This window comes from Bacillus sp. AC266 (assembly GCF_979253805.1).
This window is the reverse complement of record NZ_CEEDEC010000006.1, coordinates 1-57,671: the sequence shown is the minus strand read 5'-3', so window position 1 is coordinate 57,671 and position 57,671 is coordinate 1. Positions and strand designations below refer to the sequence as shown.

Genomic DNA, 57,671 nt, shown 5'->3' with positions numbered 1-57,671 from the left:
GGGAAAAATTAATGCAAGAGGGTGAAACCCTTAATAGTGGAGATGAAATTCTGTTTGAATCAGGATTATCCTTAAGCCAAAGAAAAAAAGCAAACCGTTATTCTGAAATAGGCTTCTATGTTTCAAAGATGGCTCTTAAGGATTCCAAAATCAATGTAGACAATATAGATAAGAAAAGGGTCGGTACTGTTTATACTACCGGCTATGGGCCGATAGTGTCTTCATTAAAATTTAGTGAAAGTGTAGTCGAAGGTGATTATGAATTTTGCAGTCCTACAATATTTGCCAACACGGTAAATAATACTTGTGTAGGACACATATGCATGTTACTTGGCTTCAAAGGTGTTAGTACTGTTTTAATGGGGAGTAATAATCTAACCTATTCACAGATTTTGATGAATAAGGAGCATACAGACTATATTCTGACTGGAGCGATTGAAGAATATTGTAAAGAATTACATGATACCTTTCAGATACATGAAAATTCTAAGAATATTTTCATAAAAGAGGGAGCAGTTTCATTATTAGTGAAAAATAAGGATGATTCAGGCTTAGCATATTGCAATATAGTTGATGGTTTCGAATGCAATATTGACAAATACCCTATCACTGACAGAGTAGAGGAAAATAAAGTTAGAGGGAAAATTAAACAATTAATCAGTGAAGCGGTAAAGCAATATGATATTGATGTCTTTTTTAGCTCCTGTAATAATTCATATTTTGATTGTGTAGAGTTAGAAGCTGCTCAAGAAGTATTAAACAAAGATACCTTATATGTCAATCATGTGAAAAATTTATTTGGTGAAACCTTAGGGGCGGCATTTAATATGAATGTTATGGTAGCAGCATTATGTATTAAAAATAGCAGGCTACCATTGAAGTTAGATTCACTTCAGAGGAAGGTCAATTGTGCGCTGGTTTCAGGTTATGATATATCTGGAAATTATATGCTTGCAGTGCTTAAATCAGCTTAATAATGGAAAGGGGTGTAGGAATGAAGGGATTAGAAAATAAAAGAATCATAGTCACAGGTGGCTGCAAAGGTATTGGCAGAGCGATTGTCGAGAAATATTTACAGGAGGGTGCTGTTGTTGCCGCTACTTATTATAAGTCAAAGGATTCATCTGATCAAATGAAAAGCGAATTAGAAAGCTATTCAGACAGGCTGGCTATTTATAACATGGATGTAAGCGATGCAGAACAGGTGAATAAAGTAATGGAGCAAATACAAGATGATTTTAAAGGAATTGATATATTAGTGAATAATTCAGGGATAACCCAGGATAGCCTATTATATTCCATGAAAAATAGTGATTGGGATAAAGTAATAAAGACCAATCTTTATGGACCATTTTATACTTGCAAAAGTGTCTTATTAAATATGATTAAGCAAAAGTACGGAAGTATTATTAATATAGCATCGGTATCAGGTATAGTTGGGATACCGGGTCAAAGTAATTATTGTGCTTCAAAGTTTGGAGTAATTGGATTAACAAAATCGCTTGCTAAGGAATTGGCGTCAAAAAATATAAGAGTAAATGCAATAGCACCTGGATACGTTGATACCGAAATGATAGATAACGTAAAGATTACGAATGAATTGATGCGAAACAAACATTCGCTGGGGAGGATTGGAAGCCCAAACGAAATTGCTAATATAGCTCTTTTTTTGGCAGGTGATGCATCTAGTTATATAACAGGACAAGTTATAGTAGCGGATGGAGGCTTTATTTAGGGAAAGGAAGATTAATATGTGCGGTATTGCAGGGGTCATTGGTGATAATAAAAATTATTCAACTACTATGCTTAATATGATAGAATCCTTGTCCCACAGAGGAAAAGATTCCTTAGGCAGTTACAAAGATGATAATGCTTTATTATACCATACGAGGCTGGCTATTTTGGGAATTGAAGATGGACATCAACCGGTTTTAAATCAAACAAAAACAATTGTTTCTGTAGCAAATGGTGAAATATATAATTATCGAGAGTTAACTACATCCTTAAAAAAACTCGGATATGTTTTTTCAGATGCCTGTGATACAAATATAATTCCTCATTTGTATGAGGCATACGGAACGGATATGTTTAAAATGATTAATGGACAGTTTGCTATAGCAATTTGGGACAAAAATAATGAAAAGTTAATCTTAGCAAGAGATAAATTTGGTGAAAAACCACTGTATTACAGAAAGATAGAGAATAATATATTTTTTTCTTCTGAGATTACGCCTTTATTAATACCTGAAAAAAGCTATGAGATAAATGCAAAATGCTTAAAAGATATTTGTACGACCTGGGTACCGATTCGGGGGAAAACCTTATATAAAGATATTAATTCGGTTGACAGTGGTCAATATTTGATAATTGAGAAGCATAGGATAACATCGAAGTATTATTACGCTCCGACCTTTCTTACTGATAGCTTTAACAATAAAAGTAAAACGGAGCTATTGGAAGAATTAGATACTTTGCTGAAAAGATCAGTATTGAAACGTATCAACACAGATGTACCGATATCGTTTTATTTAAGCGGTGGACTTGACTCAAGTCTGATTGCAGCAATTGCCTCAGAATATATAGAGGGAAAAATGAATACGTTTTCCATATCGTTCAGTGATAATAATCTTGACGAGGCAGAATATCAGAAGGTTATGTCTGAAAAACTAAATAGTAAGCATCGTCAATTGAAAATTACGGATACGATGATAATTGACAATTTGTATAACGTAATATTACATTTGCAAACTCCGATATTAAGATTAGGTGCCATACCGATGTATTTGTTGGCAGAATATGTACATAATAACGGTTTTAAGGTTGCGTTATCGGGGGAAGGAGCCGATGAGCTGTTTGGCGGATACGATATATTCAAAGAAGCTAAAATCCGCGCCTTTTGTGAAAGAGATCCCAAATCAAAGTTAAGACCATTGTTGTACAAAAAGACAAATTCCTATATTAATAATTTTAATAATAATAATTCTGCTGCACTGGCAACCTTTTTTAATCAGGTAAGATCAAGTGAGTTGTTTTCAAGCCATGCAATCCGCTTTCAATTTGGGGAATATTGCTCTCAATTTTTTTCGGATACTATGAAAAAAATATTGAAAGATTACTCGGTTAAAGAGGATTTAGCAATTGATCTGCCAAGCGGCTTCGAAAATTATACAAATATATCGAAGGCTCAATATTTAGAAATAAAAACATTTATGAGCAACTATTTATTATCCACACAAGGAGACCGCGTTTCAATGGCACATAGTATTGAATGCAGATATCCGTTTTTAGATAATGATGTCGCTGCCTTTGCATTTAGTTTAAACGATAGATACAAAATAAATGTTTTAAATGAAAAATATATTTTGAAAGAGCTTGCAAAAAAATATTTACCGGATGAGATTATTAACAGAAAAAAATTCCCATATAGAGCTATGATTAGTGGCAACAGTTTATTAAATAATGAAAAAGTCAGTATGGCAGTTTCGGAGGAGAGTCTGAAAAAATATGATGTTTTTAACAGCATTGCAGTAACCCGTTTTTTTAATAAAGTTAGAAGCAAAAATCATACAACCGAAAAGGAGATGATGCTTTTATTGTTTATCATTAGCACACAGATCTTACTGAACCAAAATGATACTGTTATTCATCTAGTCAGCTAATCATAATGCACATAGGATAGGTCGGGTCAAGATAAAGGCAGTATTCTTATGGTGAGCCACACAAGGGAATTTTATTTAGATATTGTAACAGTTGTATGGGTTTGTCAAGGTTTCAAATGGGAGAAAAATTCTCATCAAAGACTTTGATATGAATTTCATCTTCAAAAATATAGTAATTTTAGAGTGTCTTCATGGAAGGTTTTGGGTTTTGTTGAAAAGGAATATTAGGGAGAGAAGCTGTTTGGATATTTGATAAAAAAATAGTAACAGCATCTAGAAAGGGGAATTAAAGTAATGGTGGTGATATATAGAATTAATATAAATGAGAGTATTAAGAAGAATAATATTCAAAATTTATTACAATATATATCTTCCCCTAGAAGAAAAAGAGCAATGAGATTTTGGAATGTTCGTGACTCCTATCGAAGCGTACTGGGAGAAATGCTGGCTCGTTATGCAATATGCCGTCATAGCGGCTGCTTGAATGAAAACATTGAAATACAGTTTGATCCAGGCAGTAAACCAAGGTTGTTATTTCCAGCGGGACTTTTTTTCAATATATCACACTCGGGTGATTGGGTATTATGTACAATATCCAATAATTCAGTTGGCATTGATGTAGAGTATATGAAAGAAGTTAATTTACAAATTGCGGAGTCTTTTTTTTCAACGAGTGAATATCAATTCATTTTGAATCATCATTCAGAAGAGGAGTTAAAAAAGAGATTCTATCAGATATGGACTTTAAAGGAAAGCTATGTCAAAGCGGATGGGCGGGGGTTGCGATTGCCCATGAAATCTTTTTCGATGCTTATTAAGGAACACCATATATCAATTCATACTGAAAATGCTTTAAGAAATTGTCAGTTTAAGACGTTTCAAATGGATGAGCAATATATAGTTTCAGTATGCTCGGTACAAGATCCCATAGGTGACAGCATGGAGGATTTAAATATAAAAGATGTGGTTAGCCTCCTTCAGAGTACCTGATTGGGATATATATTCACTTTAAAAGAGCCACTTATGTAGCTCTTCTATAAAAGGATGTCAATCATTAAGTGACGGAAAATTACGATAAATTATTTATGTAAATTAAAAAATATAATTAATAAAGGGGAAAAACAAATGGAAATTCGCGAAAAAAAACAAAATAAAGTAGTAGTAGCAAAAAAAAGTATAGTAAGTTATATGAGGGAATTAAGAAGTAGAGTATCTGAAGAAAAAAAAGATGTCGATAGATTTTCGGAGCAGGTAGTATCTACTGATAGACGTAGGGGGGTATTAAATGGAAAATATGTAGATCGACTTGTAGTTTTCTTAAAGGGAACTGGATGCAGCATTATTAAAAAGAATGGCGGGTGTACTTGCTGTGGCTTTTATTCTATTTCCAATCTAGGTGATAAAATAGAAGATTCCTTTTATATTAAGGAGATTCACGAGATAATTAATGATAAAGATAACAAAATATCAGATTTTAATATAGTTTGTTTATATAATGACGGAAGCTTGCTCGTTGAGGAGGAATTAAGCTTTAAGGTATTAATCTATATGATTCAAACCTTAAATTCAATTGATTCAATAGAAAAAATAGTAATTGAAGCAAAGGTAAATGACATTACGGAAGAAAAGTTAAAAAAAATCAGAGAAGTTACGGATAAAGCGTTTGAAATTACAGTTGGCTTTGAATCAGCCAATCAAAAGGTAAGAGAATTATGTGTCAACAGACCGTTTACCAATGAAAGCTTTGAAAAAAAGGTAGAGCTGGCTAAGGCTTATAATATCAGTATAGTGCCGCTGTTAATGGTAAAACCGGCCTTTTTGTCGGAAATTGAAGCAGTTGAAGATTTTGTATCAAGCTTAGTATATCTGGAAAAATTCAATCTGGAAAGGATTGATATGGAATTACCAACCGTTGTAAGAGATACACTCAACTATGACTTATGGGCTAAGGGGATGTATAAGCCTATTACGTTTTGGTCTGTTATAGAAATATTACAGCGAAGAGCCAAACTTGATTTAAAAGTGCCTTTTTATATCAGCCCAATGGTTTATTCGGTAGAAGCTGTTGATAAAGCTGGTAATTGCGATAAGTGCAATGAATCCATTTATAAAATGTTTGAGCAGTATAACGAAAGCGGAGATGTATCAATTTTTGATAAGGTTGATTGCGGTTGTAAAGAGAATTGGAAGCAAATGATGAATGAAACAAGTAGTATTAACAATCTTGAGGACAGAGTAATTCATGTATTAAATGAATTAAAAAGTAATCCTGTAAACTCTTAAAAAAGTTTTTAAACAAAAAATCCCTCCTGTTAACATACGTGTGTCAGCATATTCATGCGACACTTATCATAGGTATCGACATTGACAAAGAAGTACATGTAACCAGATCACAAGATCTTCGTGGGATTGAAGTTGCCAAGCCACTTATTGGTTAACCTTGGCACAGTTCCTTCGTAAGAAGGGAATAAGGGAATAAGTGTTGTTCTTGTTAGCCTCACGCATGTTAATAAGAGCAAAGAGCTAAATGATAACTCCCCAACATCTGACAAGATCAAGTGCCGGTCGTCAAGGTACTAGTTTATTATCAGATGTTGGGGACCTTTCACGTTATTCTCATCCTCGACAAATTCAAAAACCGGATGGTTTTTTGGGGAAAACATAAGGGCAAAACAAAAAGGTGCCACCATATTTTATCGTCCCAATTTACTCTAGTAATTGAATTAGCTACCTGTCGTAGAAATCCCTTTTAAAAATCAGAGAAAACGGGAGTATTCGAGACAAAATGATTAAAAATTTAAGGAGTAATGAATTAAGTGGGATAATTGCTTACAATAAAAACCAGGAGGTTATTCTATCATGTCAATCATTCAAAACATAAGAATATATTTTAAAGAATACTTGGCAGATTATAAAAAAGAAATAGTGCAAATATTCTTTCTGCTCGCTATAGGAATAGGTATCAGCATTACTCTTCCGATTATAGTTAGTATTTTTATTGATAGTCTAGATAATAGCAGCTATCAAAGTGACTTTTTTATAAGTCTTGCCGGTATCTATCTAGCTATGCTTTTTGTAAAAATAATAGTTGAAACAATTAATTCTTATATCAGTGAACGTTTGGGATGGACGATTAGTAATAAATTAAGAGTCAATTTGGTAAGGCATAGTATTGATCTGGACTTTAACTTTCATAAGAAGCATAAAACAGGAGAGATGATCGAAAGAGTGGACGGAGATGTTACTTTTCTATCAAATTTCTTTTCTATGTTTTTGGTTAATATAATCGGTAATTCCATATTTGTATTGCTCATTATTACTATGTTTTATATAAAAAGCGGACTGATAGGCATATGTTACAGCATAATAGCTATTTTTGCATATTTTGTATTCTTATCTTTACAAGAGAAAATTGTGAAACTATGGACTGCATATAGAGAAGATGAAGCCCAATTATATGGTTATATACAAGAAAGTATTTCTGCAAGAGAAGATATACTTGGAATAGGGGAAAAAAATTATTTTAAAAGCTTATTAAAAAAATATTTACATAAAACAAAAGTAGATTTCAGAAAAGCTGTTGTTATAAGTAATATTCCGACTTCTGGTTTTTTTGCGCTTCTAAACGTTGGAGATTTAATAGCAATTGGTATCGGAGTCTATTTGTTTTATAAAAATGAAATGACAATGGGGACTATTTATCTAATAAGCACTTATGTAGGCTTGCTGAATAGACCTTTTATAGCGCTTCGATATGAGTTAGAAAATTTGCAAAAAATAGGAGCATCTTTAAACAGAATTTCAGAATTATTTGCTTTTCAAAGTAAAATAAGCACCGGAAATATAAAGCTGAATAAAGAAAAACTTTCCATTGATGTTAAAAATGTATCCTTTTCGTATGGAGATACTCCAGTTTTAACAGATATTTCGTTTCAGGTAAAGCAAGGGGAAACAATCGGCATCGTTGGTAAGACAGGCAGCGGGAAAACAACATTAATTAAATTGCTTGCGAAAATGTACGACATAGAAACAGGAAGTATATTGATCAATGACAAGAATATAAAGAAATTAGATGTAAAGGATTTTTACAAGCATATATGTTTTATATCCCAAAACAGTAGAATTTTTAACGGCACTGTCTATGAAAACTTAACATGCTTTGATTCCTCTGTCAGCCATAAAGAAGTAAATGATGTAATAGAAAAAATTGGGCTGATTGACTGGGTAGCTAGTTTGCCAGAGGGCATTCATACAGTCATCAATCATTCTATGCTTTCGGCAGGACAGGAGCAGCTTTTGTACATTGGAAAAGCATTTCTCAATGAAGCACAGCTCTATATTTTTGATGAAGTAAATTCGAAATTGGACGAAAAATCGGAAGATAAAATTTTCCAAGCATTAAAAAAGTTAACGTATGATAAGACCGTTTTTATTATAGCTCACAAACTGAAATTGCTTGAACTAGTTGATAAAGTGCTAATACTTGAAAATGGAAAAATTAAACTTTACGATGAACGCAAACATGTATCAAACAGAATTATAGAAGGGAATCTGTAAGATGTATAAAATATTAAAAGTTGCGCTAAAGCATACATTATTAATTTACTTGTTTGTTGTATTATTTGATGCTATTTCCTATTCAGTTATTTTTACTATTACTGGGATAGCAAGGCGGGATATTTTTAACGAATTGCAGGGCTTGGAAACCATTATCAATCTTAATATAGTAGCATTAGTTATTTTGTCTACCTTAGCACCTCTCGTTGTTAACGTTACGAAGCAAATAAATGGATATTTATTTTCCACAGCACAGCAAAATATAAGTAATAACTTAAAGGAATACATATATAAAATCATTTATAAGTTACCAATAAATAAAAAGTTTAATGATACTTCAGGAGAAGTTATTACCCGTTTTCGTGATGACAACGCAGATATAGTCAATTTTTTTACTGAAATATATAATCAAACTCCAAAATTAATGATGTCAATTATTACTCTAATCATAATGTTTAAAATAAACACTTTCTTAACCATTATCAGCGTAGTACCGTTGCTTATCGTAATATTTACAATACATCTTATTCAAGGAAGACTTGTTAAAAATAAAAGGCTGGCACGTCAGTCTACGGATAAAGCAACACAGTTTTTAGGTGATATATTTAGTTCCTTGGATACAATAAAAGTATCGGATAAAACAGAGGAATATGTGGAGCATTACAAGGAATTATGTGAGTCCAGAGGAAGATATTCCATTAAGGATGCATTTTTACAAAATCTATTATCACTTTTTTCTTTGAATCTAATGTTTTTCGCTTTGGCTGTGATTCTTTTCTTTGCTTATAATGCGATTAAAGCTGGTACTTTTACGATTGGTGATTTTATTTTATTTGAGTATTATTTCTGGTTCTTAACAGATTTACCAGGAGTATTTAGCAGTGTATACAGCAAATATAAGCAATTGGCTGTTGCTAAGCAGAGGATACAGGAACTTGACCTATTAGCAGATACAGAAAATAATACTATGAAGCACAGTGACAGCGTTAATGGAATCTTTATTCAAAACAAATATGAGATAAAGAAAAATGAATTGTGCTTAATAAAGGGGAAAAATGGCAGTGGAAAAAGCTTGCTTTTAAAGAATATTTTTACGAATCAATCGAATGAAATTTGTTGGCTGACAAAGGATGGATATGCCAATAATATATCAATGAAACCGCCGCAAATATGCTATCTTTCTCAAACGACACGCTTATTTTCAGATACAATAAAAAATAACATCTGCATGGGATTAGAATACGATGAAAAGAAGTTTTTGGAAGTATTGAAAGTGGCAAGCTTAGAACATGAATTTCAACAAGGGAAGCTGGGGTTAAACACCCATGTGGGAAATAGTGGAGATCAACTGTCAGGCGGACAGATTAAAAGACTAGCATTAGCCAGACTGCTTTATAGGGAACCAGAGGTTATTTTATTGGATGATTTAACAAGTGGATTAGACGTAGTGACGGAACAAAGAATAATGGGAAATTTAAAGACGTTAAAAAACAAGATTATTATTATAGCGTCTAACAGCGTTCAATTAAATCAATATGCAGATAAAGTTATTTCAATTGATTAATGGGAGGAGTAAGCTTATATGTTAAATGAGATAAAGCCATTTTACAGCAAAAAGAATGTATGTATCGAAAATATTTACACTTCAATGTGTAAAGCATTGAATAGAAATGATAAAGATATTTATGCATATTCGTGGAATTTTGGTTATATACAACACAATGAAAGTTTTGCCAGAAAAATTAAGTTTAGCCGGGATGGTCAAGCAATCAATACGGAACAAAGCTATGCATTTGAGAAATATTGCGGGATAAAACCGATTTGGCATATGAATTGTGATATGGAACATTTTATTGATATCGTTAAAAAAGAGTTGGAAGCAAATCGGCCTATCGGTTTAGGGATAGATATTTTTTCCTGTAATTGGCATGTGTTTGCAAATAAATATCATTTTGTGCATTATTGCTTGATAGTTGGGATAGATGACCAGGGTTTCATATGCATTGATGATACTTTGGCTAGTAATGATGGTGTTTTAGCTGTATCACCAAGGCCAGAGAATGTAAGAATTGATTTTAATACATTTAAAAAGTATAACTTTGGTTTTGTAACGTTTGAAATCACATCTGATATTCCGTATGTTTCCTGTGATGAGCTAATTTACTTATCTGTGCTTAAAACAATGACTGGATTTAATGGAATTAGTGATTTTGATAATATGAGAAGTCTGCTGTTGGATATCGAACAGCATTTCGATATTGATAAAGAAATAGGAGAAACGAATGATATAAGAGCAATAGAAGTGATTCGTTCGTTCGGATGCATTGCATGGAGTAGGAATAATTATAGTATGTTCTTAATGGATAAAAAAGACCACAGCAATTTTGACATTATATATATAGCAGGCAAAATGACCGAAGCAGCAGCTTTATGGGAAGCAATAAGTAATTATATTTTGAAATATGCCCTTGATGGAAAGGACGGTAAGTTTAACAAAAAGCTGGTATGTGATCAATTGAATAAAATTATTACACTAGAGGAAAATTTGGCAAAATATATAGTAAAAGAATTTGAAACAAAGAAATATTTACAAAATATTTAGAAGTGTGAGTTAAGAAGAGGAATATTTTAATAATGATTTGGAGGATAGAAAATGGTAGTGAATACGAAGGAAATAGATAACGAAAATGTATATGAGGAGTTAGTGGAAACTTATTTAGTGAAGAACGCCTTTCAAGAGCCTAAGCTAGAAATTAAGATAATTGGTGAAGTTTTAGAAAATAAATCAAATGAAAACAGATATGAAGAAGTTATGAAATGGTTAAGTGAAAAAAGACCAATTCAATATTATGCGGGCTATACTTATACCTTCGATAAAAAAATTATTATAGATAGAAATGTAATGATACCGGGCCCAGAAATGGATATTTTTATCAATACAGCAAAGAAATATATGATGAATTGTCATAAGGTTATGGAATTATGTACAGGAAGTGGGGTTATTCCTGTTATGCTGGGAATGGAATATCCAGATGTAGATTTTTATGCATCTGATATATCAGATAAAGCATTAAAAGTTGCACAGGAAAATATTAATTTTTATCAATTAAAAAATGTTCATTTGTTAAAAGGAAGTATGTTTGAACCGTTTGAAGAACAAAATAAAACAGGATTTGATATGCTGATATCAAATCCGCCTTATGCTAAAACAGGGATTATAGGAGATTTAATCCCGCAATTGAAGGATAATGCTCCTAGAATATCTCTTGATGGTGGAGAGGACGGCTTAGATTTTTATAGAATCATACTTGCAAATGCGCATAAATTCTTAAACAAGAATGGATATATTATTTTTGAAAACGGAGAAGACCAATCAGAAAAGATACAAGAATTATTTATTCAAAACGGCTTTAAGGTAGTTGAAGTTGTTAAGGATTATATTGATATAGAAAGATTTATTGTAGGCAGGCTAGAAATCTAGCAAAAGAGGCTGTCGCAAAATAGAATTTAAAAGCCGCATATAGTGCATATGGATGAAGTGGTTCTTCCGACATATTGTATAAACACCTATTTTGCAACAGCGCTTTTCCAGGGGGATAGAACAATTACTTTCGGGAGTGTTTTTAATGAATAATAAATGGCCTATTACAGGATATGCAATGCATACAGCCGCGGGTACAGAGTGCAATTTTAATTATGAAAGAAATATTGGCTTTACAGAGTCAAAGAATTCTGATTGGACAAATTGCGTTAATCAAAATGATATTCAGAATGTTTGCGAAATTATAAAAAAAACAATAGACCGTGCAATTCATAATGCAAGGCTTGATATAAGCTCAGATTATATTATAAGTTTAATCATTGCATCTAATTTTTTTGAAAATACTTTTTGGGAACAAGATGAAATGAAGACAATGAAAGATGAAAATTATATTACCACATATTTAAAAGATATTTATCCTATCAATGGGGTAATTGTATGCAATTCTACTGCGTGTTCCTCCGGTGGAAGTGCCATTGTTACAGCGTGTCAAATACTTGATGATAATAAAACGGATGTTGTTATTGTATTAGGCTATGATATCGAATCGGAAATTCCTAAAAATGGAATGAAGAGAGTAGGAGCGTTGTCAAAGGATAAAATTGCACCCTTTTCTTTGGGGCGAACAGGTACAGACTTAGCGGACGGAATTGGTGTAATGATTATTGAAAGCTCCGAAATGGTAAAGGCAAGATCTGCCACAGTACATGCTAGTATTGTGGGATACGGTGTGAATAGTGATGCTTATAATATTACTTCTCCTGAACCATCTGGTACTGCATTATTAAAAGCAATGAAAGGTGCCATCAATATGGCTGGGATACCCATAAATGAAGTTGACTATATTAATGCACATGGCTCCGGAACAAAGCTAAATGACATCATAGAAACAAAAGTGACTAAGGAGCTTTTCAAAGAGCATGCGTATGAGTTGTATATTAATTCCTCAAAATCAATGATTGGACATACATTAGGAGCAGCCGGTGTAATAGAAGTAATCATTACCATTATGCAAATGGATCAGGGGATTATTCATCCGACAGCTAATTTTTTAGGTAATGACGTAGAATGTGATTTAAATTATTGTTTTGAGGAGAAAATAGACTGTTACATAAAATATGCAATTTCGAGTTCAATCGGTTTTGGGGGTACCAATGTTTGTATTTTGTTAGAAGGGGGTAGGAGTTATGCAGAAAAGTGTTGTTATAACTGATACAGAAGCACTATCACCTTTTGGCAATACAATCAATGAAACTTTTAATAGCTGGATGCTTGAGAAGAATATTTTAAAAGAAAAGTTTAATGTTATATCAAATTTTGACTTTTACAGCTATTCTTACAAAGTGAAGACTCGGATTGATAGGTGCGGACAGTTATGTATTCGAACAACTGCCCAGCTTATCAAGGAAAAATCCTTGTGTGATAAGGATAGAATCGGCCTGATTACAGTATCAACTTATGGATGCTCTGAGTCAAGGAATAATTATTTCAGCCAATTAAAAACCCTGGAGAATACACAGTATGCCAGTCCTAAGGATTTTGTTCAGTCGATATGCAATATACCAAATTCCTTAGCAACTATTGAATGTGGTATCAGAGGACTTACCAACCATTATGTAGGAGCATCAGATGCTTCATTGACAGCACTTTGGCAGGCAGCTAAATGCGTGAAGGATAATATCGCAGATGAAATAATAATTAGTTCATTTGAAACAATCACAGAGGCACAAAAAGGGTTTCTAGTCGAGAATCAGCTTGAAGAGGTTAAATTTAGTGAAGCAGCAGCAAGTGTTAAAGTGCAATTAGGAGAGAATATTGATAAGAAGCTGGTATTATTTGAAGTATTAGGAATTGGTTTCGGAGTTGGTCCTAAAACAGAGGAGGCAGTGGAAATTGCGATAAACAATGCTATGAAAGACAGCAAGATTAGTGAACAAGACGTTTCTTTTATCGTATCGAATTCTAATTCCATCAGTGAATTTAACAAAAACGAAAAAAGAGGAATTGAACATTTATTTAGTAATTCCGTACCCACTTTTATGATGAAAGCTTATATAGGCGAATGCTTTGCTCCTTTTTCATTTTTAGCTATGGCAATATTAAGTAAGATGGCTGGTTACTATTTACCTAATAATTTGTTTTTGGAAGCGGATGCTGGGAATGCAAGCTATTTGTATTATGATAACGTTTTAATAGAAAAGGGAAGCATCCTGTTATTAATAGGATATAATGAAATGGGTAGTGCAGCAGCAGTATGCTTAAAATATGGACAGTAAGGGAAGCTCTCTATTCATAGATGTCAATGAATTAAAAATATAAAAAACATTTCTTTATCTTGAGTTTCTGCAAACGGTTCTGGTGCAAAAACTCACAGACTATTGTAAATAGTCTTCTACATTCGGATATACTGATATGTATGACTCTAACAAAGGTGTGTGATCAGTATGGAAAAGGAAAATTTGTTCAAATGGAAGCATTATCAGCCTGAACTCATCTTATTAACAGTAAGATGGTACCTACGGTATAATTTGAACTTTCGTAACCTGGTAGAAATGATGTAGGAAAGAGATCTATCAATTGCTCACACAACAATTATACGTTGGGTTCATCAATATGGACCTCAATTAGAAGAGAAAGTACGATGTCACCTTAAGTCCACAAATGATTCATAGAAAGTTGATGAAACCTACGTGAAAGTAAAAGGGGAATGGATGTATTTATATCGCACAGTCGATTCAGAAGGGCATACAATTGATTTTCATCTTAGTCAATCAAGGGATAAACAAGCAGCCAAGAGGTTTTTTAAGAAAGCCTTGTCCTTTTCATATGTTTCTAAACCTCGTGTGATAACAGTAGATAAGAATTCCGCCTATCCTGTAGCAATTCAGGATTTAAAAGAAGAGAAGCATATGCCTGAAGGGGAATTGGTGCAATTAAAGGTTATTTTAGACAGTAATTCATAACTAATCGAATAACGAGGGAGAGTAATATCTCCCTTATCCAATATAGTTGTAATTCCAGTAATAATCCCTATTTCCCTTTTTCGGGGGGGATGTGCAAAAATACCCACTTATTAAATTATCACAAAAAACTAGGAGGAAATTAATTATGGCCACATTACAATTATTTAATTTATTACAATTTATTGGTGGTATTATTCTATCAGTAGGCTACATTCCACAAATCATTAAAATTTTTAAAACAAAATCAGTACAGGACTTTTCACGAATTTATGTAGGTGGAATCTTCACAGGGGTACTATTCATGGAAGCTTACGCTGTTTACATGTGGTTCGTAATGCATACTGCTGGCGCGTTTATGATTACAAATACAATCTCTTTACTTCTATCAGGTTTAGAGTTCTTCTTAATTTTCCTGTACTACAATAAAAGTAATAACAACGGACTAGGGGTAAAGCCGCATGCCCATCAACTTAAGAGTGGAAACACCATAAACTCTCATTTATATAAATGAAGAAACCCTTAAAATATGTAGTATAATTAAAAATACACATACTAAATAAACCTAAATAGGTATCGTTTTTTTAAATTATCCAGCTTTCTTTTATTTCCAAACCCATTATACTTATAGACAACACCCATAATATCAAAGATAGTTCTTTTCTCATATCGATGAGATTTCCGTCCATTCTTCTGTAGGAGGGCGAACAGACGGACTAGGAGCTTTGTTATGTCTTGGGTGTTTTTGTATATCGCTTGATATAACAACGAGACATGTTCTTGAATCATTCCAATGGCTTTATATTCACTTAATTCCTTTTTGTTCTTTTGCAACAGAAGTTTCCGCATCTTAAACATTGTAGAAGAACATATAAAAATGTCAATAAGTCTTCCATATACATGACACTATAATCGTTCTTGTTTGATGTTTTGCCAGTGATGAATTTGAAATAAGGATTTCCATGTTTTAAAGATAATTTCTATTTGCCAACGAAGAGAGTAAAAATCGTGTATTTGTTCCATCGGAACAATTTCTTCAGGTGTAGTTGAGACATATATGTTGATACCAGTTAATCGTTTACTCTTTTCTGAAAACGTAATGCCCTTTTTACTTTCTATATAGATTTGTTTCTTTCTACGTTCCAGTATTTGTTTGTCTGTTAAACGATAGATAATCACACGCGTGAATAGTTTTTGGTTCTTTCCAATGTAAGCTTCTTTTATTTCATATGTTTGACCGGATTTTAAATTGTTCATGATATGTTCTAAGTCCACTTTGATCTATTGTGATTGCTTTTTTACGGCCCCATTTCGAAAGTATTCTGGAAATGGATTTTTTATATACACGGTATGGTGTAATTTTAATCTCTATATATAGTAGGCACCTCGTTGATCCATTTGATCTAAGTCTTCTAATGAGAAATACCTATTTTAGTTCTTTGAGTCATTGAAGCATAATAAATCTAACAGTATAATCATTTTTCTCTGTTAATAGTTTATCAATTTCGTAAGTGATGCCTGCATTCTCTTTAAATATAAAAATCATTAATGATGGTTTTAACTTCTTTGTTTTTCATCAGTTTAGTTACATTATCGGTATCTTCTATATTTATATATTTTTTTAAATTACTCATTTGTTACCCCTTCTTATTGTTTTGATCCATCTTTTTTATAAACAAATAACTATCTAATTTTAAATATTGATAATATCTTTTCAACGATATTTTAGTCTTAAAACCAATTCTAGCAATTAATTCACTTTCAGAAAGTCCTTGTTTAATAAGGCGAAGAATAAATGTGTTCCTCATCTGCTGTACAGAAATACGCCTATCTAATTCTGCTCGTTTCACTTCAAGTCGAATCATCTTTTGTATAGCAACCTCAGACAAAGCCTTTGGCGCATCTATTTCGTACACCCAACGATATGTTCCACGATTAAAATCAAATGCCACAAATAGGGGATCATCAGTAAATTGTCTAGGTCTTACAGGATCCGGGATAGTTTTATAGCATTTGTAGGGCTGCTTCGAATCATCCTCTGATAATGATATAGACCTATTTATGCCATTCTCTCCACGAACCACTATGGTATTTCTAGCAAACTGTATATGGCTCATATTAAGCGATACAAGCTCTTGCAAAGACAGACCGTATACTATTAAATTAATTATACAAGCGTTCCTATCCATGATTAGAGGCCGATATTTAGCTTGTCTTTCTGTTAACCCTTTTGTTGATAGAACAGTTTGTTTTAAAAGCGACTCTTCTAATTCGGTAATAAAATCATTGTCATTTAGTGATTGATCCGGAATTAAAGAGCGATGAATATCATCTAATGGACTAACTATACCTAAAAACATGTGTAACTTATTTAAAACCACCCATATTCTGTGCCTTGTTTTAAGAGAATAATCTCGTTTGTTTTCTAACATTGAGAAATTAGCTTGATAATCATCTGCGGATATTTCATTCCATGATTTGATATGTAAAAGCAACTTATTTTCATTCAACCATCTATAAAAATCTTTAATATCGTATGCATAGCGCTGGATTGTAGAATGTTTTCGACCTTTTTCACTTAAATATGTAGAGAAAGCTTCTAAAGTTTTCTCTAAGCTAATTGTCTCGTTCAATATAATCACCTAATTTTTTTGGATATATTATAACAGAAAATAAGTGAAAGACCTGCTACCTCCCTTTGCTACGCACGGTTGCTGGCATATCCAAAAAACAAACGGACAAACAACCATTTGCTTTTTGGATATGTTGATTATTATTTATAAAGCCAAATAAATAGGGATATCATAATACTCCAAAAAGGCACTACAAAAACTAATCCCCAAAGAATTCCTTTAAAAAATCCAATCTCGTTATAGGTATTCATTTCTATATAAGTCGTATCTTTTAGTACAGCCATGTTTAATCCTCCAATATAAATTGTTTTTTTTAATGAAAAAAGGACAAACCTCGTCCTGGTAGGGGTACGTAGGTTTGTCCTTTTTTATGAGGGTAATGATCTGTTTAATTACCATTATTGTAACGCGATTTACAAATATTTTCAATTAGGTCGGACATCTTATTAACAAGCATACTAGCTGTATTAAAAATCTATTATAAATATATATCTTATATATATAAAGGAATAAAGATAAAACTTTTATAGGTTATTCAAAATAGGGGTTAGACTTACTCCTACAAGAAAGAAGTTGATATAAGAACATAAAAAATCATAAATTACAGAAAAATTATTCGTAGATTCAAAGAACAATTAAATGAAAAATTAAAAGAAAAAATGAGTAATACCTTTATTTTTTGTTTTGTCGCAATAGGTGCTACTACATACAAATATTACTTCCCTGAAGATTTCGGTGGATGGTTAGCAGCAATAGCAAAATTCATTATACTTTTCGTTTTCCTATTTGGTATTCAATATCTTATTACAGTAATAGCGTGGAAGAGATCCAATAAAATTTAATAAATATAGACAAAAAAGCTTATCCTTTAGCACTTAATGATAAGCTTTTTTATTATTTTTTTTATCGTTTTTTTGTTTTTGTGGTATTTGCTTCTCTTAGGTTGATAGCGATGTGGTGGTACTCCATCACTATCAATTTAAAAGAATGATTCCACTTTTTAAGAAAAAATTAATTTGTTTTGATTGAAAGTAGATTATAAAGTTAATATTTAAATATAAAGAATTTGAATATTAATATGTTATCATTTGAATGATTCAGATATGGGCTACAAAGTTAATATTTGTAGCTGAGGTCGTTTATACATATGAAAGAATTAAAAAGGGAAAACGTTGGTGAGATAAAGGGCATCATTCTAATAAGAATGATGCCCTGATCATGTTACACATTACCTACTGACCTATTTTTTCAATTGTAGGCATAACAGCAATTGGTGGTAGAGATTTAGTCCATGCAGCAGCATAAACATTTAACTGTTCACCTATGGTGTAATTTTGACTATCTGAAATAGGAACTCTCAAAATTTTATTTTGATTTACTAACTCCCACCAATCATTTTGATAAGCAAGTGCTTCATCCTTTGTAGAAGTAGCAGCAACTACTAAATAATTGTTATCTAATGAAATGACATATCCAGTAAAAGGCTCTTGTTCTTGTTTTTGAATAGAATGAATAGGTGTTGCGCTTATAGGCGACTTATTAGAATCTGCAAAGGCTGGTGTTAATCCGAAAGTAAATCCACATCCTAATGTTAAAGCTGTTACGGTTGTTATGAATGTTTGTTTTTTGTTAAACATGATATATATCCCCCTTATATTTTATCCCTACACTATCCATTTTCAATTTACATACATATAAAGCCTTTTAATATTAAGATGTTTAACAATTCTGTCACAACAATTCCATAAATGTTAATATTATCTATTTTCGAAAGTGAATTTGTGTTATAATTCACTAGGTAAACTATTATTGTTCCTTTCATCTTTTGATGATTGTATGACCCCTCTAACATTTAAATATGTTCTATTTATTGGTGAAGAGGGAAGAGATCCCTCTTCTTTTTTTTTTCCTTGTAAAATTCGAAGGTGCCTTAAAGGATTGAAAAGATGGTTTGTGTTGATGTATTAACAAAAACATTTGTGGCCGCTTTCAATGGTTTCTTGAGATGTTTTTTTGGGGGATACAATATTATAAGTTCTAGTAATCATGGCAGCAACTGACTATATTACAGGAGCATTCACAGTGGGATATAATGGAGAATTGAAGAGTAAAGTAGGATTCAAAAGCATCGCCAAAAAGGTGGTTGTTATAAGTTATTTGCCTACTAAAATAATCAATCTTTGTTTAAAATATAAGATTACTATTTTAGGTTCTGGTGCAAAAACACTTCACTACAACCATAGAACGGCAATTATAGAAATTAAAGAAATTGTGTAAATTTCATATCCCTTATTCAGATTCACTATATTTGATAGATTATCTGTATTCGTAAAAGAAATATTAAATACAAAAAGGTATTAAAACTATAAAAATCGAATATATAAATTTAAGGATAAAAAATCCATTAAAAAGGTGATAATTTAGTATGTTTACAAAAAACTAGTAGAAATTAATATTAATGTTTTGTTTGTTGATGTGTATAAATGGAATTAATGTTAAGAATATTCAATATTAATAATATCAATTTACTATTGTTTACAATTATGTAAAACTAAAACCAAGGTGGATTTTTCTTTAAAACTTATCACTAATAAAGATTTAAAGAAATTTTTGTTTCATTTGCCATCAAGAAGGAAGCCAATTTTTATATTCATTGGCTTCTTTTAAATCCATACTCTTTTTCATTTGTAATTTTACCACATCATCAACATTTGTACGAAAAAATAATTTGAAAATTCAGACCGAAACACCCGTTTTTATGAAAGGAATTGTAGGATTGTTTGGAGTTAGGTTCAAAAATAGATGAAATGGGAGGAATCAAATCTATTAGTATTAGAAAGCGTTGTCATTGGCGGTGTAATATAGGCAACTATTATACCGAAGAGATTGGAATTATGAATAATAGAGAAACGAGAATTTGTATTTTAGATTTGCAAGATCATCATACTAGTAGTGTACATATATATTGTATTGGTGATTGTAAAATTGGAAAAGAAGTATATTAATTAGGAACGTAATTGATTTTTGATGAAAAGGCCGCTAAAAGAAAAATAAAATTGAAGTGGGATTACATTTGCTAGCAAGCGCTTGTGTTAAGAAGAAATGGATATTTACATATAAAAAATGTATACCAATTTGGATGTCACGTAAGTAGTTTGCTTAAACAGCTAAATCAATGTGGCTTGTAAATAATAAATTAAAAGTTGTGATAGAAGGGATAAGGAATAGCAGCATTAATGGTCTTCTTATAAGAATTATCTGAGAAACTAGTAAGAATTGCGGATAACGCAGTAGGATGCGAGAATTTATCAAACAAAATGAGGTGAATGAAACATGAAAGCAGTTGCGAAAAAAGCACAAATGATACGCTTAGAGGGGGAGGAGTATTGTAATCGTCAAGTGGACGCAGAACAGTATAATGTCGAGAAGTGTAATATAGAAAGAGAGTGTATCAAGCTAGACAAAAAATCCGTTAAAAATCGAACGACAGAAGAAAAATGGGATGAAAGATGTAAACAAGCAGTTCACTTATTTAATCAAGGGACTGAATATCCAGATATTGCGAAAATAGTAGGGTGCAAAGTGAGTAGTTTGTATAGAGAGCTCAAGAAACGTGGAGTATTAGAAATGCCAAAGCAAGCAGCACCCTCTAAAACATTAAGGTCACCCATAATACCAGCAAAAACAAAAAAATCAAAGTTTGAACGATATAAAGAGTATTATATGTATAAATAGAAGGATTAAAGGCTATATAGTTATTTATCTGAATAATAACTGCATCTAAGATTCTCTATGTTTCGATTTATCACAATGTACATTTTTAGACATTACATTTAAAATTCTTATCAACTCAGCTTTGGGGGATTAGTAAAGATACCAAAATATCAAAAATATACATTTGAAAAAATATTAAGGGATTTTTGAGCACTTTCACCTTAATGGTCGCTAATGTTTAGTGCTACACACTCTTATGAAATGTATTAATCAAGCTGTACGCCATATATAATTAATAGTCTTAATATATAGGTAAATATATATGATTTCTGTAAATGGAGGAGATATATAATGTTAACTGAATTACAAAAAAAGTTTTTCTCAAAATTAAAAATTCCACTAAGAGAAAATGTGAAATTTGAAGATTTACATACAATTCTTTTACAGATGGGGCACTTATTACCTTATGAAAACATAGACATTATGGAAGGAAATATGAAAGAATTTTCTAGAGAAAATATTGAAGAAAAGCTGCTTTTAAAGAATCGTGGCGGATTATGCTATGAAATTAATTCTTTATTATATTATTTTTTGTGTGATTGTGGATTTAATGTGTATCGAATAGCTGGAACTCTTTATGATCCAAAAACAAGAAAGTGGAACCCTGATGATGGCCACGCACTTATCGTTTTACAACACAAATATGAAAACTATATAATAGACGCCGGTTTCGCATCCTATCTCCCTTTACATCCTGTTCCTTTTCATGGTGACAGCGTGACTTCTGTAACGGGCGAATATCGTGTTCGTAAACAAAATACGGAGAAAGGAACGCATGTATTAGAAATGAAAAAAGGAAAAAATGGAGAAACTTCACATTTTTTTGATTCTGATCTTAGTGATACCTGGTCTATCGGTTATGCTTTTTATTTAAATGCAATTAATGAAAAAAAAGTGAATGCTATACAAAACATGGTTATAGAGCATCCAGAATCGCCAGTAAATAAGGGGAATATTATTTGCAAATTAATTGAACACGGGCATATTGCACTTACTAAGCAAAGTTTTACAGAAACCCGGCATGGAAAGAAAACTAAAAAAGAAATAACAGAGAAACAATATCATCAAATACTTAAAAATGAATTCAATATTTTTTAGACAAGTAAGATGTAGAAGGTAAACTATAAGATTTTTAACTCATTACGCCCTCATTTGTAGAAAAATGGTTTTTTTTTATTAATAAGTGCTTAAAAAGTTCTGAAATATTTTTATTTTTATGAATCTTTCTATTGTTAATAGGATAAATTCAGCGATATATAACTTAAATTTATAACAAAATACTACAATTGCTTATTGAATAACAGTGAAAATAACATCAAATATATCCATTTTATTTATAGAATGTTATATTCTTATGAAATTTGTTTAATTGTATATGCAGAGTTATTATTTTAAATGGTTATTAATAATGAAGGAGGAGAGGGAAAAGTATGTTCAATCAAAGAACAAGAAGGGGCTTCAAAAAAATTCTAGCAATTACAGCTGCTAGCACGTTTTTTTTTTCGATGTTTGGATCATCAATTTCTAACATAGAGGCGGCTGGAAATATCTCGGTTCAAAGCAACATCCTTACAGTAACAACAAAGAGTCAAAATGTAACTTATGAAAAATGGGATTCGAAGAAGGCATATACCAAGGGCGATAAAGTAGAACATCAAGGGAAAGTGTATGAGGCGGTTCAAAATTATCAAGGAAATGGTGAACCGAATTAAATATTTGCTTTATCGTTATGGAAACCACTTATTTTGAATTTTTAAGTTGATGAGCATGGGAATTATTTTATATAAAGGAGAATCATGCAGCAATCAAAGGTCAAAAACAAAAAAGGGAGGGAATTATTTTGAAAAGGATTTCATCTTTATTATTAACTATGCCGATTATTTTAGGAAGTATTGCTCCGATTCCGCATACAAAGGTTTCAGCTGAAACAATGTCATTCAATCAAGCAACATTCACTTTAGAAACATTGAATCAACAGACAGATCAAGCCATTGCAAATGGTAATTTTGAAGCTCATTTGAATAATCTCACAGCATATTTGAATGGAAATGTTGGGGATATGACTGAAGAGAACTTGAAAAAGAAGCTTGCAGACCCAGTATTTGCAGCAGCTTTGGCTCAGTGGCAATTTATATCACAACCAGGTGCCGCAACAATGGATGCATTTGCAAAAAAAGATTCTGACCATCAAAAATTTCTTAGCTGGGCTATGAAAAATACAAGTGTAATGAATACCTATCTTGAAGGTGGTAGTCCAACTGGAAAAAATCCTGTAAATGCACTTGAGATATGGAATACAATCTGGAATGTAGATGCAGATTCTCACGAAGGATTGTATTTGAAATTAGCGATAGCTACATCGTTAGCTCATGCTGAACCTATAAAATATTGGACAAACAATAAACCTATTAATCCATTAACAAGGTACCAACATTATAAATTAGCAGATCAAAATAATGAGTTACTTCCTTGCTTTAGAACATATGATGTTTGGCATTTAAGATTAGTAGTGAATACTTGGTCACCAGAAGAAGATTTAACTTGGGCAAGAAATATGATTAATACGGAACATCCAGAACTTAAAAATCAAGACAAGGTAGGGGAAAGTGCATATTTGATAAATTATGTAACCCATAACAAAGATGGAGTTAGCATTCACGCTGGAAATGATGCATTCTACGGTTTAGGCTGGAATCTTTCTTCCATTTACAGATTTGGCGGGGTATGCGGTAATATTTCGAAGTTTGGTACGCAAGTAAGCCAAGCATTTGGAGTGGCAGCTATGCCTGTTGGGCAACCTGGACATTGTGCACTTATATGGAATAACAAGCCATCTTCTTGGAATTTAGGAAATGATATATCTGGATGGAGTGAATCGAGCCGTCATGATGCAACTGTTATTCCTTGGTCAGATAATAGCCCGACAAATCAAGTGCCGTATATGCTACTATTTGAAAATGCTGAACGTGACCCTGTAAAACTAGATCAATCAGAGCGATTACGCTGGTTAGCGAAAGCGATAACTTCAGCAGATAATAAAATTGAAATTTATAAAATATCCACCAATATTTTACCAATCAATTTTTTAGTATGGAAAGATTACGTTTCTCTTATGTTACAAAATCCAAATGTAACAGATGCTGATTGGAAAGAATTAAATAACAGTATTATTTCTGTTTTTGCGAATGAACCGCGACCGATGATGGATCTTCTTACTCAAATAAAAAGCCATGTACCAAATTCAGATGATATCTTGGAAGGAAAACAGTTTTCTTGGTCAATGAAAGGGATTGGAGATTTTGAATTCGCAAAAGTAAATTTAAATAAATCAACAGAAGAAATGCAAATTGATCTAAAAGCAGGCGTACCACATAACTACTTTGATAATACATATGCAAGTATTAAAGTGCAAAACACATCAGGTAAAGTGGTATATAACAAAGAGATTCATGGAAATAAACAACAAAATGCCGAAACACAAAAAGTTCCAGTAAAGATAGGCGATTTTATTGAGCTTACACATCTAGAAGGCGAAGAGAGGGCAACATTAATAAATTTAGATAATAATAAACGTGAAAGCTTTGATAAAAAAGCAATGTATGAAGTTACAAAGGATGGCCTGAAGAAAGTAAATCAAATTGTTAATCCGAAACCAGATACAGAGGCTCCCACACAGCCACAAGGATTATATGCAAACAACCTTACATCTAACAGTATCGAGCTAAAATGGAATCCTTCTACAGATAATGTAGGTGTAAAAGAATATCAGATATTACGCGATGGACAATTGATTCAAACTGTACAAGGGACAATGTTTACTGATCAAAACCTTACAGCTAATAAAGAATACAAATATGCAGTGAAGGCTGTAGATGCAGCTGGAAATACATCAATACAAAGTAACATTCTTCCGGTAAAAACAAAAGATCAAAATGTATCTTATGAGAAATGGGATCCGAAGAAGGCGTATACAAAGGGAGACAAAGTAGAACATCAAGGGAAAGTGTATGAAGCTGTCCAAAATCATCAAGGAAATGGCGATTCTACTTGGATATTTGCCTTATCGTTATGGAAATCACTGACAATCAATTAATATGTAAGAATCAGATGTGAATATAGGACAACATAGATGGGGGCAGTATTTTAAAGGATTGCTGGATGTTGCTTGAATTTTGATAGATTTCTCTACTAAGTTATTATTCAATCATAAAAATTAGAAAAGGAAGTAGATTAGTGATGAGTCAGAAAACGAAGAAAAGATTTAATAAAATTATTATAATTACCGCAGCATGTAGCATGTTTTCTATGTTTGGAACGTCTATTTCGCACACTAAAGCCGAAACACATTCAGCTGCTCCAGCAGTTTATGTGAGTCCCCAAAATATACCTGCCTCAGATATTATTAGTATAGACTGGTCACCAGTTCAGACTGCACCTTATACGTATTGGGCTGTACACAACTGGAATGCAGGTGGTGAAGCTGGAGGATATGCTGGTTTTCAACAACAAAGTGGGTTTGATGAAAATGGAAAACGTACTTTACATTTTGCCTTATGGGATCCAATTTCCTCTAAAGAAGCAATAAAGGCCGAATACTTATCTCCGAATTCACAAGCTGGACTCTTTGGAGGAGAAGGAACAGGACTGAAGGTTCAAACAACTTATGGTTGGAAAGACTACAATTGGTACAGAATGACAATGCGTTCATGGCAAGAAGATGGTCATACTAAATTTGGACAATGGATGAAAGATGTAACAAAGAATAAATGGCATCTAATTGCAATTATGGACTTTCCGGTTGCTAATGTTGCATTTAATCATGGATTAGGAATGTTTCAAGAAGACTGGGCTGATAGTGGACAGAATGTTCGAGAAGCGCGCCTAAAAAATGGTTATAGCCGAAAGTTAGTAGATAAACAATGGAGTTCTTGGAATAATCAAAGTATTTCTGGACAGCATGATGCTTCTTATCAATATGATGGAGGAGCTACTTCAGAATATGTATGGGTCAAAGCAGGAGGTAATACGCAGTCTACCATTGGAACAGGAAAAATATTCACGCTAAATCAACCTACTCAACCTGAAATAGGAAAACTAGATTTTGATATACAATCTATATATTATGAAAATGAAAAATTAAATGTATCTTGGAAACTAAAAGAAAATAGCACACCACAATTTAAAGGTAAAATTGAAATTTATAATGATGAAAATATGACAGGACAACCAATCGAGATAATTGATAATATTAAATCTTATCAAAGTGAAATTAGTCAATCTATACTATTATCTACAAATGCTTATGCAAAAATTATATTAACTGATTTATTTGATCAAACTGTGGAAAAAAAGGTACAAATCAAAAATGAATCTCCAAACATTTTAGAAGGTAACGAATTTGCATGGTCGCTGAAAGGGATTGGTGATTTTGAATTTGCGAAAGTAAATTTAAATAAATCAACTGAAGAAATGCAAATTGATCTAAGAGCAGGTGTACCACATAACTACTTTGATAGTACATATGCAAGTATTAAAGTGCAAAACACATCAGGGAAAGTAGTATACAATAAAGAAATTTATGGGAATAAACAGCAAAATGTTGAGCAGGCTAAAGTTCCAGTAAAGGTAGGCGATTTTATCGAATTCACACATTTAGAAGGTGCGAACCGAGCTACTATTACAAATATGGAAAAGAACATTCAGGAAAGTTTTGGGAATAAGGCGGTCTTTGAGATTACAAAAGAGGGATTAAAGAAAGTAGATAACATTGTTAATCCGAAACCAGATACAGAAGCTCCCACACAGCCACAAGGATTATATGCAAGCAATGTTACTTCTAACAGTGTAGAACTAAAATGGAATCCTTCTACAGATAATGTAGGTGTAAAAGAATATCAGGTATTACGTGATGGACACTTGATTCAGACAGTACAAGGAACGACGTTTACTGATCAAAATCTAACAGCTAATAAGGAATATAAATATGCAGTGAAGGCTGTAGATGCAGTTGGGAATACATCGATTCAAAGTAACATTCTCCCAATAAAAACAAAAAATCAAAATGAATCTTATGAAAAATGGGATTCGAAGAAGGCATATACAAAGGGAGATAAAGTAGAACATCAAGGGAAAGTGTATGAAGCTGTTCAAAATCATCAAGGAAATGGTGACTCGAATTGGATATTCGCTTTAGCATTATGGAAGCCACTTACATAGGAGACTGATATATATTGAAACTACGCCCAAATGTTTATGGTAATTATGGGGGGGCCTCGTTTCGAGTAATGAGATAGTTTGATTCACCTTTTATACATTATTTGAAAAAGAACTTGTAGTGATTTCTACAAGTTCTTTTTGTTTTTCTTATTGTATTTAGAGTGGAAATTTTTAAATATAGAAGCAATGAAAAAATATGATATTAAGTGTTCTTCATTTTATAGACTTGCTAAACAGTATGAAGAAGTAAAAAAAGGGAAACCTAACGAATAATTAATGATGATTTAGGGGGTACCAAATGGAGCATAAAACAAAGGTAACAATTGGGGATTACGTTCTATTTTTATATCGTAAAAATCCTAATTTACAATTAACCGGATATGTAGTGAGTGTTCTACAGAATACAATTGTTGTAGATATTACAGAGATAATGGGAATTGAAGTAGATGATGTTAGGCAAGTAGTAAAACACGGTTACTATCATAAAGTGGATCAAAGGCAAATAAAAAATAATGTTTCATAAAAAGTGCTCCTAGATAAATCTAGGAGCACTTTTTATGATGAAGTTACTGAATTTTTTGAGATGATGAATACCAGCTGTTAGATAGTAACATATTCATTTAGCAAAAGCATCTAAATAGAGCCCTTTTTTCGAGCATATTTAATATTTACAAATTGAGAACAAGTTTTACAAAGGATACAAAATGTTAAAATCATAAAAACCCATTGATGGGGTGCAGCCGAGATACATGTAATTTCGAGTCATAGCCTTACTTTTATTTCCAGACGCAATTTATTGAACTTATAAATATCGTTCATCTATTTGGAGTTTGTGTAGTAACGGAACAAATCTCTATTTTTATTCTTATTTATTTTATGGGAATTATAAGGTATACTAAAAGTAGGTGCAAAAATGCACTATTTGAAAAAGAGTGCAAGGCAAAAAGGAATCCGTAAAGGGTTCCTTTTTTATTTTTTAGAAAATGAAGCAACATTCTAATTATCTCTGTCTTTTTTATATGTTAATGAACTTCCACTTTATAAACTTAAAAGGTATCTTTGGGAAATTGCCATATTCCTGTAACAAAATAAAGGTATGTTATGTGTGTAAAATATATATAGAAAGAAGGAAAAACTGTGAAAAAAGTTTTGCCAATCGTTGCACTATTAGGCATGATGAGTTTTGGAGTACAGGAAATGAATGTAAGAGCTGATACTTATCACAAGATCGATTCGAAAATTAGTTTTTGGGATTCAAAAAGAAAAGGTACTAATTTTATGAATAGCACTTCATTACCTGAAAACTATAAAAGTGCAAAGGAAGCTAATATTGAATATGTTCGTTTAGCACCTGATAAATGGGCAAAAGATAAAGATTTTTTATTTGAGGATAAACCAGATACTTCTGGAAAGGATTTTCTGATAGGTAATGCAGATAACTATCAGGGATTAGTAAAGGAGGATCTAGAAAAATTAAAAGCGGATTTAGATGCCGCACAATCGCAAGGAATGAAAGTTGTTCTTACAATGTTATCTTTACCTGGTGATCGATGGCGTCAATTTAATAATAACAAGAATGACAACAGAATATGGGAAGAAGAGAAGTATCAAGAACAAGCAAGTGAGTTTTGGAAGGACCTTGCTCTAGAACTAAAAGATCACCCTGCAGTGGTTGGTTACAATATTATAAATGAACCGCATCCAGAAACAGCTAAAAATAATAGATATAATGATTTCTGGACGGAAGATTACGAGAAATGGTATGAAAAAGTGAAAGGAACGACAGCTGATTTAAATAGATTATATCAAAAGGTCATTAATTCCATTCGTGAAGTGGACCAAGAAACACCGATTATTCTAGATTCAGGTTTATATGCTACTCCCTGGGCCTTTAAATATTTGAAACCAGTAAAGGATAAAAAAACACTCTATGCATTTCATATGTATGAGCCATATGAATTAACGAGCCAAGGTGAAAAACAAAACAAGGAATATCAATATCCGGGATTTGTAAAAGTAGGGGATTTAGAGAAACCTGTAATGTGGAATAAACAGGGATTAGAGAAGTTTTTAAAGCCAATCCAACAATGGTCTAAGAAAAATCATGTACCATCTAATCGAATTATTGCAGAGGAATTTGGAATTAACCGTACTGTTCCAGGTGCAACCCAATACATGCAAGATCTTATTTCTATCTTCAACCAACAAGGTTGGCATAAATCATTCTATGCGTTCCGTGAAGACACTTGGACAGGAATGAATTATGAATTGGGAACAGGAAAAATAAAATGGGACGAAGAGGGTAAACCGATACGTCAAGATAATTCACTCTGGGATGTAATCAAAAAAGATTTAAAGGCGCATAAATAATTTAGAGTGTTAGGCTCAAGGACTATATGTAAGCATCTAATTCAAATAGAATTAGATGCTTTTTATATTAGATTATTTTAGTGGTATGGATAGGAGTCAATCCAGTTTTAAACTTATTAACTAAAAATGTATTTTAGATTAAACTTTTAAAGGCTCGTACTTCAATTGAAAGTGGGTAAGACCCTAATCCGTCATAGCTACATGATTAATCCATTCTAGCCTCCAGTTACTGTATTGGAAAGAGAGTTAATTAATTTGAAAATGATTTGAGTAGGTAAATTCTCCGCTATACTTAATTACTGCTATATATGTCCCTTTAGAATAAACGTGTGTAATTGGAGTTCTCCAAATTTCTAATCCTTTGGGAGTGGTAATAAATTCTGGTTCAATTGTTATAAATCGTTGTAATGAGCCGTCAGGGTGAATCTTGAAAATCTTCATTTTGGCACCAATATGCTCTCTACCAAAACGTTGTGTTAAGTAAAAAGTATCTCCTGTTATTAGCTGTTCAATATTCCAATCGGGTTGGTATGTACTATTTCCAGCTCCCTCTAATTCATTAACGGTTTTATATCCCCAATCATCATTAAAAGGATCAGAATATGCAGCTTCAACTTGTTTTGTTGGTGTAATCATCTCAATGCTAGTAAAACCGCCTAATAATAGGCTTCCAATTAATACGACTTTACCTAGTTTCATTATAATTCCTCCTATCAATTCTCGTGAAACAATTCAATATAAAAAATGTGTCACATTGTTTCATTCTCCAAAATACATATTGGTTCCTTCGGTTATATATTCTAATGCTAGTATTTTTCTATATAGATGGTAGCAAATTAAAATTCATACTAAATTATTAGTAATATATGTAGGTACGTATAATGAAAAATTCATATATTTTTTAATTTTAATATTTAAAACTTATGCGTACGTGTTACAATATAGTCCTCCAATTTATTTTATTCTTCTATTTAGAATTTATGGTTCAGTAATCCAACAAAACAAAAAGCGGCTGTAGTAAATAGATGTATGAATGAGGTGAAGCAGTTAGAGTGGTTTAAAAAGCCATTAAGTAGAATTATCCAGGGGATATATTCACTTAGTTAAGTTTTAGAGAATTTCTTATGGTAAGGATTTCATAAAAGGTTTAATTAGGCCTAAATTAAACCTTTTATCCAATCAAAACTAAAAACCATTTTAATAGAGTGAAGTATATATTTAATACGGTTTATCTGGAATAATACTTAGTTTTATATTTGCTTAAAATAGAAAAATAACATATTTGAAGGGGGGATAAATAAAGCTCCGCTTGTGAAAGCTAAATTGCTATCTATGAAGATGTATGTAAAAGGATATAGTAGTAATTTCATTTCAAACGATACCATAAATAATTGTAGAAAAAGATAAAGGAGCAAACATTTAAATAAATTATATAAGTTGTAAGAATGAAAAGGAGAAGTAGATAGTGTTTAATATAAAAAAAAGATTGGGACAAATAAAGCTCAAAACGAAGTTGTCTATGGCATTTATTGCAATATTAATTATACCTAGTCTTATCGTAGGAATAACATCTTATGATGAGGCGAAAACAGATCTTAATGAAACCATTTTACAAACTGCAAAAGATAATGTAAGTATTTTAAATAAGATTGTTGATGATGAATTAGAAAATAAATATACAGATGTAACTTATTTTGCAAAATTACTCACACAAGGCAATTATAATCCTGATCAATTACAAAATGTACAGAGTAAATTTGAACAATATATACAGTTACATCCAGAGATAGAAACAATTTATACCGCATCCAGTAACAATCAATTTATTCATGCCCCAGTTGGAAAAGTGCCAGAAGGGTTTAATCCGTTAGAAAGTAGTTGGTATAAGGATGCTGTAAAAGCAAATGGTGAAATTATTGTTTCATCTCCGTATAAATCAAAGGCTACTGGAAATATGGTAATAGCAGTTGCCAAACAAAATGAAGATAAAAGTGGTGTCATTGGTATGGACTTGAATATTGATGATATCGTAAAAACATCTAAAATGATAAAAATAGGAAAGCAAGGTTTTGTATCTATAGTGGGGCAAGATAAAACTATAGTTGTTCATCCAACATTAAAACCTGGTGAAAAATTAGAGAAATCTTTAGCAGATGAACTGTATAAGAAAGAAGATGGAGAGATTACGTATAGCCTCAATGGTGAGGATCGAAACATAAGCTTTAAGACAAATAAAAAAACAGGTTGGAAAATAGCTGGTGTAATGCCCACGAAAGAAATTGAAGAAGCTACCAATCCTATTTTTTATAAAACATTTGCTATAATAGGAGCTTCATTATTATTAGGTGGAATTATAATTTTCTTCGTTCTTAGATCTATTATTAATCCACTAAGACAATTAGTTATTTCAGCTCAAAGAATTAGTCGAGGAGATTTAACGGAGAAAATTGATATTCGTTCAAAGGATGAACTTGGTCAATTGGGTGATAGTTTTAATGCAATGGCAGAGTCTTTACGCAATATTATTTCACAAATTAACACATCTGCAGGACATGTAGCAGCTTCTTCTGAGGAACTGACTGCTAGCGTAGAACAAGCAAGTGTTGCGACAGAACAAATTACGAAAGAAATGGAAGAAATCTCAAATAGTGCAGAGGTTCAAAATAATGAGGTTGAATCTGGAGCTAAATTATTAGGCGAAGTAACGCGAAATATACAGTGTGTAGCTGATAATGCTTCTGAAGTATCGACTTCATCTCTATATACAAAACAAAAAGCGAATGAAGGGGAACAATTAGTAGAACAAACTGTAACACAAATGCAGTCTATACATAATTCTGTTTCCCAGTCAGATAATGTAATAAAATTATTAGATAAAAAATCACAGCAAATCGGCACTATATTAGAAGCGATTCAAAATATTGCTGAACAAACAAATCTATTAGCACTAAATGCGGCGATTGAGGCGGCTAGGGCAGGAGAACAGGGACGTGGATTTGCAATTGTTGCGGATGAAGTTGGGAAATTAGCGGAACAATCAGGACAATCTTCAATGGAAATTGGAAAATTAATTAAAGAAATACAATTAGATGTACATGAGACTGTAAAAGCTATGAATGAAGTAGGAATAGAAGTACAGTCAGGAATTAAGGTCGCGAATGATACAAAACAAAGTTTTTATGAGATTTCAAATTCAGCGAATGATATCGTTTCCAAGGTACATGGTATGGCGGAACTATCAAATAAGATGACATCTGATGCAATGCAAGTCGATACATCTATTAATCAAATAGCAGTAGCTGTAAAAGAGAATACCACAAGTATGCAAACTATAGCGGGTTCATCTGAGGAACAACATGCCTCCATGGAAGAGATAAATTCTTCAGCAATTCAATTAGCACAGATGGCAGAAGAATTACAGGAGTTAATAGGTGGATTTAAAATATAAAATTTAATAAAAATAAATAATTACTAGAATACTAGTGTAAAACAGAAAGCATTCTTATTAGCAAGAATGCTTTCTACTTTTTTATGTTCAATTTTAAAAATCTCCTTAATTTGCATAATAATTGTGAATGAAAGGAGGTGTTAAATTGAGTCTTATTGACGAGGAATTCCTGTATGAAAAAGTTTTAAAACCAAACAACTCAGATTTTAAAGAAAAGCTAGCTATTGGATATTGCACCGATCCAAATATGTATTGTCAAACAGAAAAATGCTTTTTTGTGATTATTGGGGAATTAGTGAAGAGGAATATTTAGAAAAGAAAATTATAATTGAACGTGAACAACAAAATTGTAACGATGAAATTCCAAGATTAATCACAACCATGAATAATCTTTATAAAATCGCCTTAAAAGAGGGGTTAAGTGAAGAGGACGTTTCCGAATTTAGCCTTAGCTTTAACCAGGACCTCCATTATACAAAAAAAGAACTTGATTCGGCATTGCATAAGGCTGTAAATTTTGTTAGCAAACTTAACTTCAAAAAGGGAAGCGATTACGATGACAGGTAGAAGAAGAGGAAGACCCAAAGCCGAATATCCCGTTCATATTATACAAAATATTATTTACCGCTATTCAAAGGAGAAAAAAGTTAAGGGGAAAATTCAATACATGGAAGTATATGGTTTCTCCCAAAAACTCTTTCAAAAAGGGGAAATTGAATATAATATGAAAGAATTTTTTTAGCGAAAAGGCACAGGTAGAGAGCATATAGATAAAGCCAATGAAGTATTGACTCACAGCATAGCAGGAAGTACCCAAGAAGACGAAATAATTATTAATACTGAAGATGCCATCAATAAATTCTTTACAGGGAAACAAGCAGATAAAAATCAACTAATTGGTACTCTTAAAATAAATTTGAAAAATATATACAGAAATGCAAAACTCTCGAAAAACAATTATCTGAAGCTAAAGGAGCGATTACTGAGCAGAAAGAAAAAATAAAACATTCACAAAACAAGATTGACACATATGAAGAAACGATATTTCAATGGTTAGAACTAAGTAATAACAAAAATATACCATTATATAACCTAATGACAACCGGGAAAACAAGAACTCCCTTTGCTCATGAATTGCTAAGATTTATTTTTTCAGAGACCCCGTTGAAATTTTCAATCAACTGAACACTATAAAAACACAGGTTATAGGAGAAATGACACTTAAACAAAATGATACTGTTTCATTAAATAAACACAGAAAAAAGGAAACGAATGTTCTTGATGATATTAATTTTTAAGTAATAGGTTAGTATGTTAATTATAAAACTCATAGAGCGCACATTATTGATATTATTACACTCTTATTTAACACTTTACTATTAACTTATTTAACTTTTAAACCATAGAACAAAATACGAGGCTATTTATAAATAATCTCGTACCTTAAAAAGGTGTTTCCCCATCTGTAAAACACCTTTTATACAAACGATAATCGAGTACGGTATCCTGATCATTTTTTAATAATTAAAGATTAAAATACTTTAAAACAAACTCATTCGGGATATTTATAACATTTTTGTGTTCATAAAAAATCAATTATAAAAGGATTAAAGAAGTTTTCATAAAATTCTGCGATACGATTATCGTACGATTTAGATTCAATTCATAAAATTTTCTAACGTTAAAACAGTCTAATCTATCTATGGAAATAAAACATGTTATAATAAATGTGAATATATTTCCAAATTATTAATGAATCAAAAAATTAATTTTGAATTGAACCCTTAGGAGAAACTATGAAAAATATACTTATTATTACAAATACTTTAGATCTTACAGTGGACTACATCATAAATAAATATAATCATACAGCCAAATTTTTCAGATTAAATACAGATAGATTTTTTGACTATGATATAAATATTACAAATAGCGGCACCTCAATTAGAAATAGAAAAAGCAACCTAATTATAAATATCAAAGAAATTCATTCATTGTACTACAGAAAAATAACTCTACCTAATTTAGATAGCTACGAAAGCAAGTATTGGACTCTAATGCAGCGTGAAATGATGAGTATTGTAGAAGGAATCGCAGAAACAGCTGGTAATTTCGCTTTGACTAGACCTTCAGTGTTACGTAAAGCAGATAATAAAATAGTTCAAATGAAATTAGCAGAAGAAATTGGATTTACACTACCTCAATCCTTGATTACAAATTCAAACCAAGCAGCAACCTCCTTTTGTAATGAAAATAATACATCTATTGTTAAACCCTTATCTACTGGAAGGATAATTGAAAAAAATAAAATTGGCATCATTCAAACAAACCTAGTAGAAGCAAATGAAAATATTCAAGGTTTAGAATTGTCACCAGCATATTTTCAAGATTATATACCAAAAGATACAGAAATAAGATTAACTATAGTTGGAAATAAATTATTTGGGGCAAATATTAAATCAACTAATCAAGTTGACTGGCGAAAAAATGATGCCTTATTAGAATACAAACCGGTTGATATACCAGATAAAATCGCAAAAATGTGTTTAGAAATGATGGGGAAGTTAGAAATAAACTTTGCAGCTTTCGATTTTATTATACGAAATGGAGATTATATCTTTCTTGAATTAAATGCCAATGGTCAATGGCTTTGGCTAGAGGATATATTGGAATTCGATATATCTAATACAATTATAAATTATTTGTTAGGGGAACCTATCTAATGAATCGCTTAATTTCAAAGCTTAAATATTTTTCAATTAAATTATTATCCTATAGCCCCTTATTGAGATTCACAGATGATAATACATTTGGAGAAATTACTGAAAATATCACAAAGCTAAGGTTTTCTCTTATTAGTTTTAATACCGGTCAATGGATTTTTCACTTTTTTACCACGATAAAAGATAATAATACTCGAACATTCAATTGTTTTAAAATTTTAAAGTTAAAAGAGGTTCAAAATTTACCTAATTTAAATGCCATAGACACAAAATATAATAATTATGAAATTCATATGAACACTCTTTCAGATGAAGAGTGTGTTATTCATAAAGATGCTCTTCAGTATAAACTATCACAAGTAGAGGCTCGCAAAAACAAAGCTTTTAATAAATACCTAGCATATATTGCCATAGTTGCACTTATCTTGCCCTTATATGCATCTTTTTTTAATAAACTATATGATTTAAAAGATTATTACACAGTTATTTTTACAATTATTTTACTCTATACATCTTTTAACCTTTTACTTTTTATAAGTAGTTTTATTAAAATTAAAAATGCTCCAAGAGTAACATTTAGATCTATTCGAAATTCATCGACACCTGCTAAGACACTAACCCTAGCATTGTACTATGATTGGCTAGTTTCAAATGAAGAAAGTACAGTTCAGGTTACTATTATTAAAAACATCGAAAAGTATATGCTTACTATAATTAGTATCAGTATATTATTTTTAGTGACTTTTAATATAGTTGAATACACTAAAAAATCTACAGTAAAAAATAGTGTTGTAGAAAAAAGTAAAGATAATAATTCCGAAATGTTAACTCTTGATACATCTAGTGATCCAAAACAATTTTTATATATTAACAAAGATGTATTTTCAAAAATAGAAAATACATTGTTAAAAAATAATGTTACTAAAGTTATTATTATCTATAATAAATCTACAATGAATGATAATTATCAACGTATCTTAAATCTAATTAATACTTATAGTTCTAAAGATACTGATATTATAAAATTAGAAAGTAACAAAAATAATGAAGTACAAGTTATTCTTTTGAAAGGGGATAATAAATAATGTATAGACCTTATATCGCTAAATATGTTGAAGAACAAACTTTACAAAATAGTACTAACTTAGTTTATGATGACATTACTCAAATTTCGTTTATTAACAAAGAAAAAAACGTGAAAAAAATTAAATTAGGACCTGACACAACTATTCTCACCGAAACCACCGAGAACGGAGATCCAGACGAGATATACATGGTCCCTGATACAACTATGAAAACAGCAACTGTGGAAAACCTAGATGCAGATGAATATCTCTTAGGGCCTGATACAACTATTCGTACATTTACAGTAGAGAATAATGATACTGATGAACACTATTGTGAACCTGAAACTACTAGAATAACTAAAACACTTGAAAACATTGATCCCGATGAATATTATTCCTAATAATAAAACACACACCTTTAAAAGTGTGTGTTTTATTGTTTTACTATTTATTACTTCAACATCCCTTGATGTTAAGTGAAATTTCAGAAATCTATCTTAAACTAACCGCGCAGTTTAGTGGCGAAATAAAATGGTTATTTCACACTTATCAAAAAACAATTGAAATATTCAAAAAAAACAACAACCATTTTTTGAAGTCTTCATTAAATTTCTTGTTTGTCATACGGACGCTTCCTCTTTGAAATCCATTGTAAGGACTTAACTAAGCTGTGTCCATATTGCCATACTAACTCCACTACTTAAAATATAGTATCTTCTTTATGTTTTTGAAAGAAAAATTAAAACAACTATATTTTTTCTACAACGTTAATTCCAACAACACATAGATATAACTTTATATTTAATAAGATTCATTTATAAAGTGTTTAAACCTACAAAGATTTCTATATTCATCGCTTTTTGTGTTTATTCTTTAATTCCTCGAGTCTACTATAAATCCTCGAAAACAACTTTTCTTCTCCATTCTCCTTTGGTATATAATACTGATTATCAACTAGCTCATTAGGAAGATATTATTGATACACCCAGCCATTAGGAAAATCATGAGGATATTGATATCCAATACCATGTCCCAAACTCTCAGCACCTTGAATTACCCCTTCCTCTAATGCTTTTAATAAAGTGTCTTGCTGACTTCGATTAAATTTATGAATTTCATCAATAAAAAGGATTGCATTATCATCAAATCTAGCCTTTTGTATAATCTCATCTATATCTTTTTTTCCAGCATTTGTTGCATTAATTGAATAAAAGCTTCTTTTTACTGTATTTGAAATCGCAAAGGCCATTGATGTCTTTCCAGTCCCTGGATCACCATATAAAAGAATTGAGGGAATATGCCCGTTTTGAATCATCTTATAAAGTTCTGTATTGGGACCAATCACATGATCTTGCCCAACAACGTCACTAATTTTACTTGGTCGCATCCGATACGACAGAGGTTCTTTATTAAACACGCTATTTCACTCATTTCATATATAAAATATACATAATTGTCCAAGAAAATAGAAATATTCTTCATTACCTAATAGCCCATATTTCTATAGACAATAAATTGCTCATCCTATTGAAATAGTATAGAAATTATAAAGATTATTTGCAAATGAAAGAGAGATTCTTTTTGATTTATTGGAGTTTCATAAAAAAAATCCAATAAAGTGCATAATAACCTTTTATAATATTGATCTGACTTTTTATTTGTAGTATTAATACCAGAGTAATTCAATAGGGGACACAATAAATTACTATAATATTAAAAAGAGCTAAACTGCCTATAGCAAAGTGAATTTTATGGTAATATTAATTTGTATAATTATATATACAAAAAATAACAGGATGGGTGAAAAATATTGAGATTAAAAAAATTTAGTGTTACAAATTACAAAGTTTTTAAAGAAACTTTTAGTATCGACTTTTCAACAGATTCAATCGCTATTCTTACTGGAAGAAATAATACAGGTAAATCTACGTTCTTAGAGGCAATCAATTGTTTTTTCTTAAAAGAAACTAAGACTACAACCATTTCAAATGAGTGTTTTTCCAAGCGCAACAAGGAGATTGTACTTGAGGCGCACTTTGAATCTGATGATGAAACTTTAATTTTCAAAAAAAAATACAAAGAAGAAACAGCTCCTAAATATTATGATGCGGAAAATATAGAAATGAAAGCCTCCCATCCATTAAAAGAGAAATTCGATGCGATTTATGAAAATAAACCTTATTATATAACCCCTTCTATGTCAACAGACGATATTAACAATCAAATACAGGCTATATACTCTCAGATAATTAAAGGTGATCTTCAGAAACTTGAAGAAGAACCTGATCCAGATCATCCAGCCGATTCAGAACATGTGCGTATGCGGAAAGAATACGTTAAAATAAAAGAATCTTTGCCAAATTTTTTAAGAAAACTTAAAACCAGCACGGATGAACTACTAGACAATGTAAGTGAAGATGTTAGCTCTGATTTACGTGGACTTTTTTCAAATGACGCATTATCTTTGAAAGTATTGGGCGGTGAAAGTACCGGTTTTTCAACTAGTGATATCTTAAAATCTACCAACTCAAGTGTATACATTGACAACCACTTACAAAAAGGAATGCCCTTGTCTAATCAAGGAACGGGCTTGCAAAGAATGAGCCTTATATACCTCATCCAAAATATGATTCAAAAAAAGCTTATGGGTGATAATGATGATAAAATGTTGTTAATCGATGAGCCGGAAGCATTTTTACATCCAGAAGCAGTTCGTGCACTTAGTCGTTCATTATATACAATAGGTAATAACATGCCTTTAATTATATCAACTCACTCCCCTATACTCATTGATCTTTCAGAAAAACATACCTCAATTCAGGTATTTCGTGTAGGAGAAACAGAGGCTGTACAACTGTATAAATCTGTGAATGATAAGTTTGATGATGATGATATAAGAAACATGAAAATACTTAACTATGTAGATTCGTATGTGAATGAATTTTTCTTTGCTGAAAAAATCTTGATTGTAGAAGGTGACACGGAATATATCGCCTTAAAGCACCGCATCAAAAAAAACAATGAAAATGTGCACATTATTCGTGCAAGAGGAAAATCTACAATTTGTACGTTAATGAAAATTCTTAATCAATTCAATGCAAATTATAATGTTTTACACGATGTCGATAACCATAACAAATATTCGTCTGCTACCCTAAAGGCTCAGTTAACCAATTGTAAAAATATACTAAAATTAAAAGCTAATGATAGTATAAGAATCTATTGTTCAATGGAAAATTTCGAAGCAGCAATTGGTATTGGTGATGTTTCTAATGATAAGAAAACACAAACAATCCATGAGATTATTCATGAAACTGAAACTGAACTTAAATATATAGACGCTCGTCAAGAAATTGACAATCTCTTTGAGCATATGATTAAACATAATGACGATATACCGTTAGGTGAAAAATTCTTTCTAATAAATTGTGAAAAAGACTATGAAGGAATGTTTTCTAGTTTAATTGAACAAAAGCTTGCAACTGAAGAAGCTGAAAAAACTGCGAAGTTAGCAAAAGAGCTTGCAGCTAAAGAAGCTGAGAAAACTGTGAAGTCAGAGAAAGAGCTTGCGACTACATAACTTTTTAATACAGGCTAAAAAGTTTATTAACCAAATTAGACCTCTCAATATCATTTTTGAAACAGTGTCATCCGAAATTAGGATCCTTAAAAAATCAAAACATTTAAATCTGAGTAATAATAAATTGAGTGAATTACTGGATTCATTAATGAAAATTGAAGGATTAGAACATTTATATAGGTTGGAATAATGATTTAAGAATACCGCGCTGGCTAGAGAAATTAGCAGAAAAAGGTTGTACTGTTTATTTATAAACTAACTTTCATTAATTTAATCATGCGTTAGTTAGAGATATCAGACAAAAATACTCAACCTTTTTTATGAAGAAGCTAATCTGTCAGAATAAATAAGAGCATGTTTTGAAAAAGATTAATCAAAACATGCTCTTTCTTTCGGTTCATTTATCAATGATTATTAGTATCAATTTGATCAACTTCCATTCCAAACCAGTAGCATCCTTAATAACCTCAATTTATGCAATAAATCCGAACAGCCGAAAATAAGATTTTATCCATATATTTTTTTCTCATTGAGGGCTCATCAATAAAATATTACGTTACTGAAAATTAAGAACCACTTAAAGGGAACTTAACCACATTTTTTTCTACTAATGTACACTCATTATTTAACGGATTAACTTTTAAATCGCAAATTATACTTAGTTCTTGTATAGTTAAACCTGTTTGGAATGATACTTCTTCAAGAGTAATATTACACTTATTAATAATTAAGTTTAAAGCTTGTTTAAATAAAGAGGGTTTCTCTATAGGTATATTTTCATCTAATGGTTCTACTAATCGCCATTTTTTTCTACTAATTTGTTGGCGCAAGTACAAAGCATAATCTTGAGTATACACTCCTAATTTTTCAGCCCGATAAATAATTGCTTGCACCGATACTTTCCAATGTTCTTTTAATATAAGTAAATAGTCTAGGCCTGAAGATGAAAGTTCAGGTACAATTGTAGACTCGGGCATTAAAAAGGCAGATGCAAAACGATTCGCTTCTTGTTCAATCCTTTTATGCTTACTTCTGTCATTAACATCTCTTTCTACGTAGCTTGAATGTAATAACAGATGCCCTATTTCATGTGCAATATTAAATCGTGGGCGAACAGAAGATAATCGCTCTTCATTTAATAAAATATAAGGACTATTATTATATACAACTGTACAAGCATCTATTTTTTCATTATCCATTTTTGCGAATGCAACGATTATCCCCAACCTTTCACACAAAGCCGTAATATTACTGATTGGGCCGTCACCTAAACCTACATACCTCCTCATTTTTTCTGCTATATTGTCAATTTCCTCAAAATCAATTTGTTTAAATGTAGACTGAACTGAAATGAAATTAGGTATTTTAAATTCAGGAAGCTTAATGTTAGTTTCAATAAACCTGATTAAATACGCTAGTGTACATACCTTTTCTTTAACCTGCTCTTTATATTTTTTTGCCACGGCTGCACCACTTCTAAAAAAATGTGTACTCTGTGCATTCAATAAGTCTTCAGAGTTTCCATAGAAAAATGATGGTAATCAAAAAAGAAAGGAAGATTCATATAATGGCAATTAAAAAACCAACTTCCAATATATCGGCTTTATGAATTATAAATAAATAGACTGTAATAGCTGCAAGGCACAGTAATATTATAGCGTTTTCAATAACTGTATTTGAAGATGTTCGAACAGTAGTGTTTTTGTATAAAGGTGAATTTATTATTATCACAGTAGTTGTATATCGGTACTGCCCTGCTTTATCTATTTCATTTTTATTTATATTGAAGAAATGCCGAAAAATAAGTGCAGCAGAAAAAACCAGTATACTATAAATTAAAGATAAGATTTAGAAAAATAGTTTCTGTCAAATGAAAACACCTCGATTAGTTGTATTGCTCCTGATAGAATATTTTCTGCCCCAAAAGTGCTGTTTCATTCTTTAGAGGTAACCGTTTTATATAAGGGAAACCCTTGTATATCAAGGGTTTTAAGTATGACCCCGGAGAGGACCGAACTCACGACTTCCACCCTGTCAAGGTGGAGGTCTTTTAGCTTTATTCATCTTCTCTTTGTACTATAAACTCCCAAAATCTTATTAATTCTTCACGTTTTTGGTGAGGTGCATTCTTTATATCTTTAAACCATTGATAAAGCTCAGGATCTTGTATATCTGTAATTTGTTTTATTTCAGTTGTACCGAGGAGGTAATCAATTGATACTTCAAAGAAAGTGGCTAATTTTATCAATGTATTATAATCAGGTTCTCGATTACCTTGTTCATACATTGCATATGTAGTTCGGGCAATTCCTAGTTGTTTTGCCATATCTTCTTGACGCAGTTTTCGTTCTTTTCGAAGAGTGTGTAATCTTGTGCCAAACATATGCTACCTCCTTTCAGGTGTTTTCTAAATCAATTATAACGTCACAATATGTAACATTTAATAAAGTACACGAAATGTGTAAAAAATATTGATTTTATATTTGTTTTCGTATAGCATGATTGATAGATACACATTTTGTGACAATCGGGGAGGGGAGTAATGAGAGTGTGGTTATTGAAAAAACGTAAACAAAGAGAGAAAACACAGGAGTATATTGCATGTAAAGCAAGGATATCTAGAAGTATGTATGCAATGATTGAAAGTGGTGAAAGAAATCCAAGTGTTCCTGTTGCAAAGAATATAGCTAAGGTACTAAATTTTGATTGGACTCTTTTTTTTGAAGAATAATGTCACGTTTTGTGTAAAAAATAATGATAAGATGTTACGTTTCTATATTGTTTTCCTAAAACGAAATAATTTATTAATTATTTTTTAGAAAATATTAGACAAGGGAAGTGTTCAATATGAATATGAAAACATTTGAAATGCGTGAAAAACGATTAGCAGAACTACTAGGTGCAAAAGTACTATGGGAATTTATAAGTGCTGTTACAGAGGAGATTGAAAAGCAGGAATTAGAGTCTACACCAGGTTTATTAGAAGATCTATTCATACATGTGAAAGAAACCATTCAAATTCAAAATATGAATAAGAGCATAACAAAAGCCCCTGTAAAAACAGAGGCTGGTAGTATCGATAAAGATACATTATTTATGGAAGCGTATGTAGAATTAATTAATCATAAATTTCTTATTTCTGAATTAGTTGTAGAGCTTTCATCTGTTCTAAAAGAATTAAATTGTTTTGTTCAATCATCTTTGCCACTGCTTCAAAATAAGCTTGATTCTCAAGAACCTCACTCTGCTTCTCTTTAGGAAGTGATTTGAGTATTTCTTTCATTTCTTTACACTCGTATATGTTATTCTCCAAGTCTTCTATTAATTTGTTTCGACGATTGGTGTATTCAAGTGCACCTAAAGTCGCCAATGCGCGAGTATCTAATCCCAGAATTTCCATGTATTCCTCTCCTTTCCTCTACAATAATTCGATAGGGGAAAGGAGATTCCTTTAGTGATTTGGTAGAGTCTTTATTTGGTTATATAACATGTTAATTATTAGTGGAAATGCTATTTAGTATGGATAAAATACTATTAGACTTAAAAGAGCTTCTTAAATAGGATGAGAAGAAAGGAGAATCCAGTAAGTTTCATTCAATTTCTCTAAATAATCTACATATGGAATAAGAGTATTCTTGAAAAAGCTCTAAAAGAAGAGATCTTATAAAAGAAAGTGTATATTGTATCGAAATTTATGAGGGTGTTTTGCTTGTAAGGAAGGACAGCGAAAATATAGGAGAGAACAGTTGCGTATACTGTTCTCTTAAGGAGCGGAAGTGCTGAACATTTTTAATGACAATGATTCAAGCATTCCATTAATAGTATGTGCATATATTTACAATTCATACAAGAAGGCAGCTATAAAAAAAGAGCTGCCTTGCCTCAGGGAGAATTCAAGAAAAGTGGTTTTGTGGTACATCACCAAAGACTTCTTCAGCATGTGTGGTGTAATGCCTAACTCCAAGTAATGTTAAGGTACTAAAAGATAGTGCAGTGCATACATTAGCTAATTTTTTTTCATAACATTGCCTCCCTAAACGCGATATATTATTACAAAAAATCAAAAGATATATGCGACTTTTGAAACAGGAATTTTAGTAGTTTTGTTATACTCCCAAAAGGTGTACCTTTTGAAGGAGCGTTCACATTAAGGAAGAATTCTTTTTTTAGCTCCTTTTGAATAGCTTCTTTAATTAATAAGAAAATCTTAAATTAATAGTTTGTATTTGGATCCGGAATAATCAGTCATTTATTTTTCGAAAGTTGAAACAGGAATTATTTGTAATGTGTGATAAAATTAGAAATGCTTTGTATGTATAGGTATATTTTTATGTAGTATCCCTAATAACTTTGCTAGTGCTTCTGGGAATGAGAGGGATTATTATACTGTATTATTAAAAACAAGCTTTTTTTGAATTGAAATGTGTGACATTAAATAAAAATAATTTTTTCAAAATAGTTTTATTTGTCTTGGCGTAATATGAGAGTTTGTGAATGTTTTTTGATCAAAATTTATTCCAACCAACACTATGCTAGCTTAGAGAATATATTTTTTGTGTAAATAGTAAATATACACATTAGCGCATTTGCGACAGCAATTTTGTCATTAAAGAAAAGTGCTGTGAAATATAAAGAAAATAGAAATACCATAGAAAAATTTTCGTTTTTTGCATTTTTAATTTCAACTAACATATTGAGTACCTCCAATTAGAAATTTTTTTATTCAGTATTGTATTTTAAGAATTTTTGACCTAGATTCTAAGAGGAGAGAGCAAATTTTTTTAAAAAAATCTTGATATATAAATCTAAAATATATAATATATAGGTATATTGTTAGTTTATTTGATTCCGTTTATTCCCACACCTTATGTGTTGTGGTTGAGTTGTAGAAGCAAGTTGCGTCTTGTTTCAATTGTGAAAGGGCTTCTTTGAGCCGATTAGTGTATATATAGCTTATTTTGCTATGCACATTTTTAATCGACTTGAAGAAGCCCTTTTTGTGTTGTTTTTAAGTTTGCAGGCGGGGTTATTTATGATTCATAACATAACAAATTAAACAGTAGAGTAGAGGAGATAAAACAAAATGAAAAAAGATTGTAGACATTTACGACTAGTACCAGCAGTAGAGGAACATAAAACACGAATGGAAAATAATCAGAAGTCATATGCTGCACCAGCGATGTCATCTGAATCCAGAGCAAGAGTAAATCAAATGAGAGGATGTTTTGAAGCTGAAATTATATTACCAGATGGTAAATTTCAATATTTTAAACCAAACACTCTTAATGAAAAGGAAGCCGTTCAAGAAATTGCATTATTTATTGAAGGGCTTCAGGAAACGAAGGTAGGCTATGTCATCTTATGGCGCTTTGTCGGGCAACAAAGTTTTTATCATGGTACAAAGATTGTAGCTGAACTAAAGTTTCATAAAATCCTGCGTAAGCTGAAAGATTATTTTTTTGATTACGAGGAAGTTGTTTATGAAACAGAAAAATAAGAAGGATAGAGGGATAGAGATGAAAAAAGATAATATTTGGACAGTATTAGATGATCCAAAAGAGCAGGAGGTAAGAGAGCAATCCCAAGAGCCGGATAATATTTTTGCGGGTATGGATGAGCTATCGGAAATTACAGATGATGAACTACCATTTTAAGCAAGTTGAAGTAGTTTATAGAGGGTAAAAGGAAGAACTAAGTGATGTATATACTTGGATCTTCCTTTTTTTATTGTAAAAAAGAACTCGGAGGGAAACATTATGCGTATAGGAAATGATTTGGCGGCTGGATTTTATCCAACACCACTAACAGAAGGGAAACACTTAATACAACTGTTACAAATGGAATCAGAGCGAGCTTATGCTTGCTTTGATCCATGTTGTGGAGAAGGGACAATTTTACGAAGTTTTGCAGATGAAATGAAGCAGGCGGGAGTCCAGTTTCATACGTATGGCGTAGAGCTGGATGCAAATCGATATGGCAAAGCAAAAGAGCAATTAGATGTAGTGGTACGCTCAAGCTTTGAAAGCATGATGATTAGTCATGACTATTTTCCGCTTATTTTCTTAAATCCTCCTTATAATACGGAGCTTCGTACAGAAAATACAAAATCAGAGAAAATGGAGTTCAACTTCTTAAAGCGCGCTCACCATTATTTACAAGAAGGTGGCGTTATGGTGTATGTCATTCCATATGATCGTTTTGCTCGTGATGAAATTAGCTACTTTTTAGCTAAGAATTACGAGGAAATAGGATTAATGCGTTTTGGCGATGAAAATGAAGAATTTGAGCAATTTAAGCAATGTGTTTTTATTGGCCGTAAGCGTACAGCTACGAAAAATGATACATACTTCAATGATCGGTTCGCTAATTTCTGTGAGAATATGTCCGACCTTACTTTCGTCAAAAAGCATGTGAGTACATTAGTGCAAATGGTAAATCGTAAGAGTTGGCTTATACCCGAATTACGTCATCAAAATAAACTTATTTTTACTTCAAGAGTAGATTATAAAAGTGCTTACGAAGGTGTTGGGAAATCAGAGGGTATCACAACATTTAAGAAGCGTTTAAATAGAGGAACTGGGTACTCGCTTCAATGTGAGAAGACAGCTGCTGAAAGCGCAAAGATGCCAATTGCTTCCGGACAATTAGGACTATTGCTGATAACAGGTGTGGCAGATGGTTTGCTTGGTGAAGGCGATACACTCCACGCTGTTCGTGGATCTGAAAATGTGTTTTTTGAAACTTCATTCGAGCAATTGGAAAAAACGACAAAAGAAGTCGTTTTACAAAAACGTCGTGCTAAATTTATCATCGCAACGCCAAATGGTGAAGTCAAAGAACTTGTCTAGGAAAGGAAGAAGGCTATGTCTGTACTATTAGGAATAGGAGCATTATATATTGCTTGGGAGTTTAGTAATCGTGTGCTCCGAATCGCTATTGTTCTAACAGTAGTTTGCCTTTGTGCATCTCAAATCAGTACAGGTACGCATTTGGGAGTGTTAGAACAGTTTTCACTATTCCAGGGTGTAGACGATATTTTACATGCAGCTGAGCAGTCGTTACCAGAGTGGAAACAGTTTATAGATTTTTAAACTACAAATTAAATGAGTAGGACATGAAACGTATCGAATATGATGCGTTTTTTATTTTTAGGAGGGAACGAATATTATGATAAACGAAATGATTCAACAACATACATTTGACCAGGAACAAACACCAGCGATGTTGCAACTGGAGACAGGCACTGCTTCACATTCAGCTTTCTGCTTTGCTATGGCAGTAAATCGTCATCACCAAATACAATTTGCAGTATTAGGAGGGAATGACAGTACATTAAAGTCATTCCGAGCAGCCATATCGATGGGTACTCGTCGCATGTATTTTGGAGAGGGACTAAAAGAAGAATTACATTACGCGTTAGGAAAAAAAGTGAATGTAATATCAACAGGACAATTTGAGTTTATTAATACGCAAACGGTAAATAGAAAGAAGGCAATCATTGCGTTTTCTAAAGAATTAGAGGAGAAATACATTGTTGCAATTGACGAAGCGCCAGAGATGCAAGTAAGAGATTTCTTAATGGCTCCTCCGTACGGCTTACCAATCTTAGAAGAATGGGCGAAGCCAATTTATGAGGAGATGCTAACAAGAAATCTATTACAACCATTAGAGGTATATTTCGATAAAAATGAATTTTCTTCTCTAACGATTGCGCAAGTCGTACTAAAAGAAAAGGATTGTAAAGAGTTTTTATCAGAAATGATTCGCTCTGGAAAATGTCAATTTCCGCAAGAGGGCACAGGTGAAAAAATCAATAAAATTAATGATTTAAATGAATACCTATTGGAATATTCGCCTGTCATGCTTGATAAGGTAACAAAACTAGATGAGCCTTTACATCAACCGATGAAGGACCAAGCATTATCCCATTTTGATACGTATCAAAGACCATTATTCCCTGTACAAGCACATGTAGCAACAGGTGCTGCTAAAGCATTACAAGTGCAAAAGGGAATCATCTTACAAGGTGAGATGAGCACCGGGAAGAGTGCAATGATGACAGCTGCAGTAGATGGCTATTTTCATTTAAAAGGACAAAAAGGTTATCGTACATGCGTTTTCGTTCCACCAACTCTTACGGAGAAGTGGGCAAAAGAAGAAATACGACACTTATTACCAGATGCAGAGATACACCTTATTAAGCGCACAGAGGATCTTATTCGTATTCATCAATCTTGGATACAGGCCGGGAGACCAAAGCCACAAAAACCAACCTTCTTTGTTATTAGTTTTACAACAATGCGAGGAGATTCTATTAAACAGATGCCATTACCTTATAAGCAGACTGCTCTTTCTAAAAAATCTGAGGAAGAGGTGCAAAGATATTATAAGAAGGGCTATTACTGTTCGGATTGTGGTTCTAAGTTACGTAAAAAAACGTCTTCTATCATGGTTCAACAAGCTAATGGTGAACAAAAAGAGGTCTGTCAGTATAAAGAATTTACAGCAAGCGATTTAGATTCTAAAACGAATAAAAATAGTGTATGTGCCGATTGTAATTCAAATATTTGGAGTCCAAAAGTAAAAACAAAATATGCGAGTTTTAAAGAATGGACAAAATATGAGGATCAATTAGTGCAGGCAATTAAAGAAGGAAATAAACCGTTACAAAAACAACTAGAGTTAGAGAATCGTGTAAAACCTTATGATGCGAAACACTCAGGGCGAGCATATCGAAAGGTAGCTACTGTTGAGTATATTCGTAGAAAAATGAAGCATTTCTTTGATGCTCTTATCGCTGATGAGATACATGAGCTGAAAAGTGAAACTGCACAAGGAACTGCCCTGGGAAGTTTAGTTAAAGTTTGTAAGAAATTTGTAGGTGGAACAGGAACTCTTTTCGGAGGAAAAGCGAGTGATGTGTTCTATACGTTATGGCGCTTATATCCTTCCAAGATGGTGAAGAGTGGGTTTGAATATAGTTCTTTAATGGATTGGAATGAGACTTACGGAAACATCGAGAGAACATATTACCATGATGGTGAAGTTGTATCCAATGTAGCTTCGCGTGGTGCACAAGGAATGCTAGATAAAACTAAAGTAGTACCTGGTATTTCACCGTATGTGTTTACCCAATTTTTAATGGATACAACAATAAATGTACGTTTAAAAGATGTATGGCCAAATCCAGTTGAGCTAATCAATGTACCAACGATTCTTGTTGATATGTCTGAAGAGCAAAAACAAGCCTATGAGCATATGAAAGAGTCATTTGAAAAAGCAATTGAGGCAGCGAAAGGTACATCAGATGTCGGCAAATTATGGCTTTCTTATATTCGTACAGGAAATGCATACCCAGATAACATGAATCGTTATCCTAACTATTACTTAGATGGGAATGAAAAAAATGTTGTTTGGTCTAATGCAGAATATAGATTCGATGAGGATTGTATGCAGCCGAAGGAGAAGAAATTGCAAGAAATATTGCATACTGAAATCTCTGAAGGTCGTCCAACTATCATTTATGTATCTGATACAGGATCTACAGTGAAAGAGCGAGACATTCAGCCTCGTTTACAGAAGGTTGCAGAGCAAGTAACTGGTGCGAAAGTAGCTATTCTCCGTACCAATACAGTTACTCCGCCAAAACGTAGTGAATGGCTAAAAGAGCAAGTAAAAAACGGTGTGAATGTAATCATTTGTTCGCAAGAACTTGTGAAAGTTGGCCTCGATTTATTGGCAACACCGACCCTGATTTTTTATCAATTATCATTCAGCTTATTCACATTAAATCAGGCAGCAAGAAGACATTGGCGTATTGGTCAAACCAATCAATGTAGAACATTCTACCTTGGATATCGAGAGACTTTCCAAGCGCAAATGGCACAGTTGATAGCTCAGAAGAATAAAGCTTCTGAAGCAATGAATGGTGATGCGACAAGTGATGGTTTAAATGCAATGCTCGGTGATACAGGGGATTTACAGACTTTATTAATTCAAAACATTAAGAGTGGGAACCAATTAAAAGGCTCAACAGAAGAATGGACAAAAGCGGCATCAGAAGAATCGAAACGAGTTCTTGCAAATATCGGTAATGTGATTACACCTGTGTTTGAATCGATTGAAATTCAATTTACGAACTGGGTGGAAAAATTACCAGGAACAATGGATGTTGCATTTATGAAAGATGCCCAATTTGTACAAAAGGCTGTTGAATTTATTCAACAAGGGAAAGTACCTGGTGTTCAAGTGAAGAAACGTGAACTTGAAATAGATGGAGAAGTAGAAGGTATCATTCGTACATTAACAACGCTGAATACAGATAAGCGTATGCTGGTTCAAAAACAAGATATTGCATTCTGGGATGAAGTAATTGTTGAAGTGGATACTGCTAAAAAGAAAGGGAAACGAAAAAGCAAAGTAATCGAAGGACAGTTTGAGTTCGATTTATTTGCATAACCGAGAGGAGAAAATCATGTTTACAATGATTTTTATCGCTTTATTTTGTTATATGTTTTTTGTAGTTCGCAAAGTCAGAAAAAATATGCTAATAGAAGAAGCAAAGAAAAAAGAAAAGGAACAGGAACAGGCACCGGTGGAACGTCCCGTTTATTGGTGCCCGAGAGAAAACAGACCAATTGGTAGGGAACAAGAGCGTGTTACTGTTCCAACAAAAGAAATTACCTTAGAAAAGGATGTAGCAAGTATATACGATTTAGTTGCTACATCGGTTCAAAAGAATCTGTGTGAAGAAGCGAGTAACAAATTAGAACAGGAAATTGAAGCTGTACAAGAAGTGGAGTATGTTGAAGATTTTCACCATACTCCTGCTTCTGAAGCAGTATATGATATCCCATTCCTGAGTGATGAGGACATACCGTTTCCAAGTGATATGGATACATCAGAGGGATTTTTAGGGTATGAAGATACATTTCCAGAACTAGCACAGTTGCCGGTTCCACCAGAAATAGAATATATACTTCCTGTTCAACAAGGAGTATCAGAAGCACAGGATGGGAATGTAGTAAAGTGGACTGCAAAAGTGATAGAACGAGAACAAGGACTGACACGTGTGATGAATATGTCTAATAGGAAGCGCTATTGGATACATACAGAGGGAGAGATATTACCAGAAAATAAACTAATATATATCGAATTAAAGGTAGACTCATCTTATTCCTATACATTAGTTGGGTGGAGTGATAGACAACTAGGGAGTATATAAATCTATTTCCTAGTTGGTATTTTCTTAGTTATATAGCATTAAACACACTAGGTTCTCACTCATTTGTACAAGGACAAAATATTTTTTTGTTTTTGTACAAATGAGTGGGACGGAATGATTCACTATATAAGGATATTCGACTATAATGAGACACTGTACGTCATTGCAATATCAAAATATTTTAAGGTTAAAATAATTATTGATCTTAGAATAGGAGCTTCGAGAACTCCATGTAACATTACAATGCTTCATATACATGAGATTGTATTTAAGATTATTATATTAAAATTATTGGAGGCTGATGATATATGACTATAGATCATATGAGTAACAACGTAGTAAAAAAATTAGAACAGACGGTGCGCTACGAAAAGAAACAAGTAAAGGTATTGCGTGTAAGTAAAAGTAGTTCAAATATACACGCTTACATGATTTTCCCGGAATTCTCAGAGGTTAAAATTTCAAATACCGAACTGGATGAATATATAGAAAACCTATCAACAAGCGTGAAGTATGTCATTGATCGCAAGTTGAGTCAACAAGAAATTGAAAAACAAAATCACTCTTTCATTATGACGTGTGCAGTCGAGGAAGATGGTGTGTTAGATGATGAAACTATTCATTTTAATACGACGTATGTCAAGCCACCAACGATTGCGAATAAGGTATTTAAGCTAGTGTGTGGCTTAGGAAATCGTCTAAATAGCTTAAAAGAGCTACATATCACAGTATTAAATAATAATATTAATCGAATTGAAATTGAATTTTACAATGAAAATGAAACATATGTGGCAGTAGAGAAAGAAGAAATTGCGAATGCAATTATGGGGGCATATACAAAAGCGAACATTTATTATTCAGCAGACCTCTATTATGTTGCGGAAGGAAATGAAATCAAATTAAAGAGCATCAAACCGAAATTAGCGGGGGATATGTAATGAAACAAGAAAAAGGGATGATTGGTGTCTTATGTACACTCCTCTTAACGGTCTTATTACTTATACCATTACAAGCAGCACATGCATCTGTAAAAGTGGACTTTAATGAATTAAAAGGGAATGATGTTTCGTCATCCTTTCAAGAAGGATTAAACAATCGAACCAAAACACCAGAGAAGGATGATTCATTCGGTTCATCATTAATACAAAAAATTGAGGGTATGTATGCACCTGCCTTTAAAGTAGGGGTAAATATCTTTTCTATCTCTTTCGTATTAGGCGTTATTGTCATGGTTATGGCATTAATTACGAAGAATGGTCAATGGATGAAGTGGGCGACAGGGAGTATGATCTTTTCATTCGTTAGTATGATGGCGATGAGACTAAGTGTGTACTTCTTATTCAGTTCCGATGTAGTTTCGTTTATGAACATCTTTACGGATTTTTTAGACCTGTTTAAATCAACAGCACTTATTTTTACACCATTTATGTTAATTGCAGGTATTCGTTTACGAAAAATTCATGAGAGTACGAAACAACCTGAGTATTATCGTTGGTCCAATCGTGTCATAACAGGATCTTGTTTACTCTGTATGTTAGCCGTACTCGCTCCATGGCTATTTGCGAATATGTAAAGAAATACATATAAGAGGAATGAAAAAGGTACTGAATCTATATTCAGTACCTTTTATCTACCCATATGATTTCTTCGTTCGTATTCTTCAAATACTTCCGGTGATATAGGGGATAATATGCCACTTAGATAAACAGCTGTATATAAAAAGTATTGTTCATCTTTTGTTTGAACTGTAAGAGTGCCGTGTTCCTCATTATTGGGGATAATTCGTTCAATTTTCAGTTGTTTTTTGTCGCAAATAATTGCCTTGATTTTATAGACGTTATGTATTGGTAATCTTTCGATATACAGACAACTACGCTCTAACAGATAGAAAATGAGTGCCATTTGTAGAATGAACACAATTTGTAGTAGAGCTGGTGTGCCTGCAAAACAGACAAGGAAAATAGAAACTAAAATAATATTTAACTTCGAAAACCATTTCTCGTATTGCTTCATAGAAAGAATACTTTTTTTCGTTTGAAAGACTTGGAATCTTGTTATGAGGAACAGGATTGCAAAGATTCCTTCATAAATAAGCCAAGTATGCCATTCCGACTTAGAAAGATCTAGTACTAAGTATATGATGCCGGTAAAGATAAGGATTGGTACCAGATGTACCAGGCTAAATAATATCGTATGTTCTAACATTCTTTTCTTGTAGATGTGATTAGTAATTGAATCCAAGTTTCTTAACTCCTTCTGCAATTTTCATGATGACACCACCAATAAGTAGATGGTATTCGCCTATTCCTTTTTCGTTTACATACCAGCACATATAGTGCCTAATACCTTCTTTTGCTCCATGATCATGTAAAGGGAAAGGAGAAGCATATTTTTCTAGGGAGATATTATCACCGAAAGGAACTTGTTCTGCCAGAGCAAAACGTTTCTTTGAATCGTTTACAATCCAACAACCATAATCTGCTGCTCCATACCATATTGCGTCTTTATGAATCGGATCAATCGAAGGTTGTACTGGATAATTTTCAGCCAGCATTTGTGCTTTTTCTTCACGAAGTCGTTGATGAATATGTGAATTCAATGGATCTTCCGTTCCAATTTCATAGGTTTCCTCAAAATTCCCACACTCATAAGGGATAAGGGGATTATTTGAATCAGCTGCTAATTGTAGACTGCAAGAATCTGATTTTGAAAGATAGTATACACAGTCTTTGCAGGTGAAAAGGTTTGAAAAAGCTGAATCTGTTTCTTGATCTGTTGCGGTATTATCTACTACAAGTTTTAACATGTCTATCACAATCCTTTTTAGGCTATTTCTGAAATTAATATAGACGTATCATATCATGCTTATTTTCAAATGTAAATATTTTCCATTTGAAAATGTGCTAATTTATTTTGAAAGGACTGTTTGTTTTGAAAAGAAATCGAGAATATATTGCTTTGCGAAATTCTATTTTGGTAGGTTGGTTGCTCACAATTATTGTTATGGGTCTATCTATCTATTTTTCTTCTATTGTGTACTTACTAATTGGATGTTTCATTCTGTCGCTTAAATATGGATTAATGGGTACCGTAAAGAATGTGAAAAAGCGTTTACCTACCTGGGCTAATTTTGGTGTTATTGAAAAGCCAGTAAATCGAAGAGTGACAAGACCGTTTCAATTTCGGGGTGGGCTCCTTGTTTCATTAGCGTTAGGATTTGTAGAGATGGTGATAAAAGGCTTATGTATCTCATATTTTATTTTAGGATTAGAAACGTATGTCTATCGTCTAATGCGCAGAAACGCAAGAGTGTGAAAAGGAGGATTTTACAATGAAAGTATTGATATTCGAATTAATTCTCATTGCAATTCTAATTCCATTGAATATTGTTGTGAAAAAACATGTACCAAAATGGAAAGGGAAAGCCGGAGAAAAATTAGTGAAGCGTATATTGAATAAATTGGATTCCGAAAGTTATTGCGTGTTACATGATGTTACGGTTCATACGGAGTATGGTGATACAACGCAAATTGACCATATTGTTATTGCGGAAACAGGTGTATTTGTCATAGAGACGAAGAACTACGAGGGCTGGATTTATGGGAATGAGAAAGCGGCAAGGTGGACACAAGGTATTTTCAGAAAGAAACACTCTTTTCAAAATCCATTTCGACAAAACTATAAACATATAAAAGCAATCGAATGGGTGATGGAACAACAGCTGCCGTGTATCTCTATTGTAGCGTTTCATCCGAAATGCAATCTGAAAAAAGTTAATGTACATTCAAAAGATAAACATATCTTATATTATAACGATCTAAAAAAATGTATTGAGTCATATACCGACGTGCAACTAACAAAAGACGAGGTCCAGCATATCTATCAAACTATTTTGCGAACAAACATTACGGATAAGGATATTGAAAAGAAACATGTGAAGTATTTACAAAATAAGTTCGCAAAACAATAAGAAATGGAGAAAGGGACAATGTTATATGTAATAGGGTTTATCGTAATCTCTGTAGTAGCTATTCGTCTTAACATGAAGTATTACAAAGTAAAGGGCGATCCAAAAGATATTGTAACGAAAAGAAATGATTAGAAGATTTCTTATGAAAAATCAATTGTTGTAGCATGCTTTTGATCAAACTTTATTACAAAACAACAAGTAGAGAAATGTATTATATAAGGACAATTAATATTATAAAATATTAAATTCCATATATAATATCAATAAGAACTATAGTATGATAAAAGTAACAAAATACTCTAAAACTATCTTGCAAAAGGCCGCACCTACGCATACATATGCCATAGGTGCGGCCTTTTTTCGTTGTTGGTGCTACCCCATCGCCATCAAGCTAAAAGAACGAGTTATCCCCAAACAATAAATAAGAGCAAAATGCACAAAATTTTCGTTCTGGGGAACGTTGAAGTGTGAAAAATATTACCTAAATAAGTATGAAACATTTGAAGCGTTACAACAAGCAATAGATGATTATATCCAGTTTTACAATAACGAACGTTAGCAAGAAAAATTAAACGGCTTGAGCCTATTGGAATACAGGGTTCAAGCCGCTTAAAGTATTTTTATTATTTCCACTATCTACTTGACAGGGAGCTGTTCAAAGTTTGATCAAAATGGATTATCATTCTCTATACTGTAAAAGAAAACTTCATCCATTAATTAAGTAAAATTGCTCGTTCGATGATATTGTATGAGTAAGATTATTTGACTTTAATAATCCAAGATTATAGTGTTTTGTAATATTGGAATCAGTTCTATAAAGTTATAAAGGAGAATGTTATAATATGGAAAATATTTTAAGCGTGGAAGTTAATGGGCGTCCTGCCCAGATTGAAGAATTTCAAATTCTTAGTCTGTTTAATTATGGTCATTTTACCTCTACAATTGCAATTAATGGAAAGATTAGAGGGATAGACCTTCATTTAGAAAGACTTAATAAGAGTTCTCGTTTGTTGTTTGGAAATGGTATTGATAAACAGCGCATCCGTGAATACATAAGACACGCTATGAAAAATATTAATGAACCAGTAATTGTAAGAGTTAATGTGTTTTCTCGTGAAATCGATTTAGTGAATTTAGGCAAAACCCTAGAGCCAGACATTTTAGTAACGATAATGAAAGCCCAAACTTCAACATTATCCTCTTTACGTTTACAAATAACTGAGTTTGAACGGGATATCCCTCAGGTGAAAAACGTAGGGTCATTTGGACAAATTTACCGTGGTCGTATAGCAAGAATGAATGGATTTGATGATGCTCTTTTTTTAGATTCATTAGGACGCATTTCGGAAGGATCAATATGGAATATTGGTTTCTTCGATGGAGATCGAATTATTTGGCCTAAGGCTGAAATTCTCCCTGGTATAGCCATGCAACTTATTCAAGCGGGTTTAGAGAAAAATAACATCAAGACAGTTACATGTGAAATTTATCCTAAAGACCTACTGGATTTTAAATCAGCATTTATTACTAATTCTTCAATAGGATCGCAAGCAGTGTCAAGTATTGATGATTACGAATTTTCGATCAATCCCAGATTAAATTCAATTCTTTCTGATGCCTATCAAATCAATCATCTAGAGCGTGTATAGTAAAATAAAGTGCAGTTTTTAAATAAAATTGATAGTAGGTGATTCATTAGTGAATAATAATTTGCTTCGGATAAAAGATTTTAGCAAGTTAACTGGCTTATCACGAAAAGCTTTGTATCTGTATGATGAACATAATATTTTGAACCCCGTGTTTATTAATCCGAATAATGATTATAGATATTATGATAAGAATCAGTTATTAACTGCTAAACGAATAAATTTATTAAAACAAGCAGGGTTTAGCTTAAATGAAATCAGCAAAATCATTCATAGAAAGTTATCAGATGCTGAAATAAGTAA

49 protein-coding genes and 7 pseudogenes (1 of these 56 running past the window's edge) are annotated in these 57,671 nt (G+C 32.3%); 45 read left to right on the top strand and 11 right to left on the bottom strand.

The features are described 5' to 3' along the window. The 13 genes and pseudogenes from AC0IXC_RS22330 to AC0IXC_RS22270 form a co-directional block, all read left to right on the top strand. On the top strand, nucleotides 1-974 hold the 3' portion of the coding sequence (locus AC0IXC_RS22330; protein ID WP_471653333.1) for a beta-ketoacyl synthase N-terminal-like domain-containing protein. The gene continues 67 nt to the left of window position 1, outside the view; 974 of the gene's 1,041 nt are visible here — the last part of the coding sequence; its start codon lies off the left edge, out of view; the stop codon is at nucleotides 972-974. Nucleotides 975-994: 20 nt separating this feature from the next. Beyond that, a complete protein-coding gene (locus tag AC0IXC_RS22325; protein WP_471653332.1) occupies nucleotides 995-1,735 on the top strand; it encodes an SDR family NAD(P)-dependent oxidoreductase in 741 nt (246 codons plus the stop codon). Nucleotides 1,736-1,751: 16 nt separating this feature from the next. Next, on the top strand, nucleotides 1,752-3,659 hold the full coding sequence (gene asnB / locus AC0IXC_RS22320; RefSeq protein ID WP_471653331.1) for an asparagine synthase (glutamine-hydrolyzing): 1,908 nt from the start codon (nucleotides 1,752-1,754) through the stop codon (nucleotides 3,657-3,659). A 294-nt stretch (nucleotides 3,660-3,953) separates the two neighbouring features. Continuing rightward, complete coding sequence (locus AC0IXC_RS22315; protein ID WP_471653330.1) at nucleotides 3,954-4,649, top strand: 4'-phosphopantetheinyl transferase family protein; 696 nt, start codon at nucleotides 3,954-3,956, stop codon at nucleotides 4,647-4,649. Between the two features lie 135 nt (nucleotides 4,650-4,784). After that, nucleotides 4,785-5,942, top strand: coding sequence for a radical SAM protein (locus tag AC0IXC_RS22310; RefSeq protein ID WP_471653329.1), 1,158 nt, complete (start codon nucleotides 4,785-4,787; stop codon nucleotides 5,940-5,942). Nucleotides 5,943-6,518: 576 nt separating this feature from the next. Continuing rightward, the gene (locus AC0IXC_RS22305) at nucleotides 6,519-8,216 is read left to right on the top strand and encodes an ABC transporter ATP-binding protein (RefSeq protein ID WP_471653328.1); all 1,698 of its coding nucleotides are present in this window, start codon (nucleotides 6,519-6,521) and stop codon (nucleotides 8,214-8,216) included. A gap of 1 nt (nucleotide 8,217) precedes the next feature. Further along, nucleotides 8,218-9,780, top strand: coding sequence for an ATP-binding cassette domain-containing protein (locus AC0IXC_RS22300; protein ID WP_471653327.1), 1,563 nt, complete (start codon nucleotides 8,218-8,220; stop codon nucleotides 9,778-9,780). 18 nt (nucleotides 9,781-9,798) lie between these two features. Next, entirely contained in the window at nucleotides 9,799-10,818 is a 1,020-nt protein-coding gene (locus AC0IXC_RS22295) for a cysteine peptidase family C39 domain-containing protein (RefSeq protein WP_471653326.1), read from the top strand. 51 nt (nucleotides 10,819-10,869) lie between these two features. Beyond that, complete coding sequence (locus tag AC0IXC_RS22290; protein WP_471653325.1) at nucleotides 10,870-11,697, top strand: HemK/PrmC family methyltransferase; 828 nt, start codon at nucleotides 10,870-10,872, stop codon at nucleotides 11,695-11,697. A 145-nt stretch (nucleotides 11,698-11,842) separates the two neighbouring features. After that, nucleotides 11,843-12,970 (top strand): beta-ketoacyl-[acyl-carrier-protein] synthase family protein, encoded by a 1,128-nt coding sequence (locus AC0IXC_RS22285; RefSeq protein ID WP_471653324.1) that lies wholly within the window; start codon nucleotides 11,843-11,845, stop codon nucleotides 12,968-12,970. Further along, nucleotides 12,945-14,033, top strand: a complete 1,089-nt coding sequence (locus AC0IXC_RS22280) for a hypothetical protein (protein ID WP_471653323.1) — start codon at nucleotides 12,945-12,947, stop codon at nucleotides 14,031-14,033. Before AC0IXC_RS22285 ends, AC0IXC_RS22280 begins: the two co-directional genes overlap by 26 nt. A 168-nt stretch (nucleotides 14,034-14,201) precedes the next feature. Next, nucleotides 14,202-14,678: pseudogene (locus tag AC0IXC_RS22275) on the top strand (IS6 family transposase); the annotation flags it as partial. A gap of 187 nt (nucleotides 14,679-14,865) precedes the next feature. Continuing rightward, nucleotides 14,866-15,231, top strand: coding sequence for a SemiSWEET family sugar transporter (locus AC0IXC_RS22270; RefSeq protein ID WP_471653322.1), 366 nt, complete (start codon nucleotides 14,866-14,868; stop codon nucleotides 15,229-15,231). Nucleotides 15,232-15,272: 41 nt separating this feature from the next. Here the strand turns inward: AC0IXC_RS22270 and AC0IXC_RS22265 are convergent. The 3 genes and pseudogenes from AC0IXC_RS22265 to AC0IXC_RS22255 all read right to left on the bottom strand — a co-directional run. After that, a pseudogene (locus AC0IXC_RS22265) lies at nucleotides 15,273-16,142 on the bottom strand (IS4 family transposase); the annotation flags it as partial. A 212-nt stretch (nucleotides 16,143-16,354) separates the two neighbouring features. Beyond that, a complete protein-coding gene (locus AC0IXC_RS22260; protein ID WP_471653321.1) occupies nucleotides 16,355-17,359 on the bottom strand; it encodes a tyrosine-type recombinase/integrase in 1,005 nt (334 codons plus the stop codon). A gap of 131 nt (nucleotides 17,360-17,490) precedes the next feature. Beyond that, the gene (locus tag AC0IXC_RS22255; protein ID WP_471653320.1) at nucleotides 17,491-17,634 is read right to left on the bottom strand and encodes a hypothetical protein; all 144 of its coding nucleotides are present in this window, start codon (nucleotides 17,632-17,634) and stop codon (nucleotides 17,491-17,493) included. Between the two features lie 342 nt (nucleotides 17,635-17,976). On the opposite strand from AC0IXC_RS22255, the pseudogene AC0IXC_RS22250 reads away from it, so the two are divergent. Next, a pseudogene (locus AC0IXC_RS22250) lies at nucleotides 17,977-18,192 on the top strand (DUF6773 family protein); the annotation flags it as partial. Between the two features lie 390 nt (nucleotides 18,193-18,582). Here the strand turns inward: AC0IXC_RS22250 and AC0IXC_RS22245 are convergent. Further along, on the bottom strand, nucleotides 18,583-18,987 hold the full coding sequence (locus AC0IXC_RS22245) for a DUF3221 domain-containing protein (RefSeq protein ID WP_471653319.1): 405 nt from the start codon (nucleotides 18,985-18,987) through the stop codon (nucleotides 18,583-18,585). Nucleotides 18,988-19,296: 309 nt separating this feature from the next. Here AC0IXC_RS22245 and AC0IXC_RS22240 point away from each other — a divergent pair. The 9 genes and pseudogenes from AC0IXC_RS22240 to AC0IXC_RS22200 form a co-directional block, all read left to right on the top strand. After that, nucleotides 19,297-19,498: pseudogene (locus tag AC0IXC_RS22240) on the top strand (phage holin family protein); the annotation flags it as partial. Nucleotides 19,499-20,683: 1,185 nt separating this feature from the next. After that, nucleotides 20,684-21,085 (top strand): hypothetical protein, encoded by a 402-nt coding sequence (locus tag AC0IXC_RS22235; protein ID WP_193654235.1) that lies wholly within the window; start codon nucleotides 20,684-20,686, stop codon nucleotides 21,083-21,085. A 330-nt stretch (nucleotides 21,086-21,415) separates the two neighbouring features. After that, nucleotides 21,416-22,222, top strand: coding sequence for an arylamine N-acetyltransferase family protein (locus AC0IXC_RS22230; RefSeq protein WP_471653318.1), 807 nt, complete (start codon nucleotides 21,416-21,418; stop codon nucleotides 22,220-22,222). A 434-nt stretch (nucleotides 22,223-22,656) separates the two neighbouring features. After that, nucleotides 22,657-22,836 (top strand): annotated as a pseudogene (locus AC0IXC_RS22225) (carbohydrate-binding protein); the annotation flags it as partial. A 128-nt stretch (nucleotides 22,837-22,964) separates the two neighbouring features. Next, on the top strand, nucleotides 22,965-25,217 hold the full coding sequence (locus tag AC0IXC_RS22220; protein WP_471653317.1) for a putative mucin/carbohydrate-binding domain-containing protein: 2,253 nt from the start codon (nucleotides 22,965-22,967) through the stop codon (nucleotides 25,215-25,217). A gap of 140 nt (nucleotides 25,218-25,357) precedes the next feature. Continuing rightward, nucleotides 25,358-27,340 carry a DUF3472 domain-containing protein gene (locus tag AC0IXC_RS22215; RefSeq protein ID WP_471653316.1) on the top strand — a complete coding sequence of 661 codons (1,983 nt, stop codon included), beginning with the start codon at nucleotides 25,358-25,360 and terminating at the stop codon, nucleotides 27,338-27,340. 141 nt (nucleotides 27,341-27,481) lie between these two features. Continuing rightward, nucleotides 27,482-27,613, top strand: a pseudogene (locus AC0IXC_RS22210) (recombinase family protein); the annotation flags it as partial. A gap of 25 nt (nucleotides 27,614-27,638) precedes the next feature. Continuing rightward, nucleotides 27,639-27,863, top strand: coding sequence for a DUF2187 family protein (locus AC0IXC_RS22205; RefSeq protein ID WP_193654231.1), 225 nt, complete (start codon nucleotides 27,639-27,641; stop codon nucleotides 27,861-27,863). A gap of 614 nt (nucleotides 27,864-28,477) precedes the next feature. Continuing rightward, the gene (locus tag AC0IXC_RS22200; protein ID WP_471653315.1) at nucleotides 28,478-29,710 is read left to right on the top strand and encodes a glycoside hydrolase family 5 protein; all 1,233 of its coding nucleotides are present in this window, start codon (nucleotides 28,478-28,480) and stop codon (nucleotides 29,708-29,710) included. Nucleotides 29,711-29,956: 246 nt separating this feature from the next. On the opposite strand, the gene AC0IXC_RS22195 is transcribed toward AC0IXC_RS22200, so the two are convergent. Continuing rightward, nucleotides 29,957-30,409 (bottom strand): DUF5065 family protein, encoded by a 453-nt coding sequence (locus tag AC0IXC_RS22195; RefSeq protein ID WP_471653314.1) that lies wholly within the window; start codon nucleotides 30,407-30,409, stop codon nucleotides 29,957-29,959. A 766-nt stretch (nucleotides 30,410-31,175) separates the two neighbouring features. Between AC0IXC_RS22195 and AC0IXC_RS22190 the strand changes: the two genes are divergently transcribed. The 6 genes from AC0IXC_RS22190 (at nucleotide 31,176) to AC0IXC_RS22165 (ending at nucleotide 37,349) form a co-directional block, all read left to right on the top strand. Continuing rightward, on the top strand, nucleotides 31,176-33,158 hold the full coding sequence (locus AC0IXC_RS22190; RefSeq protein WP_471653313.1) for a methyl-accepting chemotaxis protein: 1,983 nt from the start codon (nucleotides 31,176-31,178) through the stop codon (nucleotides 33,156-33,158). 145 nt (nucleotides 33,159-33,303) lie between these two features. Next, nucleotides 33,304-33,471 (top strand): hypothetical protein, encoded by a 168-nt coding sequence (locus AC0IXC_RS22185; RefSeq protein WP_471653312.1) that lies wholly within the window; start codon nucleotides 33,304-33,306, stop codon nucleotides 33,469-33,471. Nucleotides 33,472-33,714: 243 nt separating this feature from the next. Beyond that, nucleotides 33,715-33,900 (top strand): hypothetical protein, encoded by a 186-nt coding sequence (locus tag AC0IXC_RS22180; RefSeq protein ID WP_471653311.1) that lies wholly within the window; start codon nucleotides 33,715-33,717, stop codon nucleotides 33,898-33,900. Between the two features lie 1,054 nt (nucleotides 33,901-34,954). Then, complete coding sequence (locus AC0IXC_RS22175) at nucleotides 34,955-35,881, top strand: MvdC/MvdD family ATP grasp protein (RefSeq protein WP_471653310.1); 927 nt, start codon at nucleotides 34,955-34,957, stop codon at nucleotides 35,879-35,881. Further along, nucleotides 35,881-36,966: a hypothetical protein gene (locus AC0IXC_RS22170; protein ID WP_471653309.1), complete on the top strand. Its 1,086-nt coding sequence runs from the start codon at nucleotides 35,881-35,883 to the stop codon at nucleotides 36,964-36,966. The genes AC0IXC_RS22175 and AC0IXC_RS22170 overlap by 1 nt, the downstream gene beginning before the upstream one ends. Then, nucleotides 36,966-37,349: a hypothetical protein gene (locus tag AC0IXC_RS22165; protein WP_471653308.1), complete on the top strand. Its 384-nt coding sequence runs from the start codon at nucleotides 36,966-36,968 to the stop codon at nucleotides 37,347-37,349. Before AC0IXC_RS22170 ends, AC0IXC_RS22165 begins: the two co-directional genes overlap by 1 nt. 650 nt (nucleotides 37,350-37,999) lie before the next feature. Here AC0IXC_RS22165 and AC0IXC_RS22160 read toward each other — a convergent pair. Continuing rightward, nucleotides 38,000-38,335: pseudogene (locus AC0IXC_RS22160) on the bottom strand (AAA family ATPase); the annotation flags it as partial. Between the two features lie 423 nt (nucleotides 38,336-38,758). Here AC0IXC_RS22160 and AC0IXC_RS22155 point away from each other — a divergent pair. Next, nucleotides 38,759-40,528, top strand: a complete 1,770-nt coding sequence (locus tag AC0IXC_RS22155) for an ATP-dependent nuclease (protein WP_471653307.1) — start codon at nucleotides 38,759-38,761, stop codon at nucleotides 40,526-40,528. Nucleotides 40,529-41,094: 566 nt separating this feature from the next. Here the strand turns inward: AC0IXC_RS22155 and AC0IXC_RS22150 are convergent. Together AC0IXC_RS22150 and AC0IXC_RS22145 are read right to left on the bottom strand one after the other, a co-directional pair. Beyond that, entirely contained in the window at nucleotides 41,095-41,991 is an 897-nt protein-coding gene (locus tag AC0IXC_RS22150) for an ImmA/IrrE family metallo-endopeptidase (RefSeq protein WP_471653306.1), read from the bottom strand. 593 nt (nucleotides 41,992-42,584) lie between these two features. After that, nucleotides 42,585-42,911 (bottom strand): helix-turn-helix domain-containing protein, encoded by a 327-nt coding sequence (locus tag AC0IXC_RS22145; RefSeq protein ID WP_471653305.1) that lies wholly within the window; start codon nucleotides 42,909-42,911, stop codon nucleotides 42,585-42,587. Between the two features lie 159 nt (nucleotides 42,912-43,070). Between AC0IXC_RS22145 and AC0IXC_RS22140 the strand changes: the two genes are divergently transcribed. Continuing rightward, complete coding sequence (locus AC0IXC_RS22140) at nucleotides 43,071-43,259, top strand: helix-turn-helix transcriptional regulator (protein WP_471653304.1); 189 nt, start codon at nucleotides 43,071-43,073, stop codon at nucleotides 43,257-43,259. Between the two features lie 116 nt (nucleotides 43,260-43,375). Continuing rightward, nucleotides 43,376-43,786, top strand: a complete 411-nt coding sequence (locus AC0IXC_RS22135) for a hypothetical protein (protein WP_471653303.1) — start codon at nucleotides 43,376-43,378, stop codon at nucleotides 43,784-43,786. Nucleotides 43,787-45,055: 1,269 nt separating this feature from the next. Here AC0IXC_RS22135 and AC0IXC_RS22130 read toward each other — a convergent pair. Beyond that, a complete protein-coding gene (locus tag AC0IXC_RS22130) occupies nucleotides 45,056-45,220 on the bottom strand; it encodes a hypothetical protein (protein ID WP_471653302.1) in 165 nt (54 codons plus the stop codon). A gap of 391 nt (nucleotides 45,221-45,611) precedes the next feature. Here AC0IXC_RS22130 and AC0IXC_RS22125 point away from each other — a divergent pair, with 391 nt between their 5' ends. From AC0IXC_RS22125 to AC0IXC_RS22090, 8 genes are all read left to right on the top strand, one after another. Next, complete coding sequence (locus AC0IXC_RS22125) at nucleotides 45,612-46,025, top strand: DUF6018 family natural product bioysynthesis protein (RefSeq protein ID WP_471653301.1); 414 nt, start codon at nucleotides 45,612-45,614, stop codon at nucleotides 46,023-46,025. After that, entirely contained in the window at nucleotides 46,009-46,182 is a 174-nt protein-coding gene (locus AC0IXC_RS22120) for a hypothetical protein (protein ID WP_471653485.1), read from the top strand. The genes AC0IXC_RS22125 and AC0IXC_RS22120 overlap by 17 nt, the downstream gene beginning before the upstream one ends. 102 nt (nucleotides 46,183-46,284) lie before the next feature. Beyond that, entirely contained in the window at nucleotides 46,285-47,376 is a 1,092-nt protein-coding gene (locus tag AC0IXC_RS22115; RefSeq protein WP_471653300.1) for a DUF6094 domain-containing protein, read from the top strand. Between the two features lie 15 nt (nucleotides 47,377-47,391). Further along, complete coding sequence (locus tag AC0IXC_RS22110) at nucleotides 47,392-47,619, top strand: hypothetical protein (protein ID WP_002139789.1); 228 nt, start codon at nucleotides 47,392-47,394, stop codon at nucleotides 47,617-47,619. Between the two features lie 76 nt (nucleotides 47,620-47,695). Continuing rightward, the gene (locus tag AC0IXC_RS22105) at nucleotides 47,696-50,986 is read left to right on the top strand and encodes a helicase-related protein (RefSeq protein WP_471653299.1); all 3,291 of its coding nucleotides are present in this window, start codon (nucleotides 47,696-47,698) and stop codon (nucleotides 50,984-50,986) included. Nucleotides 50,987-51,002: 16 nt separating this feature from the next. After that, nucleotides 51,003-51,752, top strand: a complete 750-nt coding sequence (locus tag AC0IXC_RS22100; RefSeq protein ID WP_471653298.1) for a transposase — start codon at nucleotides 51,003-51,005, stop codon at nucleotides 51,750-51,752. 308 nt (nucleotides 51,753-52,060) lie between these two features. After that, the gene (locus AC0IXC_RS22095) at nucleotides 52,061-52,690 is read left to right on the top strand and encodes a hypothetical protein (RefSeq protein ID WP_002139794.1); all 630 of its coding nucleotides are present in this window, start codon (nucleotides 52,061-52,063) and stop codon (nucleotides 52,688-52,690) included. Next, nucleotides 52,690-53,325 (top strand): hypothetical protein, encoded by a 636-nt coding sequence (locus AC0IXC_RS22090; RefSeq protein ID WP_471653297.1) that lies wholly within the window; start codon nucleotides 52,690-52,692, stop codon nucleotides 53,323-53,325. Before AC0IXC_RS22095 ends, AC0IXC_RS22090 begins: the two co-directional genes overlap by 1 nt. Before the next feature lie 53 nt (nucleotides 53,326-53,378). Here the strand turns inward: AC0IXC_RS22090 and AC0IXC_RS22085 are convergent, their stop codons facing one another. Continuing rightward, nucleotides 53,379-53,993 (bottom strand): hypothetical protein, encoded by a 615-nt coding sequence (locus tag AC0IXC_RS22085; protein WP_471653296.1) that lies wholly within the window; start codon nucleotides 53,991-53,993, stop codon nucleotides 53,379-53,381. Continuing rightward, nucleotides 53,977-54,558 (bottom strand): hypothetical protein, encoded by a 582-nt coding sequence (locus tag AC0IXC_RS22080; protein ID WP_471653295.1) that lies wholly within the window; start codon nucleotides 54,556-54,558, stop codon nucleotides 53,977-53,979. Before AC0IXC_RS22080 ends, AC0IXC_RS22085 begins: the two co-directional genes overlap by 17 nt. Nucleotides 54,559-54,683: 125 nt before the next feature. On the opposite strand from AC0IXC_RS22080, the gene AC0IXC_RS22075 reads away from it, so the two are divergent. From AC0IXC_RS22075 to AC0IXC_RS22055, 5 genes are all read left to right on the top strand, one after another. Then, the gene (locus tag AC0IXC_RS22075; RefSeq protein WP_471653294.1) at nucleotides 54,684-55,067 is read left to right on the top strand and encodes a hypothetical protein; all 384 of its coding nucleotides are present in this window, start codon (nucleotides 54,684-54,686) and stop codon (nucleotides 55,065-55,067) included. 16 nt (nucleotides 55,068-55,083) lie between these two features. After that, the gene (locus AC0IXC_RS22070; RefSeq protein ID WP_471653293.1) at nucleotides 55,084-55,722 is read left to right on the top strand and encodes a nuclease-related domain-containing protein; all 639 of its coding nucleotides are present in this window, start codon (nucleotides 55,084-55,086) and stop codon (nucleotides 55,720-55,722) included. 421 nt (nucleotides 55,723-56,143) lie between these two features. After that, nucleotides 56,144-56,281 carry an IS3 family transposase gene (locus AC0IXC_RS22065; RefSeq protein WP_113771023.1) on the top strand — a complete coding sequence of 46 codons (138 nt, stop codon included), beginning with the start codon at nucleotides 56,144-56,146 and terminating at the stop codon, nucleotides 56,279-56,281. 283 nt (nucleotides 56,282-56,564) lie between these two features. Further along, entirely contained in the window at nucleotides 56,565-57,371 is an 807-nt protein-coding gene (locus AC0IXC_RS22060; RefSeq protein ID WP_471653292.1) for an aminotransferase class IV, read from the top strand. A gap of 49 nt (nucleotides 57,372-57,420) precedes the next feature. Continuing rightward, nucleotides 57,421-57,671: MerR family transcriptional regulator (locus AC0IXC_RS22055; RefSeq protein ID WP_471653291.1), on the top strand; the 251-nt coding region annotated here is incomplete at its 3' end.

Bases quoted from the DNA above. Each gene is read 5' to 3' on its own strand.
- AC0IXC_RS22070 (WP_471653293.1), top strand. From the start codon at position 55,084: ATGAAAGTATTGATATTCGAATTAATTCTCATTGCAATTCTAATTCCA.
- AC0IXC_RS22235 (WP_193654235.1), top strand. From the start codon at position 20,684: ATGAAAGCAGTTGCGAAAAAAGCACAAATGATACGCTTAGAGGGGGAG.
- AC0IXC_RS22180 (WP_471653311.1), top strand. From the start codon at position 33,715: ATGACAGGTAGAAGAAGAGGAAGACCCAAAGCCGAATATCCCGTTCAT.
- AC0IXC_RS22270 (WP_471653322.1), top strand. From the start codon at position 14,866: ATGGCCACATTACAATTATTTAATTTATTACAATTTATTGGTGGTATT.
- AC0IXC_RS22195 (WP_471653314.1), bottom strand. From the start codon at position 30,409: ATGAAACTAGGTAAAGTCGTATTAATTGGAAGCCTATTATTAGGCGGT.
- AC0IXC_RS22255 (WP_471653320.1), bottom strand. From the start codon at position 17,634: ATGGCTGTACTAAAAGATACGACTTATATAGAAATGAATACCTATAAC.
- asnB (WP_471653331.1), top strand. From the start codon at position 1,752: ATGTGCGGTATTGCAGGGGTCATTGGTGATAATAAAAATTATTCAACT.
- AC0IXC_RS22115 (WP_471653300.1), top strand. From the start codon at position 46,285: ATGCGTATAGGAAATGATTTGGCGGCTGGATTTTATCCAACACCACTA.
- AC0IXC_RS22140 (WP_471653304.1), top strand. From the start codon at position 43,071: ATGAGAGTGTGGTTATTGAAAAAACGTAAACAAAGAGAGAAAACACAG.
- AC0IXC_RS22325 (WP_471653332.1), top strand. From the start codon at position 995: ATGAAGGGATTAGAAAATAAAAGAATCATAGTCACAGGTGGCTGCAAA.
- AC0IXC_RS22110 (WP_002139789.1), top strand. From the start codon at position 47,392: ATGTCTGTACTATTAGGAATAGGAGCATTATATATTGCTTGGGAGTTT.
- AC0IXC_RS22305 (WP_471653328.1), top strand. From the start codon at position 6,519: ATGTCAATCATTCAAAACATAAGAATATATTTTAAAGAATACTTGGCA.
- AC0IXC_RS22230 (WP_471653318.1), top strand. From the start codon at position 21,416: ATGTTAACTGAATTACAAAAAAAGTTTTTCTCAAAATTAAAAATTCCA.
- AC0IXC_RS22170 (WP_471653309.1), top strand. From the start codon at position 35,881: ATGAATCGCTTAATTTCAAAGCTTAAATATTTTTCAATTAAATTATTA.
- AC0IXC_RS22130 (WP_471653302.1), bottom strand. From the start codon at position 45,220: ATGTTAGTTGAAATTAAAAATGCAAAAAACGAAAATTTTTCTATGGTA.
- AC0IXC_RS22090 (WP_471653297.1), top strand. From the start codon at position 52,690: ATGAAACAAGAAAAAGGGATGATTGGTGTCTTATGTACACTCCTCTTA.
- AC0IXC_RS22295 (WP_471653326.1), top strand. From the start codon at position 9,799: ATGTTAAATGAGATAAAGCCATTTTACAGCAAAAAGAATGTATGTATC.
- AC0IXC_RS22095 (WP_002139794.1), top strand. From the start codon at position 52,061: ATGACTATAGATCATATGAGTAACAACGTAGTAAAAAAATTAGAACAG.
- AC0IXC_RS22315 (WP_471653330.1), top strand. From the start codon at position 3,954: ATGGTGGTGATATATAGAATTAATATAAATGAGAGTATTAAGAAGAAT.
- AC0IXC_RS22310 (WP_471653329.1), top strand. From the start codon at position 4,785: ATGGAAATTCGCGAAAAAAAACAAAATAAAGTAGTAGTAGCAAAAAAA.
- AC0IXC_RS22105 (WP_471653299.1), top strand. From the start codon at position 47,696: ATGATAAACGAAATGATTCAACAACATACATTTGACCAGGAACAAACA.
- AC0IXC_RS22205 (WP_193654231.1), top strand. From the start codon at position 27,639: ATGGAGCATAAAACAAAGGTAACAATTGGGGATTACGTTCTATTTTTA.
- AC0IXC_RS22285 (WP_471653324.1), top strand. From the start codon at position 11,843: ATGAATAATAAATGGCCTATTACAGGATATGCAATGCATACAGCCGCG.
- AC0IXC_RS22280 (WP_471653323.1), top strand. From the start codon at position 12,945: ATGCAGAAAAGTGTTGTTATAACTGATACAGAAGCACTATCACCTTTT.
- AC0IXC_RS22165 (WP_471653308.1), top strand. From the start codon at position 36,966: ATGTATAGACCTTATATCGCTAAATATGTTGAAGAACAAACTTTACAA.
- AC0IXC_RS22060 (WP_471653292.1), top strand. From the start codon at position 56,565: ATGGAAAATATTTTAAGCGTGGAAGTTAATGGGCGTCCTGCCCAGATT.
- AC0IXC_RS22175 (WP_471653310.1), top strand. From the start codon at position 34,955: ATGAAAAATATACTTATTATTACAAATACTTTAGATCTTACAGTGGAC.
- AC0IXC_RS22135 (WP_471653303.1), top strand. From the start codon at position 43,376: ATGAATATGAAAACATTTGAAATGCGTGAAAAACGATTAGCAGAACTA.
- AC0IXC_RS22290 (WP_471653325.1), top strand. From the start codon at position 10,870: ATGGTAGTGAATACGAAGGAAATAGATAACGAAAATGTATATGAGGAG.
- AC0IXC_RS22120 (WP_471653485.1), top strand. From the start codon at position 46,009: ATGAAACAGAAAAATAAGAAGGATAGAGGGATAGAGATGAAAAAAGAT.
- AC0IXC_RS22300 (WP_471653327.1), top strand. From the start codon at position 8,218: ATGTATAAAATATTAAAAGTTGCGCTAAAGCATACATTATTAATTTAC.
- AC0IXC_RS22245 (WP_471653319.1), bottom strand. From the start codon at position 18,987: ATGTTTAACAAAAAACAAACATTCATAACAACCGTAACAGCTTTAACA.
- AC0IXC_RS22100 (WP_471653298.1), top strand. From the start codon at position 51,003: ATGTTTACAATGATTTTTATCGCTTTATTTTGTTATATGTTTTTTGTA.
- AC0IXC_RS22125 (WP_471653301.1), top strand. From the start codon at position 45,612: ATGAAAAAAGATTGTAGACATTTACGACTAGTACCAGCAGTAGAGGAA.
- AC0IXC_RS22145 (WP_471653305.1), bottom strand. From the start codon at position 42,911: ATGTTTGGCACAAGATTACACACTCTTCGAAAAGAACGAAAACTGCGT.
- AC0IXC_RS22080 (WP_471653295.1), bottom strand. From the start codon at position 54,558: ATGTTAAAACTTGTAGTAGATAATACCGCAACAGATCAAGAAACAGAT.